The organism is Cellulomonas sp. NPDC057328 (genome assembly GCF_042667215.1).
Taxonomy (GTDB): domain Bacteria; phylum Actinomycetota; class Actinomycetes; order Actinomycetales; family Cellulomonadaceae; genus Cellulomonas.
Genome location: NZ_JBHUZW010000008.1, coordinates 1 through 57,671, shown reverse-complemented (window position 1 = coordinate 57,671; position 57,671 = coordinate 1). Strand labels below are relative to the sequence as shown.

Genomic DNA, 57,671 nt, shown 5'->3' with positions numbered 1-57,671 from the left:
CTGCGGGCCGACGCGGTGCTCGAGGCGGCGCTCGCGACGGGCGCCGGCGCGGTCCACCCCGGCTACGGGTTCCTGTCGGAGAACGCGGCGTTCGCGACGGCCGTCGAGGCGGCCGGGCTCGCGTTCGTCGGCCCGACGCCCGCGCACCTGGAGGTCTTCGGCGACAAGCACCGCGCCCGCGAGGCGGCCCGCGCCGCGGGCGTCCCGCTCATCGCCGGCAGCGGCCTGCTCGACGACGTCGACGCGGCCTTCGCCGCCGCGGACGCCGTCGGCTACCCGGTCATGCTCAAGGCCGTCGGCGGCGGCGGCGGCATCGGCATGCAGGCGTGCGACGGCCCGGACGAGCTGCGCGAGGCGTACGCGCGCGTGCAGCGGCTCGCCACGGCGAGCTTCGGGTCCGGCGGGGTGTTCCTCGAGCGGTTCGTGCGCCGCGCCCGGCACCTGGAGGTGCAGGTGTTCGGCGACGGCGACGGGCGGGTCGTCAGCCTCGGGGACCGGGACTGCTCGCTGCAGCGGCGCAACCAGAAGGTCGTCGAGGAGGCGCCGGCGCCGGGCCTGCCGGACGCGGTCCGGGCGGAGCTCGCCGCGTCGGCCCGCGCGCTCACCGCCTCGGTCGCCTACCGCTCCGCCGGCACCGTCGAGTACGTCTACGACGTCGACCGCCAGGAGGTGTCGTTCCTCGAGGTCAACACGCGTCTGCAGGTCGAGCACCCCGTCACCGAGGCGATCACGGGCGTCGACCTCGTCGGCTGGATGCTGCGCCTCGCGCGCGGCGACGCCGACCTGCGCACCGAGCTCGCCGCCCTGCCCGACGACGGCCCCGCCCGCCGCGGCCACGCCGTCGAGGCGCGCGTGTACGCCGAGGACCCGCGCCGCGGCTACCAGCCGTGCGCCGGCCTGCTCACCGAGGTCGTCTACCCGGCCGGCGTCCGCGTCGACGCCTGGGCGGAGACCGGCCAGGAGGTCACCAGCCACTACGACCCGATGCTCGCCAAGGTCATCGTGCACGCCGACGACCGCGACGCGGCCCTCGCCGCGGCCGCCGACGCGCTCGCGGGGACCGCGGTCGCCGGCGTCGTCACCAACCTGCCGCTGCTGCGCGCCGCCGTCGCGGATGAGGCGTTCACCGACGCCACGCACACCACCGGCACGCTCGCGCACGTCACGGACGACGAGCCGTGGCTCGAGGTCCTGCGCCCCGGCGTCATGACGACCGTGCAGGACTGGCCCGGCCGCCTGGGGCACTGGGACGTCGGCATCAGCCCGTCCGGCCCCATGGACGACCTGTCGTTCCGGCTCGGCAACGTCGCGCTCGGCAACCCGGAGGGCGCGCCGGGCCTGGAGTGCACCCTGCAGGGGCCGCGGCTGCGGTTCAGCCACGCGGCGGTCGTGTGCGTGACGGGGGCCGAGGCGCCCGTGACGGTCGACGGCGTGCCCGTGCCGCAGTGGGAGCCCGTGGACGTGCCGGCCGGCGCGGTGCTCGACGTGGGCGCGCCCGCGGGCACCGGCCTGCGGACGTACGTGCTGGTCCGCGGGGGTCTCGACGTGCCGACGTACCTCGGGTCGGCGTCGACGTTCTCGCTGGGCGGCTTCGGCGGGTACACCGGCCGCGCGCTCGTCACCGGGGACGTGCTGGTCCCCGCGGCGCCGGCCGCCGACGCGCCGGCACCCGTCCCCGTGCCGGAGGAGGCCCGCCCGCAGCTCGTCCACGCGTGGGAGCTCGCGGTGCAGGAGGGCCCGCAGCCCGCGCCCACCTACTTCACGCCCGACGACATGGACATGCTCTACGCCGCGACGTGGCAGGTGCAGACGCACGCCAACCGCACCGGCATCCGCCTGTCCGGCCCGAAGCCGCGGTGGGCGCGCCCCGACGGCGGCGAGGCCGGCCTGCACCCGTCGAACCTGCACGACAACCCGTACTCGGTCGGCGCGCTCAACGTCTCGGGCGACACCCCGATCCTGCTCGGCCCGGACGGGCCGTCGCTCGGCGGGTTCGCGTGCCCGGTGACCGTGGTCGCGGGGCACCGCTGGAAGATGGGCCAGATCCGCCCGGGCGACACCGTGCGGCTCGTCCCGGTGCCGGAGGCGACGGCCGACGCGCTGCGCACCTCGACGGTCCGGCGCGCCGCCGCGTCGGTCCCCGCCGACCTTGCCACGGGCCCCGACGGCGACGACGGGGTGCTCGCCCGCGTCGCCGGCGACCCGGCCGACCCGCTCGGCCGCCCGGACGTCGTCTACCTGCGCGGCGCCGACGACAACGTGCTCGTCGAGTACGGCCCGATGGTGCTCGACCTGGGCCTGCGGATGCGGGTGCACGCGCTCGGCGAGGCGCTGCGGGCGCGCGCGCTGCCGGGCGTCGTCGACATCACGCCGGGCGTGCGGAGCCTGCACGTGCACGTCGACCCGGCGCTGCTGGGCGTGCGGGCCCTCGTCGACGTCCTCGTCGCGCTCGAGGCCGACCTGCCGGCGACCGCCGACCTCGAGGTGCCGTCGCGGCGCATCCACCTGCCGTTCTCGTTCGACGACCCGGTCGTCGCCGACGCGGTCGCCCGCTACACGGTCGGCGTGCGGCCCGAGGCGCCGTGGCTTCCGTCGAACGTCGAGTTCGTGCGGCGCGTCAACGGGCTGCCGTCCGGCGAGGACGTGCTGCGGACCATGACGGAGGCGGAGTACCTCGTCCTCGGGCTCGGCGACGTGTACCTGGGCGCGCCGCTCGCGGTGCCGCTCGACCCCCGGCACCGGCTCATGACGACCAAGTACAACCCCGCGCGCACGTGGACGGCCGCCGACACCGTCGGCCTCGGCGGGCAGTACCTGTGCGTGTACGGCATGGACTCGCCGGGCGGGTACCAGCTGGTCGGGCGCACCGTGCCGATCTGGTCCGGGCACCGCCAGCACGGCGTCTTCGAGCTCGGCACGCCGTGGCTGCTGCGGTTCTTCGACCGGATCGTGTGGCACCCGGTGGGCGCCGACGAGCTCGCCGAGCAGCGCGTCGCGTTCGCCGCCGGGCGGCTCGACGTGGAGGTCGAGCACGGCACGTTCTCCTACCGGGAGCACCTCGAGCTGCTGACGGAGCACGCCGACGACATCGCGGCGTTCCGCACGCACCAGGCCGCCGCGTTCGCGGTGGAGCGGGCCGCGTGGGCGGCCGCCGGCGAGCTCGACGCGGCGCCGGACGAGGACGCACCGGCGCTCGCGCACGGGTCGGTGGCGGCCGAGGTCGAGCTGCTCGACGGGCACGTGCTCGTCGAGGCGCCGATGGTCGGCTCGGTCTGGCGCGTGGAGGCTGAAGCCGGCACGGACGTGTGCGCCGGCGACCTGCTCGTCGCGCTCGAGGCCATGAAGCTCGAGCTGGCCGTGCCCTCGCCGTCGGACGGGCGGGTCGTGCGGGTGCTCGTCGAGCCGGGGCAGCACGTCGGCCCCGGCGCGCCGCTCGCGGTGCTGGCGGTCGACGCGTGAGCGGGGGACGGGAGCCGGCTGCTGTCGCGGTGCCGGCGCCGGTGCGGGTGCGCGTGCGGCGGGCGGTGCGCGCGTGGGCGTGATCGGGTCGGGTGTGCAGGTGGTGGACGCGGCGGTGCCGCGCGGGACGACGGTGGGGGACGCGGTGACGCAGGTGGACGTGGACGTGGACGCGACGACGGGGCGGACGACGACGGAGGAGGTCGACGGGCCGGCGCGGGCGCGCGTGCGCGCCGCGTACGCGCGGATCCGCGAGGTCGACCGCCCGGAGGTGTGGGTCGCGCTCGTGCCGGAGGCGGACGCGCTCGCGGCCGCCGACGCCGTGGACGCGCGGGTCGCCGCCGGCCACGACCTGCCGCTCGCGGGCCGCACGCTCGCCGTCAAGGACAACGTCGACGTGGCAGGGCTGCCGACCACGGCCGGCTGCCCGTCGTACGCGACCCACCCGGCGGGTCGGCCCGGGCCGGCCGCGCGCACCGCGCCCGCCGTGCAGGCGCTCGTCGACGCGGGCGCGGTCGTGCTCGGCAAGACCAACCTCGACCAGTTCGCGACCGGCCTCGTCGGCACGCGCAGCCCGTACGGCGCCGTGCGGCACGCCACCCTGCCCGAGCGCGTGTCCGGCGGGTCGTCGTCCGGGTCGGCGGTGGCCGTCGCGCTCGGCGTCGCGGACGTGGGCATCGGCACGGACACCGCCGGCTCCGGCCGCGTGCCCGCGGCCTTCCACGGGCTCGTCGGCATCAAGACGACGGTCGGGCTCGTCCCCACCGACGGCGTCGTGCCCGCGTGCGCGTCGTACGACGTCGTCACCACGTTCACCCGCGACCTGGCGACCGGCGTCCTGGCGACGCGGCTCATGGTCGCGGCGGGGGAGCCGGGTGCGGGTGCCGCTGCGGCGGAGGCGGGTGCCGTGGCGGCCGCGGGGACGGAGGCCGCCGGTGCCCGGCGCCGGTGGCCGGCCGACGTGCGCGTCGCGCTGCGGGACGTCCCGGTGGTGGCCGTGCCCCGCGCGGAGGACCTGGCGCCGCTGTCGGACGCGTGGCGGTCCGCGTTCGCCGCGGCGGTCGCGCGCGTGCGGGCGGTCGGCGCCCGCACGGTCGAGGTCGACGTGTCCGGCATGCTCGCCGCCGCGCGCCTGCTCTACGACGGCGCGATCGTCGCGGAGCGCTACGCCGCCGTGGGGGACTTCCTCGCGACCGGCCCGGCCGACGCGGACCCGACCGTCGCGTCGATCATCCTCGCCGGCGCGCAGGTGCCGGCCGCGGCGTACGTGCGTGACCGGCTGCGGCTCGACGCCGCGCGGGCGGAGGCGGCGCGCACCCTCGACGGCTGCGACGTGCTGCTCCTGCCCACCACCACCGAGCACCCGACCATCGCGGCCGTGCAGGCCGACCCCGTCGGCATCAACCGGCGGCTCGGCACGTACACGAACTTCGTCAACATGCTCGACCTGGCCGCGGTCGCCGTGCCCGCGGGCGAGGCCGACGGCGGGCCGTTCGGCGTCACCGTGCTCGCCCGCGCGTGCGAGGACCAGCTCGCGCTCGACCTGGCCGCGCGGCTGCTCGATGAGCCCAGCGCGTCGGGCGGCGCGGACGGCGCGGACGGCGCGGACGGCGCGAACGGCTCCGGTGGCGCGGGCGTCCCCGCGTCGGCGCCGCTGCTGGTGCCGGGCACCGTCGAGCTGCTCGTCGTCGGCGCGCACCTGCGCGGGCAGCCGCTGCAGGGCCAGCTCGCCGACCTGGGCGCGCGCTTCGACCGTGCCGTCACGACGTCGGACGCCTACCGCCTCGTCGCGCTCGCCACCGTGCCGCGCAAGCCGGGCCTCGTGCGCGTCGGGCCGGGGGAGGGCGCGCCGATCGCCGGCGAGGTGTGGCGCGTGTCGCCCGGTGCGCTCGGCGCGTTCCTCGCCGCGCTTCCCGCGCCGATGACGCTCGGGCGCGTGGAGCTCGCGGACGGCACGTGGGTGGTCGGGTTCGGCTGCACGGCCGAGGCGGGGGAGGCGGGGACCGACATCACCGACGCCGGGGGGTGGCTCGCGGCGCTCGCCCAGGGGCGGTGACCGGGCGGGGGTGACGTCGGAGCGGGGCGCGACCGCCGGCTCGACGTCGTCGGTACCGGGTCAGTCCGGCGCGGTGGGGGTGCGGCGGTCCCGGCCGGGGACGCGCAGCCCCGACGCCCGCAGGCGCCGCACCAGCTCCCGCGTGCCGACGGGCACCGCGCCGAGCTCCACCATCTCGTCCCAGCGCTCGACCGGGACGTCGTAGTGGTCGCGGTCGAACGCACGGCGCGGGATGCCGGCGCGTGCCGCGAAGGCGTGGAGCTCGTCGTACGACGCGTCGCTGACCAGGTGCCCCCACACGGTGCCGTGCCGCGGCCACAGCGGCGGGTCGACGAGCACGGTCACCCGCCGAGCCTACGTCCGGCGGCGCTGGGCCTGGTGCGTCGTCGAGCCGACCACAGCCCCACCGCCGACGGGGGCGGCGCACCGGTCCGCCCGGCGCCCCGCCGCGGTGCGCGCGGTGCTCCCTAGCGTCGTCCTGCCCGTCGTCCCAGGGGCGTCCACCGGGCGGCCGCGGCGGGTGCGAGGGAGGTCCCATGAGCAGGTACGAGGTCGACGCCGGTCACCTCGACGGGTCGGCGGCGGCGGTGCTCGCGCGCGCCGCGACGATCCAGGCCGAGGTGGCGGGCATGCAGCGGCAGCTCGCCGAGCTGCAGGCGTCGTGGCGCGGCGGTGCGGCGGGCGCGTTCTCGGCGCTCGTCGCGGAGTGGACGGCGACGCAGGCGCGCGTGGAGCAGTCGCTCGGGCAGATCGCGACGGCCATGCAGTCGGCGGCCCGGACGTACGCGGACGCGGAGGCGCACGCGGCGCGGCTGTTCTCGCACTGAGGCCGGCGGACGCGCCGCCGGTGGCGTGGGCGGGGGGCGGCGCGGTCAGCGCCTCGGCGTCGTCGTCGGCGCGGGACGTCGACGACGCGCGCCGACCGCGGTCAGCGCCGCGGCGGCGTGGAGGGCTGGGGGACGTCGACGACGGACGGCGTGCCGCCCGCCTCGTCGCCGGCGGCGTCGTCCGCCTGCGCCGACGCCGCCTCCAGGCGGCCCAGCTCCTTCTCGAGGCGCTGCAGCTCGGCGGCGACGTTCTGCCGTGCCGGCTCCTCCCAGCCCTGCGCGAGCGGGCTGGTGAAGAGGGAGGGGCGCGCGAGCAGCTTGCGCAGGATGCGGGTCCGGGCGCGCACGTAGTCCTCGAGCGGCAGGTGCGCGTACTCGGCGCGGACGTCGTGCAGGTACGCCTTGTAGCGCTGCGGCTCGGCGGCGAGCATCGCCAGGTCGGCGTCGCAGAGCACCGCGCAGTCGACGTCCTTGCGGTCGGGGGAGTGCCGCACGAGCGCGGACACCAGCGCGGCGACGCGCTGCGCCCGTGCGTCGGGGACGCCGAGCGCGGTCAGCTGCTCGCGGGCGAGCGTCGCGCTCGCGGCCTCGTCCTCGCCGCCCTTGTTCGCGTACGCCTTGCGCTCGGCGGAGTCGAAGACGGCGCCGTGGTACCAGGCCGCGAGCCGGACGAGGTCGGGCTCGTGCACCTCCTCGTCGAGCTCGTCCACGCGGGCGAGGACGTCGACGAGGTGCTTGACGTTGTGGAAGTGGCGGTCCGGCTGCGTCCAGCGGTCGAGGAGGTCCTCGCCGGTCCGCCGGATCTCCTCGGGGGACGCGGTGCCCCCGGCCCCGGCGACGCTGCGGGAGAAGGCCGGCAGCAGCCAGCCCGGTGCGTCATGGACGCCCATGAAAATCATGCCTCACGACGGTGACGTAGGACGCGCCATCGTAGCCACGTCCGACGGGGGCAGCGCACCCCCGCGCGTGCCCGGTGTCCCGGCGCCTGTCTCGGAACCGTCGTCGCCCCGCCCCGCGGACCCGTCGCCGACGGGGTCCCCCGGCGCCGGACGCGGTCCGTCGACGGGGAGCACCACGCGCACGGTCGTGCCCCCGCCGGGCGTCTGCGCGATGCCGACGCGCCCGTCGTGCGACGTGACGATGGCGGCGACGATCGCCATGCCCAGCCCGGACCCGCCGGACTCGCGCGTGCGGGACGCGTCGACGCGGTAGAACCGCTCGAAGACGCGCGCGGCGTGCTCGGGCGCGATGCCGGGGCCGTGGTCGCGCACCTCGAGCAGCGCCGTCGCGCGGCCGTCCTCGTCGGTGCCGGCGGGCCCGACGCGCACCTCGACCGGCGTCCCGGCGGGCGTGTGCTGCGCGGCGTTGCCGACGAGGTTGGCGAGCACCTGGCGCAGCCGCGTCTCGTCGCCCTCCACCACGACGGGCCCGTGCGGCGCGAGCGTCTCGAGCCGCACGGGCCGGTCGGGGTCGATCGCGCGCAGGTCGCTGACGGCGTCGGCCGCCAGCACCGTGAGGTCGACGGGCCCGACGCGGCCGGGTCGACCCTCGTCGAGCCGCGCCAGCGCGAGCAGGTCCTCGACGAGCGAGCCCATGCGTCGCGCGGAGCCCTCGATGCGGCGCATGGTGTCGTCCACCTGGTCCGACGTGGTCAGCGCGCCCATCCGGTACAGCTCGGCGTAGCCGCGGATCGCGGCGAGGGGAGTGCGCAGCTCGTGCGACGCGTCCGCGACGAACCGCCGCATGCGCGCCTCCGACGCGGTGCGCGCCGCGAACGCCTGCTCGATCTGCGTGAGCATGCCGTTGAGCGCGGCGCCGAGCCGCCCGACCTCGGTGGTCGTCGGCGGCGACGGCACGCGCTGGGACAGGTCGCCGGCGGCGATGGCGGCCGCCGTGTCCTCGATCTGCCGCAGGGGGCGCAGCGACCGCTGCACGGCCCAGCCGCCGACGATCGCGCCGATGACCATGAGCGCACCGCCGCTGGCGAGCAGGATCCACGTCATGCTGCTCGCCGCGTCGTCGACGCCGCGCAGCGGCAGGGCCACGGACAGCACGACGTCGCTGCCCTCGGCGTACGGGAACGACACGACGCGCCACCGCGAGCCGGTCCGGTCCGAGGCGACCGTGTACGGGTGGCCCATCCGCGGGCTGCCGGCGGACAGGCCGGTCGGGATCCGCGGCGTGCCGTACTCCTCGACGGTGTACGGGTTGCGCACGAGCGCCTGGGCGCGCCAGCCGGCCTGCGCGACGACGTAGTAGTCGGACGGCGTGGTGGCGTCGGCGCCCCACGGGGCCGCGGGGTCGAACAGGTCCCGGACCTGCTGGAACCGCTCGTTCTTCAGCTTCGCGTCGATCTGCTCGACGAGCTCGCGCTCGAGCAGCGTGGAGCTCGCGAGGCCGGCGAGGGCGAGGCCCGTGCCGAGCAGCACGACGATGATCGAGACCAGCCGCTCGCTGAGCGGGACGTGGTCCCAGCGCTCGTGCAGGGCGGCGAGGGCGGCCGCGCGACGGCCGGTGCCTCCCGCGGGCGTGCTCACGTCGTCTCGCGCAGCAGGTACCCGACGCCGCGCCGGGTGTGGATCAGCGGCGGCAGCCGCTCGCCGTCCGGCCCCGTGAGCTGGTCGACCTTGCGCCGCAGGTAGGAGATGTACGACTCGACGATGTTGGCGTCGCCGCCCCAGTCGTACTGCCACACGTGGTCGAGGATCTGCGCCTTCGACAGCACACGGTTCGGGTTGAGCATGAGGTAGCGCAGCAGCTTGAACTCGGTGGGGGAGAGCTCGACGAGCCGGCCGGCGCGGCGCACCTCGTGCGTGTCCTCGTCGAGCTCGAGGTCGGCGTAGCGCAGCACGGACGAGCCGAGGGAGTCGTCGGCCGCGGTGCGCCGCAGGATCGCGCGGATGCGCGCGACGACCTCCTCGAGGCTGAACGGCTTCGTCACGTAGTCGTCGCCGCCGACCGTCAGGCCCTGCACCTTGTCGGCCGTGTCGTCGCGCGCGGTGAGGAAGAGGACGGGGACGTGCTGGCCCTTCTCCCGCAGGCGCCGCGTGACGGTGAAGCCGTCCATGTCGGGGAGCATGACGTCGAGCACGACGAGGTCGGGGTCGGTGTCGCGCGCGAGGCGCAGGGCGGAGCCGCCGTCGGCCGCGGCGTGCACCTCGAACCCGGCGAAGCGCAGCGACGTGGCCAGCAGCTCGCGGATGTTGGGCTCGTCGTCCACGACGAGGAGCCGGGCCTCGGGTGCGCCGGACGCGGTGCTCATGGCCCCAGTCTCGCGCCGGGCGCTGGGAGCCGCCTGTGAGCCGCGCGCGCCACGGCCCGCCGATGCTGGGAGTTGGCTGGACGTCGGCGTCGACCGGATCGGACGTCACGGGGCGAACCGGGCGCGCCGCGGATCGTGATGGACATGTGACCTGCCCCTTCGGCTGACGGGGCCGCGGCGGCTACCGTGGAAGCGTGACCGCATACACCACCGACCGCGTGCTCGCCACCGGCGGCCCCGCGGACGCCCCGAACGGCGCCGCGCACGGCCCCCGACCGCGCGTGACCGTCGTGCAGAGCTCCCCCGACGTGACGCTCGACCGCTTCGCCGACTGGCTCGGCGACGTCGACGTCCACCTGGTGCGCGCCGACCTCGGCGACACCCTCCCCGGCCCCACCGAGGTCGGCGACGGCCTCGTCGTGCTCGGCGGCCACATGTCCGCCCACGACGACGCCACGACCCCGTGGCTGCCGGGGCTGCGCACCCTCCTCGCCGTCGTCAGCGCGACCGACGTGCCGGCGCTGGGCGTCTGCCTCGGCGCGCAGCTGCTCGCCGTCGCGCGCGGCGGCCGCGTCGAGATCGCCCCTCCGCCGGGGCGCGAGGCCGGCGTCGTCGACGTCCGCTGGCGCCCCGAGGCCGCGGACGACGCGCTGCTGTCCGGGCTGGCGCTCGCCGCCGGGCCGCGCCGCAGCACCCCGCAGCCGTCCATGCACGCCGACGCGGTCGTGGACCTGCCGCGCGGCGCGGTGTGGCTGGCGTCGTCGGCGATGTACCCGTTCCAGGCGTTCCGCATCGGCTCGGCGTGGGGCGTGCAGTTCCACCCCGAGGCGAGCCGCGAGACGCTGCGCGCGTGGGCCGACGGCCACGACGACGTCGACACCGACGCTGTCCTCGCGCAGGCGGACGCCCGCGCGGACGAGATCGCGGCGGCCGGCCGGGCGCTCGCCGAGTCGTTCACGGACGTGGTCCGCGCCCGCGCGGCGGTGCGCGTCCCCGTCTGACGGCGAGGCGCGCCCGGTGGGCGTGTGGCGGTCCGACCGCCGTCCGCCCCTCGGGGCCCTGACGCACGACGAGCGTGCGACCCGGTCGGGTCGCACGCTCGTCGCGTCCGTGGCGGTGCCGCGGGTCAGGCCGTGACGGTCACGCCTCGATCTCGGGCGTGACGGCCGTGCCCTCGAGCCGGCGGGGCGCCGAGCCCTGCTTGAGGGCCATGAGCCGCGCCTCGATCTCGAGCTGCTCGCCGGCGGACTCCAGCTCGGCGAACTGGTTGTCGAGCGACGACGCGGCGATCTCGGCCTGGCCGAGCGCCATGGCCTCCTCGCGGCGGACCTTCTCCTCGAACCGCGCGAGCTCGCTCGTCGGGTCGAGGACGTTGATCGAGCCGATGGCCTGCTGCACCTGCTGCTGCGCCTGCGCCGACTTCTGGCGGGCGACGAGCGTGTCGCGGCGCTGCTTCAGTTGGCCGAGCTTGTCCTTCATCTGCGTCAGCCCGGACTTGAGCTTCTCGACCGTCTCGCGCTGCGAGGCGATGATCGGCTCGGCGTCGCGGACCTCCTGCTCGGCGGTGATCTGCTTGCCGATGGCAACCTTGGCGAGGTTGTCGAAGCGGTCGGCCCGGACGGTGTCGCCCTGCGCACGCGCCTGGTCGGCGGCCGAGGACGCGGCGAGCGCCTTCTGGCCCCACTCGCGGGCGGCGCGGACGTCCTCGTTGTAGTCCTGCTCGGCCAGGCGCAGGTTGCCGATCGTCTGGGCGATCGCCTTCTCGGCGTCGGCGATCGAGTTCGTGTAGTCGCGCACCAGCTGGTCGAGCATCTTCTGCGGGTCCTCGGCCTGGTCGATCAGGGCGTTGATGTTCGCCCGCGCCAGCTGCGTGATCCGTCCGAAGATGGACTGCTTCTCGGTCATCGTCCCGTGCCTCTCGTTCGTACCGGAAAACCGTCTGGTCAGCCGTCGCAGCGGCATCAGAACCCGCCGTCGAAGCCGCCGTCGCCGAAGCCGCCGCCGTCGAACCCGCCGCCGCCGTCGCCGCCGCCCCAGCCGCCACCGCCGCCGAACCCGCCCCCGCCGCGCAGGATCGAGTCGAGCAGGATGCCGCCGAGGACCATGCCGCCGATGCCGGAGACCATGTCGCCGCCGCCACGCCGGGCGTAGCCACGGCCGCCGTAGCCGCCGGGGCCGTACCCGCCGCCGTAGCCGGCCATCTGCTCGGCGTTCTCGACGTCGACCTGCGCGAGGCGCTGCGCCTCGGCCACGAGCTGCTCGCCCTGCTGGGCGGTCGCGAGCGCGGCCTCGGGGTCGGTGCCGCGCTGGTCGAGCGCGCGCATGCGCAGGCGGTCCGCCTCGGCGAGCCGCGTGCGCGCCTGGGGGCCGACGGCGCCGCGGCGCGTGCTCACGTAGTCGGCGGTCGCACGGACCGCGGACTCGAGCCGGCCGAGCGTGTCGTCGAGGAGCGCCTGCGCGCGCCGGGAGCGCTCGGCCTGCTGGCGCATGGGTGCGAGCGCCTCGTCGATCGCGGCCTCGGCGGCCGTGATGCGGCGCAGCGCGGCGAGCGGGTCGCCCTGGCCGGTGCGCGCGGCGGACGCGGCGGCGACGGCCTCGCGCGCCTCGATCGCGCGCGGCTCGACCTGCGGGTTGCCGCGCGCGAGCCGGGCGGCGTCGGACAGGTCGCTCGTGATGGACGCGACGGCCGCGTCGAGGCGCGCGCCGACCGCGGCGAGGTCCTCGCCGGCGGTGTCGACGGCGTCGAGCAGGCGGCGCACCTGGCCGAGGGCCTCCTCGGCGGCGCGGGCGTAGCCGACCGCGGTGCTGCGCTCGCCGGCGGCGACGCGCTGGCGTCCCTCCGCGACGGCCGTCCCGACCTCGCCGAGCAGCAGCTCCGCCTGGTCGGGGTTGCCCGCGACGGACGTCAGGGCGCTCGCCGGGTAGCGCGCGGCCAGGGCCGACAGCGACGCGCGGGCGGGCGCGACCCGGTCGCGCAGGCTCGCCGCCTCGCGCTCGTGCGCGTCGAGGGCGTCGTCGACGCGCTCCTCGATCGCGCGCATGCGGTCGAACGACTCCTTCTGCTCGTCCAGGCGCTGCCCCACCTCGCGGCACAGCCGCAGGATCGCGGCGGACGTGCCGCGCACGTGCTCCTCGGTGTCGGGGATGTCGTCGTCGAGCGTCTGGCGCAGCCGGAACGCCTCGGTGAGGCGCTGCTTGCCGTCGGCGAGCACCGTCTCGAACTCGCGCGTGGCGGCGGGGCCGAACTGCGCCTGGGCGAACCCGAGCTCCTCCTCGGACGAGCGCAGCGCGTCGTCGAGGCGCACGAGCGCCTGCGCGGAGCGCCGGTCGAGCTCCGGCGTCGGCAGCTGGTGGAACTCGTCGGCCGTCGCCGCGACGCGCGTGGCGCCCGCGGTGTCCTGCAGCACGGCCGTCGGCTTCCGCCTGCGGCGCGACGTGAACGTGGTGAGCAGGAAGATCCCGCCGATGACGACGAGCCCGACGAGCAGCGCGGTCATGAAGCCCCCTCCGCCGCCGCCACCCGCGGCGGTGTTGCCGGTCGCGGCGGCCTGGACGCCCTCGGCGGCGGTGACGGCGGCACCGGCCCAGTCGTCGGCGCGCAGCTGGTCCTCCACGGAGCTGTTGATCGCCGACATCTCCTCGACCGTGATCTCGCCGGTGGCCTCCGGCGCGAGGGAGAACCGGCGGACCTCCGTGGCGACGGCCAGCAGGACGTCGTTCGCGCCGAGCTGGCTGGCCTCGGCCGTGGCCTGGGCCCACTCCTTGCCGCCCGCGGCCCCGGTGAACTCCGGGACGTACACCACGTAGAGCTGGTAGTCCGTCTCCGTCGCCAGCTGGTCGAGCGCGGACTGCACGGTCGACTCGTCGCCGGCGCTCAGCACCCCGGACTCGTCCGTGACCTCACCCGTCAGAGCGGGCGGCGGCACCGCCGCCGCGACCCCCGCCCCGGTCACGAGCAGGCTCGCGCCCAGCGCGACACCCGCTCCCACGGTGACGACCCGACCTCGCAGCGCACGCACTCGTCGATCCTTTCTCACGCCTGCACCCGTCGCAACGGACCGCGGGCGCCCGGGGTTCCGGGGGCCCGCGGACGGGTGACGTGGGCGGCCGCACCCGGGATCAGGTGCCGGCTCCGCGCAGTCCCGCCCGGTACAGGTCGCGCAGCAGGCCGATCTCCCCTCCGTGGTGCATGGTCTCGCGGTGCAGGTGGGTGGCCAGCGCGGCGAGCGGCTCGTCGGCGAAGTCGGCGGCCCGCGGCCCGAGCGGTCGCGCGAGCGTGTCGTCGTCGCACGCCGCGAGCCCGTCCCGCCACGCGCGGTACGACTCCTCGAGCAGGGCGAGCGCGGCGTCGGCCGTCGACGGCAGCGACGCCGGCCGCAGCCGCGGGTCGAACATGTCCGCCCCGGGCGGCGCGTCGCCGAAGAACGTCCGCGCGCGGGTGCCCAGCACGTCGACGGCGACGTGCGCGATCCGCCACGCGAGCGTCGTCACGGGCGCCGGGTCGGGCTCCCGCAGCCCGACGCCCTCGGCCTGCCACGTGCCGTCCGCCGTCGGGCGCACGGACCAGCACCCGGGCACCGGCTCCCACAGGTACTCGTCGTCGGTCAGCCCCTGCACGCGGGGCCACAGGCTCGTCTCCCAGTAGAAGGTGAGCTGGTCGGTCAGCAGCGGTCCCCAGCGCATCGCGTCCCCCTGGCGTCGGTCCGGCGTCGTCGCGCCCAGTCCTACCGCGGGCCACCGACACCGCCGGTCGTCGTCGCCCCCGTCACCAGCCCCGCACGCGCCGCGGCGTGATGCGCAGGACCACCGAGTAGTCGGCGTGGAACTCGTCCGGGGTCTGGCCGAGCCGGCGCATCGCGTCCGCGTACTTGGCGTCGTAGGCGGCGCGGACGTCGGCGGGCAGCGGGCCGGCGTCGGCCGCGGCCGTGCCGGTGAGCACGAGGACGTCGTCGCCGTGCGCGTTTGTGCCGAACGACAGCGCCACGGCGGGGTGCTCGCGCACGTTGCGCAGCTTCGCCTGCCGCGGGCGGCTCGCGACCAGCACGTCGGCGCCCGTCCACCAGAACCACACCGGCGTCGGCTGCGGGACGCCCGCCGGGTCCACGGTCGTCAGCCAGACCACCTGCTCGTCGGCGAGGCGCTGCGCCGCGCGGCGACCGAACGCCGTCGTCGGGTCGAGAAGGCTCATGACGGCGCAACGGCCCACGGGGCGGCGATGTTCCGGCGCGCGCCGGGAGGGGCCGCGACGGGCCGGGTCACAGCGTGCGCAGCATCGTGTCCGACCCGCCGTTGCGGCCGACGACGACGAAGCCGTGCCGCTCGTACAGCGCACGGGCGGCGGTGTTGCCGTCCTCGACGCTCAGGCTCACGGCCGTCCACCCCTGCGCACGCGCCCGGTCGAGGAACCCCGCGAGCAGCGCCGAGCCGACGCCCGCACCGCGGCGGCCGGCGGCGACGGCCATGCCGAGCTCGGGCACGTCGTCCGCGACCCAGCCGTACCCCGGCTCGTCCGCCGGCAGCGCGCGCGCCCACACCGCGCCGAGGGGCGCGCCGTCCGCCACGGCGACGACACCGAGGTCGCCCGGCCGTCGCCACCCGCCCAGGTAGCGGGCCGTGTGCGGGTCGCGCAGCACGTCGTCGCGCGTGAACCGCGGCTCACCGGTCCAGTTGAACGCCTCGACCAGCAGGTCGACGAGCAGGTCGGCGTCGTCGTCGGTCGCGTCACGCAGGTGCACACCCGCACGCTCGCACGCCCGGCGCCGCGGACGCGACCGCATTCGCCGCCGGGACGACGAACCGGCCGTCATGCAGCATCCCGGCGAGGAAATGCTGCACGACGGCCGGTTCGAGGACGGGATCTACTGGGCGACCCCAAGGTCCCTGTGCCTGTGGTCGGGCCTGGGCTGCGCTTCGTTGCGGGCGGGTGCGCCGGGGGCGCCCCCACCCTTCACTGCGCTACGCCCAGGTCCTCCGCGTCGACGATCGTGTAGGCGTACCCCTGCTCCGCCAGGAAGCGCTGCCGGTGGGCCGCGAACTCCTGGTCGACCGTGTCGCGGGCGACGACGGTGTAGAAGTGCGCCGTCTTCCCCGACGCCTTCGGGCGCATGATCCGCCCGAGCCGCTGCGCCTCCTCCTGCCGCGACCCGAACGAGCCGGACACCTGGATCGCCACCGACGCCTCCGGCAGGTCGATCGAGAAGTTCGCGACCTTCGAGACCACGAGCTTCGTGATCTCGCCGTGGCGGAACGCGTCGAACAGCCGCTGCCGCTCCTTCACGGGCGTCTCGCCGGTGATGACGTCGGCGCCGATGTGCTCGGCGATCTCGTGGAGCTGGTCGAGGTACTGGCCGATCACGAGGGTCGGCTCGCCGGCGTGCTTCGCGACGAGCTGGTCGACGACGCGCTCCTTGCCGCCCGCGGTCGCGGCGAGCCGGTACCGCTCCTCCGGCTCGGCCGTCGCGTAGAGCATGCGCTCGTTGTCGGGAAGCGTCAGGCGCACCTCGACGCACTCCGCCGGGGCGATGTACCCCTGCGCCTCGATGTCCTTCCACGGCGCGTCGAACCGCTTGGGGCCGATGAGCGAGAAGACCTCGTCCTCGCGGCCGTCCTCGCGCACGAGCGTGGCGGTCAGGCCCAGGCGGCGGCGCGCCTGCAGGTCGGCCGTCATGCGGAAGATCGGTGCGGGCAGCAGGTGGACCTCGTCGTAGACGACCAGGCCCCAGTCGCGCGCGTCGAGCAGCTCGAGGTGCGTGTAGACGCCCTTCCGCCTCGTCGTCAGCACCTGGTACGTCGCGATCGTGACGGGGCGGATCTCCTTGCGCGTGCCGGAGTACTCGCCGATCTCGTCCTCGGTGAGCGAGGTGCGCTTGACCAGCTCGTCGCGCCACTGGCGCGCGCTGACGGTGTTGGTGACGAGGATGAGCGTGGTCGTCGAGCTCTTCGCCATCGCACCCGCGCCCACCAGCGTCTTGCCGGCGCCGCAGGGCAGGACGACGACGCCCGAGCCGCCGTGCCAGAAGTTCTCGACCGCCTGGTTCTGGTACGGGCGCAGCGACCAGCCGTCCTCGGCCAGCGCGATGGGGTGCGCCTCGCCGTCGACGTAGCCCGCGAGGTCCTCGGCGGGCCAGCCGAGCTTGAGCAGCACCTGCTTGAGGTGCCCGCGCTCCGACTTGTGCACGATCACGTCGGTGTCGTCGACGCGCGCCCCGAGCAGGCCCGCCGTCTTCTTGGACCGCATGACCTCGACGAGCACCGCCGGGTCGAGCGCGTGCAGCACGAGCCCGTGCACGGGGTGCTGGATCAGCTGCAGCCGCCCGTAGCGCGCCATCGTCTCGGCGACGTCGACGAGCAGCGCGTGCGGCACCGGGTAGCGGCTGTACTCGAGCAGCGTGTCGACGACCTGCTCGGCGTCGTGCCCGGCGGCGCGCGCGTTCCACAGGCCCAGCGGCGTCAGGCGGTACGTGTGCACGTGCTCGGGCGCGCGCTCGAGCTCGGCGAAGGGTGCGATGGCGCGGCGGCAGGCGTCCGCCTGGTCGTGGTCGACCTCCAGCAGGAGCGTCTTGTCGCTCTGGACGATGAGCGGGCCGTCGGGCACGCGGGTCCTCCTCGGTCGGGCGGGTCGCCGTCCGGGGGACGACGGGTGGTCGGACGCGCGTCGGGCGGCGCTCGTCGCTCGGGGCTGTGGTCGGGTCGGGGCTCGGCTCGGTGCTCGGTCCGGGGCTCAGGCGGGGCCGTCGGCGGGGACGACGCCGGCGATGCGGTGCACCGCGACGGTCAGCTCCGCCTCGCGCCGCGGGTCGAGCGCGCGCAGCCGGCCGCCCTCGACGCGCAGCGGCCGGACGAGCCGCCGGTCGGACCGGCCGTCCGGGCCGACGAGCTCGACCCAGACGAGGCTGCGGGCCTGGGCCGCCTCGCGCAGGAGCAGCAACGCGTCGGCGGGGTCGGTTGTTCCGGCGGACGCGCGTGCGGGGGAGCCGGTGGAGGTCGTGCCGGGCGCGGTCGTGGCCGGTGCCGTGGTGGCGTCCGCGGGAGCGTCCGGCGCGGGGCCGGCGCCGTCCGCGTCCGCCGCACGCCCGCGCCCCAGCACCCGCCCGGTCCGCGCCCCGGCCGGCGGGACGCGCGTCCCGCCCGGCTCGAGGTCCGGGGCGACCGCCACGGCGCTCGCGTCGGCCCGGCGCAGCACCTCGACGACCCGCGCCGCGCGCGCCCGCACGTCCGGCTGGTGCACCGCGCCGCCGTCGGCGGCCCGCCGGCGCGCCCGCACCGCGGCCCGTCCCCGCACGCGCCGTGCCGGGGCGAGCGCGTGCACCACGGCACCGCGCGCGTCCTCGGCGACGGGGGCCAGCCCGCGCGCCCTCAGCACCTCGAGCAGCTCGGCGGTCGTGGCGTCCGCGACGAGCACGGTCGGCGCGAGGGCGCGCAGGCCGAGGCCGGCGAGCCGCGGGTCGTCCGCGAGGCCGGCGAGCAGCGCGGGGTCGTCCGACCGCACGTACGCCGACGCGGCGCCCGCGCGCAGGCGTCCGTGCCGGCGCGCGACGTCCCGGACCAGGTACTCGAGCGGCTGCGGCACGCGTCCGCGCGACGCCGCGCCCAGCCGCGCGAGCAGCTCGTCCGCCGACGCGCCCGCGTCGAGCGCGCGGCGCACCGTCTCCGTCGTGAACCGGACCGTGACCGCGCCGCCGCGGGACTCGACCCGCGCGACGCTCTCCAGCAGCTCCTCGAGCGCGGCGCTCGGCCGCCCGGGGACGACACCCGTCAGGTCGCCCTGCAGCAGCACCTCGTCGACGGCGTCCGGCAGGTCGGCGGCGAGCGCCGCGGCCGGGTCGGGGGCGGTGGCGGGGTCGCCGCCGTCGAGCGCGGCGTCCTCGGCGAGCAGCGCGCGGCCCGCACCGGACAGCGCGCCGGCGCCGAGCACGCCGAGCCGACCGGCCTCGTCGAGCACGGCGTCGACCGCGGCGCGCGGCGGCACGGCGCGGGGCGTCCGCCAGCGCAGCAGCGCGTGCACGTCGTCGGCGGTGGGCGACGTGCCGGGCGGCAGGTCCGCGAGGACGTCGAGCACCGTGCGGCGCAGCCGCGGCACCCACGGCCGCGCGAGCTCCGGGTCGAGCGCCGCCCGCAGCGTGCCGCGCTCGTCGCGCTCGCCGACGAGCCACGGCGTCCGGGCCGAGAGCAGCCACGCCCGCGCGAGCCGCACCCACCGGTGCGGCACGTCCTCGGCGTCCCACACGTCCGACTCGATCGTCGGGACGAACGCGGGCGTCTCCTCGCCGTCGTCGGCGACCAGACCGGCGGACCCGGCGGTCTCGACGAGCCACGCGGCGTCGCCGTCCTCGACGTCCAGCGCCTGCGCGGTGCGCCGCAGGTCGCGCGAGCCGAGCCCGCCGGCCCGCAGCACGCCCGGCGGCGACTGCTCCCACAGCTCCACGAGCTGGCGCACGAGCCGGACCGTCCGCTCGGCGGCGGCCGTCGACTCCGCGGCCACCAGCGCGGCGGGGCGCACGGGGGCGTCGGCGGCGGCGGTCGGCGCGAGCGCCGGTGCACGGTGCGTGCGGCCGGCGCGCAGGAGCAGGGCGACGTCCCGTGGCAGCAGGACGTGGCGGTCGTCGCCGCGCACGAGCAGCCCCTGCCGCACCAGCCAGTCGACGGCGTCCGCCGCGGGGCCGCCGGCCGGGGCGCGTCCCACGGGCGGGCCCCACAGCAGCGCGTCGACCACCTGCCCTGCCGCGGGCGGTGCCTCGGCTAGCACGGCCCGCGGGTCGGCGGGGGCGTCGACGCCCGTGCGGCGCCGCTCGGAGACGGGCGCGAGGCCGGCGACGGTGGCGCCGAGGGCGTCCGGCAGGCCGGGCGCGGCGTGCAGGCCGGTGTCGTCCGTCCACAGCAGCGCCAGGTCGACCGCGGTGCCGAGGGCGCGGTGCACGGCCGCGGCGGCGTCGTCGTCCGCGTCGGCGCCGACCGCGCGCACGACGTCGCCGGGGCTCGGCGCGGGTGCCTGCGGGTCCTCGGTCAGGACGACGACCGACTCGACGACCTGCAGCACCAGCCCGTCGGCGCCGGAGAGCGCGCGGTCCAGGCTGGACCGGCTCGTGGCCCGCGCGGCGAGCGACGCGAGGGTCGCCGGCGACGGCGTGGCCAGGTCGGGACGGCGCGTGAGCAGGGCGACGAGGTCGTCGTCGCTGCGCGCCCGCAGGTACCCGGAGAACGTGGCCATCCGCACAACGATACGAGCGCGGCGGACCCCGCACCGCCGCAACGGCCCCTGACCTGCCCCGTCGCCGGGTCGACGCGGCCCGCGAACCGGTGGTTGTGCAGCGTCCGGGTCCGGGATCGCTGCACGAGGGCCGGTTCGTGGGCTGGTCGGTCCGAATGCCGGTCGGCTGCGGGGCCGAGGCGTCGGCGGCCCGTCGAACCGTTGGTGGTCCGGCCTCCAGGGCCGGGATCGCTGCGCAAGGGCCGATTCGTGGGCTGGTCGGTTCGATGGTCGGTCGGCCGGGGGCCGACGCGTCGGCGGCGCGTCGAACCGGTGGTCGTGCAGCGTCCGGGTCCGGGTTGGCTGCACGACGGCTGGTTCGCGGGTTGCTCGGTCCGGTGGCCGGTCAGTCGCGGGTCGACGCGTCGGGCGTCCGTCGAACCGGTGGTTGTGCAGCTTCCGGGGCCGGGACGGCTGTACAACGGCCGGTTCGCGCGCGGGGTCGGTTCGATGGTCGGTCGGCCGGGGGCCGACGCGTCGGCAGCGCGTCGAACCGGTGGTCGTGCAGCGTCCGAGGCCGGGTTGGCTGAACGACGGCCGGTTCGCGGGTTGCTCGGTCCGGTGGCCGGTCAGCCGCGGGTCGACGCGTCGGGTGTCCGTCAAACCGGTGGTTGTGCAGCTTCCGGAGCCGGGACGGCTGCACAACGGCCGGTTCGCGCGCCGGGGTGGGCCGCCCGCGGCGTCTGCAGCCCGGCGCGCGGCCCGGGTCCCGCGGTGGGCCGTGTGGGATGGTGGGACGACCGGGCGAGGAGAGGCGGCAGACGTGGACGAGCGGACCGGCACGACGGGTGCGGACGGCACGAGCGGCACGGGCGGCACGACCGGGACGACCGGCACGACCGGCACGGCGGTGACCGCCGACGTCCTCGCCGCCCTGCGCGCCGACGCCCTGGCGGACCTGCCCCGCACGGCGGCGCTGCGCCACGCGCTGCACCGCGTCCCCGAGATCGGCCTCGACCTGCCCGACACGCAGCGCCTCGTCCTCGACGCGCTCGCGGACCTCGGGCTCGAGGTGCACACCGGCCGGGGCCTGTCGTCGGTCACGGCGGTGCTGCGCGGCGGGCGCCCCGGCCCGGCGGTGCTGCTGCGCGGCGACATGGACGCGCTGCCCGTGGCCGAGGAGACCGGCGAGGACTTCGCCTCCGAGCGGCCGGGCGTCATGCACGCGTGCGGGCACGACCTGCACGTCGCGGGGCTCGTCGGCGCGGCGCGCCTGCTCGCGGCGCGGCGGGACGAGATCGCCGGGTCGGTCGTCCTCATGTTCCAGCCGGGCGAGGAGGGCTGGCACGGCGCGCGCCTCATGATCGACGAGGGCGTGCTCGAGGCCGCCGGCACGCGGGCCGTCGCCTCGTACGGGCTGCACGTCGTGTCGTCGCTCCTGCCGGCGGGCGTCGTCTCCGGGCGGCCGGGGACGATGATGGCGGCGTCCGACACGGTCCGCATCACCGTGCACGGGCGCGGCGGGCACGCCTCGAAGCCGCACCTCGCGCAGGACCCCGTGCCCGTGGCCGCCGAGATCGTGCTGGCCCTGCACGCGATGGTGACGCGCCAGTTCGACGTCTTCGACCCGCTGGTCGTCACGGTCGGGCACGTCCGCGCCGGCAACCGCGACAACGTCATCCCCGACGACGCGCACATCGAGGCGACGGTCCGCACGTTCAGCACGGCGACGCACGCGGTGGTGCCCGACCGGATCGCGCGGCTCGCCGAGCACGTCGCGGCGGCGCACGGCCTGTCCGCGACCGTCGACTACGAGCGCGGCTACCCGGTGACGTCCAACGACGCCCACGAGGCTGACCGCGCCGAGCGGGTCAGCCGCGCGCTGCTCGGGGACGCCGCGTGGGTCACCGCCGACGCACCCGTGCCGGGCGCCGAGGACTTCAGCTACGTGCTGCAGGAGGTGCCGGGCGCGTTCGTGTTCGTCGGCGCCACGCCGCACGACGACGACCCCGCCACCGCGCCGTACAACCACTCGCCGCGCGCCCGCTTCGCCGACGACGCGCTCGCGGCCGGCTCGGCCCTCCTCGCCGCGCTCGCGCTGGACCGCCTCGCGGAGGGCTGAGCCGCACCCGCCGCCCCGGTCACCCCGACGCGTGCCGCACGCACGTCGTCGCGGTGGGCCGCGCCACCAGCCGGCCCGCGTCGATCGGCTCCCCGCCGACCGCGCAGGTCCCGTACGTGCCGGCGTCGAGCCGGGCGAGCGCCGCGTCGACCTCGACGAGCCGCCGCCCCGCGTCGGCCGCGAGCGCCTCGAGCTGCGCGCGCTCGAACGCGATCGTCGCGCCCTCGGGGTCGTGCTCGTCGTCCACGTTGGCGCCGCGCGCCGCGTCCACCACGTCGGTGCGCGCGGCACCCAGCGACGCGAGACGGTCGGCCGCCTCGGCGCGCAGCTCGAGCAGCCGCGCGCGGGCACCGTCGGCGACGGGCTCGTCCGCGTCCACCCGGGTGACCTCCACCGGCACAGTCCAGCACCGGCCACCGACATCCGCCGCCGACATCCGCACGGGAGCCGTCCGCGCGCCCGCGGGCACGTCCCCTATGCGCGTGCGCCTGCCGGTAGCCTGGATGTGCGTCCACGTGCCGTGGGCGCGCGCGTCTTTTCCGAGGAGTCGGCAGTGCCCACCGGCAAGGTCAAGTGGTTCGACACCGAGCGTGGCTTCGGCTTCATCGCCAGCGACGACGGTGGCGAGGTGTTCCTGCACGCGTCCGCGCTGCCCGCGGGCGTCACCGCGCCCAAGCCCGGCACGCGCGTGGACTTCGGCGTGGCCGACGGCCGGCGCGGCCCGCAGGCGCTCTCGGTCACCGTCCTCGACCCCGTGCCGTCCGTCGTGAAGGCCAAGCGCGTGCCTGCCGACGAGATGGCCGTGGTCGTCGAGGACCTCATCAAGGTGCTCGACAAGGTCGGCAACGACCTGCGTCGCGGCCGGTACCCCGAGGGGGCGCGCGCCGGGCAGTACGCCACGCTGCTGCGCGCCGTCGCGGACAAGCTCGAGGCCTGACGTGGCCGCGACGAAGGACGCCGTCCTCGACCGTGCCGTCGACCTCGCGCGCGAGGTCGCGGTCGAGATCGCCGAGGAGCCGACGCACGTCGGCGAGTACCTCGGCGCCGTGCGCGAGTCGGAGCGGCTCGTGTCCCACCGGTTCGCGTGCACCGCGCGCGGGTACCGCGGGTGGGCGTGGACCGTGACGGTCGCGCGCGTGCCCCGCGGCCGCACCGCCACGGTGTGCGAGGCGGAGCTGCTGCCGGGCGACGACGCGATCCTGCCGCGCCCGTGGGTGCCGTGGTCGGAGCGCCTGCGCCCCGGCGACATCGGCCCGGGCGACGTGCTGCCGTTCCGGCCCGACGACCCGCGCCTCGAGCCGGGCTGGACGCCCACCGGCGACCCCGAGCTCGACGAGGTCGCGATCGACGAGCTCGCGCTCGCACGCGTGCGGGTGCTGTCGCCGCAGGGTCGCGACGAGGCCGCCGAGCGCTGGTACCGCGGGTCCCGCGGGCCGACGAGCGCCGGTGCGGTCGCGTCCGCGGCGGCGTGCGCGTCGTGCGGGTTCCTGGTGAAGCTGCAGGGGTCGCTCGGCACGGTGTTCGGCGTGTGCGCGAACGCGTGGTCGCCGGACGACGGCAAGGTCGTCAGCCTCGACCACGGCTGCGGCGCGCACTCGGAGACCGACGTCGAGCCGGTGCCGTCGGAGTGGCCCGCGCCGGACCCGCTGATCGACGAGACGAGCATCGACGTCGTCGACCGCGGTCGCGCCGCTGCGGCGGAGCCCGAGCCGGTCGTCGTCGTGCCGGTGGACGAGCCGACGGACGAGCTGACGGACGAGGCGCCGTCGGACGACGTCCCGACGCCCGCCGCCCCCGCGCAGGAGGCCGGTGACGCGGTGACCGGCGAGACCGCGCCCGCCCCCGAGGGCGAGACGCCCGCGACGGAGGACGTCCCGGCCGACGAGGACGCCGCCGCGCCGACGCCGGCCGAGTCCGCGGTCGCCGAGGGCGCACCCGCCGACGACGCCGTCGCTGAGGACAGCCCCACCGACGCCCCGACCGGCGTCGCCACCCCCGCCGACGAGGCCCCCGCCGACGAGACCCCCGACGGCGGCGACGCACCCACCTCCGCGTGACCGCCGACGTCTTCGGCACCGCCGCCCTGCGCGCGGCGGTGCTGGAGGCGTGGCGGGCGTCGCCCGCGCGCCTGCGCGAGGACGCCAACACCGAGGAGGACCACGCCCGCGGGTACTACCGCGACCGCGTGGTGGTCGAGCTCGCGCAGAACGCCGCCGACGCGGCGGCCCGCGCGGGCGTCCCGGGGCGCCTGCTGCTGCGCCTGTCGACCGGTCCGACCGGCGTCGCGGAGCTCGTCGCCGCGAACACGGGCGCGCCCCTGGACGCCGCCGGGGTGGCGTCGCTCGCGTCGATGCGCGCGTCGGCCAAGCGGGACGCGGCGCCGTCGACGGTCGGGCGGTTCGGCGTCGGCTTCGCGGCGGTGCGCGCGGTCGCGGACGACGTGGCGGTCGCCTCCACCACGGGCGCGGTGCGGTTCTCGCTGGACGCGACCCGCGCCGCCCTCGCGGACACCGCCGCGCGCGAGGCGTCCCACGGGCGCCCCGACCTGGCCGCGGAGGTCGACCGCCGCGAGCGGTCCCTCCCGGCGCTGCGCCTGCCGTGGGAGTCCGACGCCCGCCCGCCGGCGGGCTACGACACGGCGGTCGTCCTCACGCTGCGTGACGCCGCCGCGGCCGACGCGGTGCGCGCGCTGCTCGCCGAGGTCGGCGACGCGCTGCTGCTCGCGCTGCCGGCGCTCGTCGAGGTGGTCGTCGAGGACGACGACGCGCCCCCGCGCCGGCTCGCCGCGGTGACGGACCGCTGGCACGTCCGCACGGCCGAGGGTGAGCTGCCGCTGGCGCTGACGGCCGACCGGCCGGTCGAGGAGCGCAGCGCCCGCCGCTGGCGCGTCACGTGGGCGGTGCCCCGCGACGGCTCGGGCGTGCGCCCGCCGGGCGTGGTGCACGCGCCGACGCCCACGGACGAGCCCCTGGGCCTGCCGGCGCTGCTCGTCGCGACGCTGCCGCTCGACCCCTCGCGCCGGCACGTCGCCGCCGGCCCGCTCACCGACGCCGTCCTCGACCACGCCGCCGACGCCTACGCCGCACTCCTCGGCGACCTCGCCGCCGCCGGTCGCGACGTCCTCGACCTCGTCCCGACGGGCCTGCCGGACGGCCCCCTCGACGCGGCCCTGCGCGAGCGTGCCGTCGCGGCGCTGACCCGCACGCCGCTCCTCACCGCGGCGACGCCCGACCCCGCGACGCCCGACCCCGCGCCACCCGCACCCACGACGCCCGCCCCGGCGACCGCCGACGCGCCTCCCGCACCCCACACCTCCCTCGTCGCCCCGCGCGACGCCACCCTCGTGCGCGACCTCACCGACCCGGCCGCCGTCCGCGCGCTCGGCACCGTCCTGGCCGGCCTCGTCGACGTCCCGCAAGCCGGCCGCACCGCCGCCCGCGCGCTCGGCGTCGAGGAGCGCACGCTCGCGGAGGTCGTCGACGACCTGCCCGCGGGTGACGGCGTCGACTGGCCGGCCCTCTACGACGCCCTCGAGCCGGCGGCCGCCGACCCACGCACGCGCGAGTCGCTGGGCGCGCTGCCCGTGCCGCTCGCGGACGGCCGCACGGTCCGGGGCGCGCGCGGCACGGTGGTCCTCGACGCCGACCTCGCGGACGCCCTCGCGCCGGACACCCTCGCGGTGCTCCGCGCGGGTGGCCTGCGCGTCGTCGACCCGCGCGCGGCCCGCCCGCTGCTCGTGCGCCTGGGCGCGGACCAGCCGGACGCGGCGGCGCTGCTCGCGCACCCGGCCGTGCGCGCCGCGGTCCTCGCGCAGGCGGACGACGACGACCTCGACCACGCCCGCCGCGTCACCGACGCGGTCCTCGACCTGGTCGCGGCCCTGCCGGCGGTCCGCGACGACACGGCCCGCACCCACGAGACGCCCGCCCACGACGTCGTCCCCCCGGACGCCGTCCCCTGGCTCGGCCTGCTCACGCTCACCGCCGCCGACGGCGAGCCGTCGCCCGCGCACGGCCTCGTCCTGCCGGGCTCCCCGGCGGCCGCCCTGCTCGACGACCGCGTGCTCGCCCCGGTCGCCCTCGACGTCGTCGACCGCTGGGGCCCCGCCGTCCTCACGGCGGTGGGCGTGCGCGCAGACCTCGTCGTCACGCGCGTGCCGGACGTCGTCACGGGCGTGCTCGCGGACGACGACCCGGACGACCCGGCGGCGCTCGCCGCGGCGTCCCTGGACGGCTGGACGGAGTACGTCGACCACCTCGCGGACGCCGTCGGCGCGGGCCTGTACGTGGGGGACGTGGACGCGGTCGCGGACCTCGACGCCGTCGCGGAGGACGCGTGGCCGGACGTGCTCGTGCACGTGGCGTCCCGCCCGCACCTGCGCGCGGCGCTGCTGACGCCCGTCCGTGCGGAGGGTGCGGGCACGCCGCTGCCGTCGTACGCCGCGTGGTGGCTGCGCACGCGCGTGGAGCCGTCGCTGCCGGCGGTGTTCGCGCTGGCGGGGTCGGACGCGCCGGCGGGCATGCTGCCGCCCGTGCCGCGCGCGTACGCGCACCTGGACCCGGACGTGCTGCGGGCGCTCGGCGGCGTCGGCTCGCTGGCGGAGCTAGGCCCGGCGGACTGGGACGAGGTGCTCGACCGGCTCGGGCCGCCGGGCACGCGCGTGCCCCCGACGGTGGCGGCGGCCGTGTGGCGGGCGTGGGCGGCGGACGACGTCCCGGGCACGCTCGCCCCGGACGTCGTCGTCGCGCTGACCGGCCCCGCGGACGCCGTCGTCGCGGAGGCGTCGTCCGCCGTCGTCGCCGACGGCCCGGCGTGGTGGCAGCGCCGCGACCTCGGGGCCGTGGTGCCCGTCCCGCCCGGGGCCGACGCCGCCCGCGTCGCCGCGCGCCTCGACGTGCCCCGCGCCGCGGAGTCCGCGGACGGGCGCGTCGACGAGCCCGGGGACGTCGAGCCCGTGCCGGACGCGGTCGCGGACCTGCTCACCGGCGTCCCGGCGGTCTGGGAGCGGCACGACGACCTCACGGTCGACGGCGAGCCGGTCGAGTGGTGGGTCGAGGGCGCGGGCGCCGACGCGCGCGTGCACGCCGTGCACCTGGCCGGCCTCGCCGCGGGCCTGGCGGCGGCCGCCGGCGCGTGGCACCTGCGCGCGGCGCTCGAGGCGCTGCTGGTCGAGCCGGGCCGCCCGGACGTCGTCCTCGACGTCCTGCTCGGCTGAGCACCGCCACGCCCACCCCGCTCCCACCGCGCGCATCCGCCCCCGCTCGCTACTGTGCGAGACGCAGAGCCGGTCTCGAGGGGGAGATGACATGGCCGATCGCAGGGGGCCCGCGCGCGGACGCGGTCGCGACGGGAACGTGCTGGAGCAGGACCCGGCGCTGCCGCCGGTGGCGCTGGACGTGGACGCCGTCGAGGCGGAGCACCGCCGGTGGACGCCGCTGCGCATCGCGGTGTGGGCGGCGATCGCCCTGCTGGGCGGCGTGGCGTGGGTGGTCATCGCGGTGGTGCGCGGCGAGACGGTGAACGCGATCTGGTTCGTGTTCGCGGCCGTCTGCACCTACCTCATCGCGTACCGGTTCTACTCGCGGTACATCGAGAAGCACGTGCTGCGCCCGGACGACCGGCGCGCGACGCCCGCCGAGTACTCCGCGGACGGCAAGGACTTCGTCACGACGGACCGGCGCGTGCTGTTCGGGCACCACTTCGCCGCGATCGCGGGTGCCGGGCCGCTGGTCGGGCCGGTGCTGGCGGCGCAGATGGGCTACCTGCCGGGGACCATCTGGATCATCGTCGGCGTCGTGCTGGCCGGTGCGGTGCAGGACTACCTGGTGCTGTTCTTCTCGATGCGCCGCGGCGGCCGCTCGCTCGGGCAGATGGCGCGGGACGAGCTCGGCGTGGTCGGCGGGACGGCGGCGCTGCTGGCGACGCTCGTCATCATGGTGATCATCGTCGCGATCCTGGCGCTGGTCGTCGTCAACGCCCTCGCGGAGAGCCCGTGGGGCGTGTTCTCGGTGGCGATGACGATCCCGATCGCGCTGCTCATGGGCGTGTACCTGCGGTTCCTGCGGCCCGGCAAGGTCGCCGAGGTGTCGGTGATCGGGTTCGTGCTGCTGCTGGCGGCGATCGTCGGCGGCGGGATGATCGCCGAGACGGCGTGGGGCGCGGAGCTGTTCACGCTCGACCGCACGACCATCGCGTGGGGCATCGTCGTCTACGGCTTCGTCGCCGCGGTCCTGCCGGTGTGGCTGCTGCTCGCGCCGCGCGACTACCTGTCGACGTTCATGAAGATCGGCACGATCGTCATGCTCGCCGTCGCGATCGTCATCGTGCGGCCGGTGCTCGAGCAGCCCGCGGTCAGCGAGTTCGCGAGCACGGGCACCGGGCCGGTCGTCGCGGGGTCGCTGTTCCCGTTCCTGTTCGTGACGATCGCGTGCGGCGCGCTGTCGGGCTTCCACGCGCTCATCGCGTCGGGCACCACGCCGAAGCTCGTCGAGAAGGAGCGCCAGACGCGCCTCATCGGGTACGGCGGCATGCTCATGGAGTCGTTCGTGGCGATCATGGCGCTGGTCGCGGCGCTGTCGATCGACCGCGGCATCTACTTCGCGATGAACGCGTCGGCGGCCGCGACGGGCGGCACCGTGGAGGGGGCCGTCGCGTTCGTCAACGGGCTCGGCCTGACGGGCGTCGACCTGACGCCACAGATGCTCGAGCAGACCGCCAGCGACGTCGGCGAGGAGACGATCGTGTCCCGCACCGGCGGCGCCCCGACGCTGTCGGTGGGGCTCGCGCACATCATGCAGCAGGTGGTCGGCGGCTCCGGGATGATGGCGTTCTGGTACCACTTCGCGATCATGTTCGAGGCGCTGTTCATCCTCACCGCCGTCGACGCCGGCACGCGCGTGGCGCGGTTCATGTTGCAGGACAGCATCGGCAACGTGGTCCCGCGGTTCCGCGACACGTCGTGGCGCGTGGGGGCCTGGATCGCGACGGGCGTGATGGTCGCCGCGTGGGGCGCGGTGCTGCTCATGGGCGTCACCGACCCGCTCGGCGGCATCAACACGCTGTTCCCGCTGTTCGGCATCGCGAACCAGCTGCTCGCGGCCATCGCGCTCGCGGTGTGCATGGCGATCATCGCCAAGCACGGCCGGGCCCGGTACCTGTGGGTGGTGCTGCTGCCGCTGGCGTTCGCGGCGGCGGTGACCATCACGGCGTCGTTCCAGAAGATCTTCTCGCCCGTCCCGGCGATCGGGTACTTCGCGCAGCACCGCGCCTTCCGGGACGCGCTGGACGCGGGGGAGACGAGCTTCGGCACGGCGACGAGCGTCGAGGCCATGCGTGCGGTGGTGCGCAACACGATGATCCAGGGCGTGCTGTCGGTGCTGTTCGTGACGCTCGCGATCGTCGTCATCCTCACCGCCGCGTGGGCGACGTACCGGTCGGTGCGGTCGGGCGGGGCGCCGAGCGCGGAGGTGCCGGCGACGCCGTCGCGGATCTTCGCGCCCGCCGGGTTCCTGCCGACGCCGCCCGAGAAGGAGCTCGAGGCGCGGTGGCGCGAGCACGAGGAGGCGCACCCTCGCGTGCGGTCCGGGGGGCACGGGTGACGACGACGCGGGGGACGACGACGCGGGGGACGACGGCGCGGGGGACGACGACGCGCGGGACGACGACGCGGCGGCACGCCCTCGTGCGGTTCCTGCGCGCGCTGCTCGGCGAGGACGCCTACGACCGGTACCTCGAGCACGAGGCCGCGCACGGGCGCGCGCCGGGCGACCCGGGGGTGATGACGGCGCGCGAGTTCTGGCGCGACCGCACGGACCGGCAGGACCGGTCGCCGCAGGGGCGGTGCTGCTGAGGCGCGGGGGCCGTGGCCGGCGACGGCTGTGCTGGGTCACGGCTGTGCCGGCGGACGTTGCCCTGCGCACCTGACCTGTCCGTTTGACCCCGAAAGGTCACGTTCGGGTAACGTCACCGCCGTGCCTGAGCTCCCCGTGGTCCGCCGACGCGAGATCCGACGCTGGCAGCAGCGCCGGCGGCGCCGCAGGCCGTGGGCGCGGCTGCTCGCGCCGGTCGGCGCGCTGGTCCTCGCGTCCGGTGCCGTCGTCGCGCTCGCGCCGGGTGCGCAGGCCCCGGTCGCGGTGATCGCGGCCGTCGAGGTGGACGACCGCGGCGCCGACGCCGCCTCCCGCAGCGCCGAGCGCACCGCCACGCCGACGGCGTCGCCGACCGCCTCCGCGACCGCCGCCCCGACGCCGACGGCCGCACCGCCCGAGCCGACGGTCACCCCGGAGGCGGCCGCCGCACCCGAGCCGGCCGCCGAGGCCCCCGCAGCACCCGCCGCCGAGCCGGCGCCGGAGCCCGCCCCGGAGTCCCGTCGGCAGCAGGCCGCCGCGGCCCCGGCCGCCGCGCCCGCCCCCGCCCCGGCGTCCGCACCGGCCGACGCCATGGCCGCCCGGATCGTCGAGCTGACGAACGCGGAGCGTCGCGCCGCCGGGCTCGGCGAGCTGTCGGTGTCGGCGTGCGCGGCGCAGCAGGCGCTCGCGCGCACGGCGGTGCTGGTGGCGGAGGGCCGGTTCGAGCACGACCCGCTGCAGCCGATCCTCGCGGCCTGCCCGTCGGGGACGGTGGGGGAGAACCTGTCGCTCGGCTACCCGACCGCGGAGGCAGCGGTGACCGGCTGGATGAACTCGTCGGGGCACAAGGCGAACATCCTGCGGGCCTCGTACGGGCAGATCGGCGTGGGCTGCACGTCGGGGCCGCGCGGGTGGCTGTGCGCGCAGGTGTTCCTGGGCTGAGCCGCCCTCGTCGGGGCGGCTCTGCGCTGGCGCGGCGACGCGCCGGGGGCTGTCAGGCGGCGTCGACGCCCTCGCGCCGGCCGCCGGGCTGGTCGGTGCCGGGCTGGTCGGTGCCCGGAAGCGGCAGGTGCCCCCGCGACCAGACGACCCCGACGATGCCGACGATCGTGCCGGCGACGCACACGGCGACGGTGAGGCCCGTCGCGACCCCGAACGCCCACAGTGCCGTGCTGACCAGCAGCGCGAGCGCCCACACGACCGTGCCGGTGGACATCACGCGGGCCAGGTCGACGTCGAGCGGCGGAGGCGGTGTGCGCTGGGGGTGCAGGAGGACGTCGAGGAGTGAGCGCACCCGCTGATGGTAGTGCGGGGGCGTCAGCGCCCGGGAGAGGTCAGGGCGGCGGCCAGCGCGTCGACGGCGGGCGCCATCGCGTCGAACGACGCCCGGTAGACGGTGTCGGACTGGCCGATGGGGTCGACGACGTCGTCGTCCCCGCCGCCTGCGAGGTGCCGTACGGCTGCGGCGAGCGCCGGCAGGGCGCGCACCCGCTCACCGGGCGTGGCACCGGCGGCCGCGAGGGCGGCAGGGTCGACGTGCTGCAGCAGCCGCGCCAGCTCGAGCAGCGTGAACGTGCGGCGCACCGCGGCGGGCGCGTGCTCGACGACCGCGGACCGGTGCCCGCGCGTGAGCGTGACGACGAGGTCGACGTCCCGCAGCGCCGCCGGCGTCAGCTGCCGCGCGACGAACCCGTCGGCGCTCGCGCCCACGGCGGCCATGAGCGGCACCATCGGCGCGCTCACGCCCGACCCGACGACCGCCCGCGTGCCGGCCGACTCGACGACGACGTCCGTACCCGCCAGCCGCTGACGCAGCAGCCGCTCGACGGCGGGGGAGCGGCAGATGTTCCCGGTGCACACGGTGAGGATGCGAGCGGGGTCGGGAGGCGTGGTCACGGGGGTCCATCCTGCCGGACGGTTAGCATCGCGGGCGGTGCGTGCCCCCGTTCGGAGCACGCGGACGGTCGACGGTGGGGGACGGGGCGCGTGGCACATCCGGGGTGGGGCGAGCAGTGGGGGACGCAGCCGATACCGGCGGCGAGGCCCGCGGCACCGACGTCCGGCGCGCGTCGAGGACGTGGGCGGCGGCCGAGCAGCAGCAAGCGGCGCAGGCGCTCGTCGGCGGGGTCGTCACGGCGGCTGCGCACGATCCTGCTGGTGACGGCGGGCGTGGCGGTGCTCGTGCTCGGCGCCGGCGCGTGGTTCGCCATGGACGCCCTGAAGGCGCGGGACTCGCTCGAGGCGGCCGCCGCCGACGTGGCCCGCCTGCAGGAGCACGTCGCCGCCGGTGACGTCGCCGCGGCGGAGGTCGTGGTGCCGGACCTGCAGCGCAACGCCCAGGACGCGCGCGAGCGCACCGACGGTCCGCTGTGGTCGCTCGCCGGCGCGCTGCCGTGGGCCGGCCCCAATGTCGAGGCCGTGCAGACGGTCGCGCAGGTGGTCGACGGCCTCGCGCAGCGCGCGCTGCCGCCGCTGGTGCAGGCGACGACGGTGGTCGACCCGACCGCCCTCGCACCGGTGGACGGCCGGCTGGACCTGGACCCGATCGCCGCGGTGGCGCCGCAGGTGGTCGGTGCCGACACCGCCGTGCGGGCCTCGGTCGAGCAGCTCGACGCGGTGGACACCGACGGCCTCGTCGCGATGGTGGCCGCACCCGTCGAGGAGCTGCGCGGCCGCCTCGCCGGCGTGGCCGCGGACATCTCGACCGCGTCGAAGGCCGTGCAGCTGCTGCCGGCGATGCTCGGTGCCGAGGGGCCGCGCCAGTACCTCGTGCTGGTGCAGAACAACGCGGAGCCCCGCGCGACGGGTGGGATCGCGGGTGCGGTGCTGCTGCTGCGCGCGGAGGACGGGCGGCTCGAGGTGGTCGAGCAGCGGACCGGCGGTGAGCTGTCCGGGTTGGAGCAGCCGGTGGTCGAGCTGACGCCCGCCGAGCAGGACCTGTTCGGCCCGCTGCTCGCCACCGACATGCGCGACGTGAACTTCACGCCCGACTTCCCGCGGTCGGCGCAGATCGCCCGCGCCATCTGGGCGCAGCAGGTGGGCGGCGAGGTCGACGGCGTGCTGTCCGTCGATCCCGGGACGCTTGCTCTCGTGCTCGGTGCCACGGGCCCCGTCCCGTTGCCTGACGGCGGCGCCCTCACGGCCGACGACGTCGTGCCGACCCTGCTCAACCAGGTGTACCTCAACATCGAGAGCCCGCAGGAGCAGGACGCGTTCTTCGCGTCGACCGCCGCGGCGGTGTTCGCCGCCGTCGCGGGTGGGCAGGGCGACCCGGCCGGTGCGGTCGACGCGCTGGCCGAGGCTGCGCGGCAGGGCCGGCTGATGGTGTGGTCCGCGGAGGCCGACGAGCAGGCGGTCGTGCAGGGGACCGTCCTGTCCGGCGAGCTGCGCGGCACCGCAGGGACGTCGCCGGTGGTCGGCGCCTTTCTCAACGACGGCACGCAGGCGAAAGTCGGGTACTACCTCGACGTGCAGGGCGGGGTGACCGCCGCGACATGCCGACCCGACGGCGGCCAGGACCTTGAGCTCGCGCTCGAGTACACCTACGCCGCGCCTGCAGACGCCGCCGACCTCCCTGAGTACCTCGTCGGGACCGAGCGCATCGTGCAAGCGGGTGAATTTCAGACGAATCTGCTTCTGTACCTCCCGACCGGATCCCAGATGGCGGACGTGCTCGTTGACGGACAACCAGGCCAGATGCATGCGCAGGTCCACGAAGGCCTCAGCGTGGCCTCCCTGACGTGGGTGTTCGAACCGGGTCAGAAACGGACAATAAGCGCTAAAATCACCTCCGGCCCTGGTCAAAGCGGCGACGTGCTCTTGCGGGCGACCCCCACGGCGTCGGGCTTCGCTAATGTCTCCGCGCTTTCCTCGTGCGGATCCAGCGGTTAGCCTTCGAACACCGCCGCTCGAACTCGGGCGGTTCCACGTACTCGGGGGAGTTCCGATGAAGATCCGCCGCACGGTCGCCACGGCCGTCACCGCTGCAGCCCTCGCGCTGGCGCCGACCGCTGCGTTCGCGTACGGCGCAGCCGACTACACCAACCGGGGCACGGCGTCGGACACGACGCCCGCGCTCGGTGAGTCGTTCACCATCACGGTCCAGGGCCCGGGCAACACGCCGGTCAACCTGACCATCACGTCGAACCCGGCGTCGATCCCCGACTCCGCCATCTCGATCGCCGGTACGCGCTCCGCCACCAAGACGACGGCCGCCAACGGCGTTGCCACGTTCACGGTGACGCTGTCGCAGGCCGGCTCGTACACGGCGGTCGTCACGGACGGCGTCTCGGGTGCTGTGCTCAGCACGCAGACGTTCACCGTCGCGGCCGCGGCTGGCGCCGCTGCCGGCGGTGCGGGCGCGGGCACGGCGGCTGCCGGCCAGCTCAGCGCCACGGGTTCCAATGCACTCCCGATCGCGCTCGGCGCCGGTGCGCTCGTCGCCGCGGGCGCCGGTGCGCTCGTCGTCGCCAACAAGCGCCGTCAGGACGTGCGCGCCTGACACAGGGCGTGCAGCACCAGCCGTACCTCGAGCGGGAGGGTCCTCGCGCACTGTCGTGAGGGCCCTCCCGCTCGTCGTGTCGGGACGTATGGTCGACGGGTCCGCCCGCGCACCTGGGCGCGACCGGCGTCGACGTCGGTCCGGCCGACGCACTCAAGACCTCCTCCCGACCGGAAGCAGTGATGGATCTTCGCGCGTACGTCGCCATCCTCAGGAAGCGCTGGATCTCGATCGCGGCGCTCACCGTGCTGGGCGTGCTCGGTGGCATCGGCCTAAACGCCGCGGCGACCCCGATGTACACCGCCGCCACGCAGCTGTACGTCTCCGTGCAGAGCGGCGGCACGACGAGCGACATGCTGCAGGGCGCGAACTTCACGCGTGCGCAGGTCGCCTCCTACGCCCGACTCGTGACCGGGCCGCTCGTTCTCGGGCCGGTCATCGACGACCTCGGCCTCGACACCCGCGCTGACGAGCTGGCGGAGCGGGTCACGGCGGACTCGCCGCTGAACACGTCGCTCATCAACATCAACGTGTCCGACGAGTCACCGGCGCTCGCCGCGGCCATCGCGAACGCCGTGGCGACCGAGCTGACCGATGTGGTCACGGACCTCGAGCAGCCGACCGACGGCAGCCCCTCCCCGGTGAAGCTCACGGTCGTCCGCGACGCTGCGGCGCCGACCGACCCCTCGTCGCCCAGCACGCGCCTCAACCTCGCGCTGGGTCTCGCGCTGGGTCTCGTGGCCGGTGTCGCCGCCGCGGTGCTCCGCGAGATGCTCGACACCCGTGTCCGGGACGAGGACACGGTCGCACAGCTCGCGGCCGCGCCGGTCGTCGGCACGATCGCGTTCGACGAGGACGCCGGTGCGCACCCGCTCATCGTGCAATCGGATCCGCACAGCATCCGTGCCGAGGCGTTCCGCCGGCTCCGCACGAACGTGCAGTTCCTCGACGTGTCCGACCGGTCGAACTCGATCGTCGTGACGTCGTCCCTGCCGGCGGAGGGCAAGTCGACGACGACGATCAACCTCGCCATCGCCCTCGCCGACGCCGGGTCCCGCGTGGCGCTGGTGGACGCGGACCTCCGGCGTCCGACGGTCGCGAAGTACCTCGGCATCGAGGGCGCGGTCGGCCTGACGACTGCGCTCATCGGACGCGCGCCCGTGGACCAGCTCATGCAGCCCTGGGGCAACGGGATGCTGCACGTGCTGCCGTCGGGCCAGGTCCCGCCGAACCCCAGTGAGCTGCTCGGGTCGAGCGCGATGTCGCAGCTCCTGTCGAAGCTGACTGCCGAGTACGACATCGTCCTGCTCGACACGCCGCCCCTGCTCCCCGTGACCGACGCGGCGATCCTCGCCCGGCTCGCGGGCGGCGCCCTGGTGGTCGTGGGCGCGGGCAAGATCACGCGCCATCAGCTCGCGGGCTCGTTGAGCGCGCTCAAGACCGTCGACGCCCGGGTGCTCGGCATGGTGGTCAACCGCGAGCCGCGCAAGCACGGGGAACGCTACGAGTACTACCGCTACGGCACCGAGACCCCGGTCGCGAAGAAGACGCGCGGGCGCGGCGTGCTGCCCAGGAAGGGTGGGTCGGCCGGCGAGGCCACGACCGCGGGCACCGCGAGTGCGCCCGTCACCACGGCGACCGGCGCGACGGCCCTGTGGCCGGGCGAGAGCATGACGGAGGCTGCCCTCCGGGACCGCCGCGGTCTCCCGCCCCAGCACCTGCGCGGCTGATGCTGGTCGACCGCTGTTCTCAGCACCTCCTGCGCACCGTGGTCCCGCGATGAGTACGACCGCACGCGTGCTGCACGTCACCGAGTGCCTCGGCGGCGGGGTCCCGAAGGCGATGGTGGCAGTCGCGAGCAACGCGACCTCGTACGAGCACCACGTCCTCTGGCCGTCGGGGAACGACGCGCCGGACGGGGTCTACGCATCCGTCCACGTCCTTCCCGCAGGTACGTGGTCGCGTGTGCGTGCTCTCCGGGACGTGCTGCTGACGCTGCGACCCGATCTCGTCCACGCGCACTCCAGCTGGGCGGGAGTGCTGGCGCGCGTCGTCCGCGGGGCGCCGGTCGTGTACCAGCCGCACGCCTTCGCGTTCGAGGCGCCCACCATGGCGCGGCCCACCCGTGCGCTCGCACTCGCGGTCGAGCGCGCGCTGGCTCCGGCCACGGCTGCCTACGCCGTGCTGAGCGAGGACGAGGGACGGCAGGCGGCACGCCTGTCACGGCGGGTTCCGCGCCACGTCGTCCCCAACGTGCCGTCCATCCCCGTCGGCGTCGCCCCGGCCGCCACCTCGGCGCAGCCGTCGCCGCGCGTCGCCATGGCGGGCCGGGTGGGACCGCAGAAGGACCCGACGTTCTTCGCCGCGGTCGCGCGCCTCTCGCAGCAGCGAGGTCTGCCCTACGAGTTCGTGTGGATCGGCGGCGGTGGCGCGACGGACGTCGGACGTCTGCGCGAGGCGGGCGTCCGGGTCACCGGGTGGCTCGACGAGGACGCGCTCGCCCGTGAGCTCGGACGGTGCGGGGTCTACCTGCACAGCGCCGCCTACGAGGGGTTCCCCCTGAGCGTCCTGGACGCGCTGGCGGCGGGTCTCCCGGTGGTGGCGCGGCGGATTCCCGCCCTCGCAGGCACGCCGGTGCCGCAGGTCGTCGACGCTGCTGAGGCGCTCGACGCCGTGCACGGCTTGATGACCGATCCCGCGGCGCGGCAGCGCGCGATGCGGACGCGTCACGACGTCCTGTCCGAGATGAACCCGCTCCGCCAGCGCGTCGCCGTGCAGGGCATGTACCAGAAGGTGGTCGCAGCATGAGGGTCCTGATGCCGGGACGGATCCTGGAACGTCACGTCGGGGGCAACACCACGTACGCCCGTGAGCTGGCGTCCCACCTCCGGCGCCTCGGGGTCCAGGTCGACGCCATGCCGTACGGTGCCACGCCCGCCGCCACCCTGGCGCTGGAGACGCTGACGGGGCTCCGCCGGGAGAAGGCCGTCCTGCACTACACGAGCGACACCGGACCCCTGATCAGCACGCGGACACCCTCGGTGCTGACCGTGCACGGCATCGCCAGCCGCTGGATCTCGACAGCCCGGACGCCGTCGCAGGAGCGCGTCTGGCGTGCACGCGTGTCGCGGGCCATCAGGAGCGTCGACCGGTTGGTCACCGTCTCGGAGTCGAGCGCCGACGACATCGCGGCCGTCTTCGGTGTCGACCGCGGCGACGTCACGGTGATCCCGCACGGCATCGACCACGCGACGTACGCGACGCCGACCGCGCTCTCGGACGCCGTCCGGGCGAGCCTGCCTCCCGACTTCCTGCTGTACCTGGGCAACGTCGAGCCGCGCAAGAATCTCGTCGAGCTCGTGCGCGCGGTGGAGCTCGACGCCGGCCTGCCCCCGTTGGTGATCGCCGGCAAGCCCGCCTGGAACCACGAGGAGTCGATGCGCGCCATCGCCGCGAGCACGCGGACGACGTACCTCGGTTTCGTGTCCGACAGCGACCGCGTCGCCCTCATGCAGGCCTGCACCGCGTTCGTCTTCCCGTCGTTGTACGAGGGCTTCGGGTTCCCGGTCGTGGAGGCACTCGCAGCGGGCGCTCCGGTCATCACGTCGGACCGTGGCTCGCTGGTCGAGGTGAGCGGGCCGTCGCGCATGCTGGCGGGCCTGGACGCGGCGGCCGTCGCAGCCGGCGTCGCCGAGGCGCTGGCCGACGACGAGTGGACGCAGCGCTGCCGCGCCGAGGGGCCGCTGTGGGCGGCGCACTTCTCCTGGGAGGCCAGCGCGCGGCGGCACCTCGAGGTGTACGAGGCTGCACGGTGACGGACGAAAGACGAGCCGGCCGTGGCGCCGGGCGACACGAAGAAGGTGCGGGCATGGCGCGAGTACTGGTCCTGCACGCGTACAGCGCCCAGAACGCCGGCGACGGCTTCCTCGTCGACGCCACCGTCGACCTGGTGCGCGAGGCGCTCGGCGACGTGGACATCACCGTGGTGGCATCCCGCCCCGAGTCCTTCACGCGCGACGACGTGCGCTTCGTGTGCTCGCAGCCGGGCCGCCGCGGCTACCAGCCGCAGTACGTCCGGACGCTGCGCGGCATCGGCGGGTACGACCTCGTGGTAGCGGTGGGTGGCGGCTACCAGCGTGCCGGGCACCTCGTCGAGGCGCTGAAGGCGGGGCTCGTCCACGGGCCGCAGCTGGTCGCCGCTTCTCGCCGGGGGACCGGCGTCGTGTACCTCCCGCAAAGCATCGGGCCGCTGCGCGGTCCGTCCGCGCCGCTGGTGTCACGCCTGCTCCAGCGCGTGGACGCCGTCTACGTCCGGGACGACCGCAGCATGGCCGAGGTCGCACGGGCGCGGCCGCGTCGTTCGCCCGACCTGGCCATCAGTGTCGGCACCTACCGCCCACGACGGCCCGAGACGGTGGTCGATGTGCCGGTCCTCTCCGTGCGGAACCTGCGAGGCGCCCTGCCGGAGCCGGTGCAGCGGCTCGCGGGGGAGCTGGCGGTGTTCGACGGGTACGTGCAGAGCAGGGTCGGCGGCAACGACGACACGTCGGCGATGACCTCGCTGCGCCCGCGTCGCATCGTCGACCGCGACGAGCTGCTGGGCGGCGGCACGCCCCGCCGCGTCGTCGTGGCGATGCGGCTGCACGGTGCGCTCATGGCGATGCAGGCCGGCCACTACGTGGTCCACCTGGCCTACGAGCGGAAGGGTTACGGCGCGTTCGCCGACCTCGGGCTGGACGACTACGTCGTCGGGGCGACGCGTCTCGTCCCGCACGAGGTCGCCGAGCGCACCCGTGCGCTCCTCACCGACCCCACCGTGCGCGAGGACTACGACCGCTGCCTGCTCGCCCGCCTCGAGACGATGCCGTCCGTGCGTGCCGGCCTGGTGGACGAGTTGCGCGCGGCGGCCGCACGGCGCGGGGCGGCGTCGTGAAGGTCCTGCTCGTGAGTCACGCCGTGGACGCGGGCACGTTCCGGGTCGGTAGTCACCACTACGCCCGCGAGCTGGCCCGTACCGGCGCCGACGTCCTGCACCTGTCGACGTCCTTCTCCCACGCGCAGGCGCTGCGCGCGCGCCACTCGACCGAGCCGACCGTGTCGGCGCGCCGACGGCTCGCGGCCGAGGGACCGCGTCGGGACGGCGAGGGGGTACTGCACGCTGTGGCCCAGGCGGTGGTGCCCATGCGGTACGGCGGCGGTGTGGCCGCGGCGGCGCGGCTGGCGCGGCGCCACGGCTTCGGCGAGCCGGACCTGGTCCTGGTCGACCAGCCGCTCCTCGCCCCGGTCGTGGAGCGGCTCGCGCCTCGCCTGGTGGTCTACCGCCCCACGGACGTCCACCCCGGTGGCCTCCTGCGCCGCCGCGAGCAGTGGCTGGTGGCCCGGGCGGATGCCGTCGTGGCGACCTCCACGACCGTGCTCGAGTCTCTCGGCGTGCCTGCCTCGACGCCCACGCTGGTGCTCGAGAACGGCGTGGAACTCGAGCGATTCGCCGTCGAGCGCAGGCAGCGGCGCGAGGGACTGGTGTACGTCGGCGCCGTGGACGCACGGTTCGACTGGACCGCGGTGGAGACGATGGCGCGCGCGGTACCCGACGTGCCGGTGAGGATCGTCGGTCCCGTCGCGCAGGCGCCGGACGGTCCGCTGCCGCCGAACGTCGAGCTGGTCGGGTCGGTGCCGTACGACGCGCTGCCGTCGGTCCTCGCGTCCGCGTCGGTGGGCCTGCTGCCGACCTCGGACCACCCGTTGAACGCGGGCCGCAGCCCGATGAAGTTCTACGAGTACCTGGCGGCCGGGTTGCACGTCGTCGCCCGTCGCACGCCGACGCTGGCTGCACGGCACGCTCCCGGTGTGAAGCTGTACCGCACGCCCGCGGAGGCCACCGCGGCCGTGCAGGCGTCCGTCGCCGAGCGGGCGGCCAACGCGGCGGGACGCGAGCACGCCCGCGCGTTCGCCTGGGACCGGCGGACGGCGCAGCTGCTCGCCTTCACGGCGGAGGTGCGGCGGGGAGAGGAGGTGCGACGTGCCTGATCGCGCGCGCGACGAGGGCCCGGCCGTCCTCCAACTGGAACTGCGGTGGTGGTCGAACCCGGTGTTCCCCGTGCTGGTCTTCGGCGCGCTGGTCGCCGCGTGGACGTGGGCGCTGCCGGAGGACCAGTTCACGGAGTGGGGCGTCCGCCCGGCGTTCCTCACGGAGCATCTCGGGATAGCGGTCGTCGGGGTGCTCGCGATGTGCGTCGGCATCCTCGTGCTGACGTTGCGGACCGTCGGCGCCACCTCGACGCGGGTCATCCTCTCCGACACCGCCGTCCGCCGGTTGAGGGCGCTGCAGATCACCTTCTTCTCGCTCGTGGTCGCGGCGTACGTGCTGTGGGTGCTGGTCGCCGTGCGGACCGGTGCGAGCGCCGCACTGGTGCTCGACGTGCTCGCCGGAGAACGTGGAGCCGTCTCGAACCTGAAGGACGTCAGCGCGCCGGTCGCGGGTGTGACGACGTTGACGCAGCTCGCCCCGGTGGTGGCCGGCATCTCGGTCGTCCTGAGCAAGGCCGGCCGTCAGAGCCGCGCATGGGTGCTCCCTGTCGTCGTCGCGCTGTCGCTCGGGCGGGCGCTCCTGTACGGCGAGCGCCTCGCGCTCATCGAGGTGGTGATCCCCGTCCTCCTGCTGCACGCGCTCTTCGCCGGTGCCGGCTCGCGCGTGAAGCGCCTGACGGCGCGTGCCCTGCCGCTGCTCGCCGTGCCGGCGCTGTGGGCGACCTTCGCCGTCTTCGAGTACACGCGCAGCTGGGCGGCACGGAACGACGGCAGCCACGGCACCTTCACGCAGTACGTGACGTCTCGGCTCATCGGGTACTACGCCACGTCGATCAACAACAGCGCGCTGTACTACAACGTCGCCCACGACAGGCCTCACATCGCGTACTACCCGGTCCAGGGGCTGTGGGAGGCGCCGATCGTCGGCGACGTCGTCCGCAGGGTGTTCGGGGAACCGAGCATCGGAGGCGTCCCGGTGGGCGAGTGGTGGGCGGGCGAGGTGGCCCAGCAGGGCAGCGTCGAGTTCGTCAACACCGGCACGGTGCTCGTCGTGGCGGCGGACCTGGGCTACGTCGGCATGGTGCTGTACTTCCTCGCGATCGGCCTGGCGGTCGGCGCCCTGTACGCCGCTGCGGCGCGGGGACGCGTCGCGGGACTCATCGGGTACGCCGTCGTGTTCGTCGGACTGCTGGAGATGTCGCGGATCCTGTACCTCGGGCAGGGACGCTTCCTCGTGACGGCGGTCGGCGTCGCCGTGACCGCCATCGTCCTGCACCGACCGGAGCGTGCGCCGACGGTCGAGGCGACCGCCCGGCCCGGCCTCGCGCCGCCTCCTCGGTTCCTGGTGCCCGCCGGGCCGCCCAACCCGGAGCCCTCCGTCGTCCCCGCTCCAGCGGAAGGGGACCGCGCGTGAGAATCGCCTTCTTCACCCCTGATCTGGACTCCAACTCGTTGGGACGCACGTACTGCCTCTGGCTCCTGGCGCGCGAACTGGGGTGGGACGCGCGCGTCTACTCGACCCGCGGGACGCACGTCTGGGCGCCGCTGACGTCAGACCCCTTCGCGAAAACCTGCACCCTCATCGACGCCTCACCGACGAGGGCCGCCCCGGAGCCCTTTCTCCGGGACTGCGACCTCGTCATCGCCGTCAAGCCGCTCCCAACCTCGCTCGGAGTCGCGCACGCGTGGGCTCGGGAGCTCGGCAAGCCGATGGTGGCCGACGTCGACGATCCGGACGTCGAGTCGAAGACGGTGTGGGAGCGTCCGGTGCGGCGGCTGGGCCGACTGCTGCTGCAGGGCGGTCGGCAGAGGGACCTGCGGCGCATGGGGCGTCTCGCCCGGACGCTCCCGTCCATGGTGAGCAGCCCCGTGCTGGGTGACATCTACGGCGGGGTGGTGATCCCGCACGCGCGTCACCACGAGCCGTTCGCGGGGCACAGGGACGGCTCCGGGCCACTGACCGTGGCCTTCGTCGGGACCCCCCACGCACACAAGGGCATCGACCTGCTCAGGTCCGCCGTCGACGAGCTGTCGGGGGAGGGTTTCGAGCTGGTCGTGACGGCGGCCCCGCCCGCCGACGCGCGCCCGTGGGAGCGCTGGGTCGGGACGACCAGCCTTGCGGAGGGCGCCGCACTGATCGCGGGAGCGGACATCGTGGCCCTCCCGAGCCTGCTGACGCCGTGGTCGCGAGGGCAGCTCCCGGCGAAGCTGATCGACGCGATGATGGCGGGCAAGGCGGTCGTCGCCTCGGACATCGGGCCGATCGCGTGGGCGCTCGCCGACACGGGCCACCTGTTCGAGCCCGGCGATCGGGCCGCTCTGGTCGGCGCCATGCGCCGCCTGGCCGACTCGCGGTACCGGACCGAGCTCGGCGCCCGCGCGCGCGCACGGGCGGTCGGGACCTTCTCCGTCGCCGCGCTGGCGCCTCGTTTCGAGGCCGTGTGCCGGTATGCGGTGGACGCGCTCGAGGCGCACGTCTGAGCCGTTCGGAAGCGGCGACGGGCGTGCGCCGTGACGGCAGGCCGCGTCGGTGCGACCGCTCCCTCAGTCGGCGACACGCCGGCGCACGCGCGGCGGTGTGAACAGGGCGTCGACCCACCTGTTCCGGCGTCGACACGTCGCCGCCAGCGCGCCGATGGCGAGCGCACCCGTGATCCCGAGACACCATGCGAGCCACGGTCCGGTGCCGGCGAGCACGACGCCGCCGACGGACAGCCACAGCACCGGCCAGTGAGTCACGTAGAAGACGAGGGAGTCGCGTCCCAGGGCCTGCAGCACGCGAGCCGCCCGGCCGGCGACGCGTCGGGCGAGCGCCGCGAAGGCCATGACACCGGCCATGACGCCGGGGGCGAACGCGAGCTGGTAGCGGACCTCGACGCCCGCGGCGCTGAGTGCGGCCGTCGCGACGGCGAGCGTCGCGGCGACTGCGATGACCCTCCGCGAGCGGGTCCACGCGCTGACGCGCATCTGATGCCGCACCACAAGAAGACCGGCGACGAAGAAGAGCAGCAGGTAGAAGAACCGGGAGAAGCGATACAGGTCGACGTCGAGCGCGGCAAGCACCGCAAATGCCGCGATGGGTAGAGCGAGAGGCACGCGCCAGACGTCCAGGAGCCAGACGACGACGTACGCGGCAAGCAGGAACCACAGGTACCACAGCACGGTCTCGGGCGTGACGACGTTGACGAGCAGCCGCTTGAGGGAGAGCTTCCCGGTCGCGGCGAGGATGACGACGGTCCACACGAGGAACGGCCACCCGATGGCACGGAGCTTGCCGGTGAAGAACACGCGGGCCGGCTTGCTCAGCGACCTGGGCAGGAGCAGTCCGGACAGGAACATGAGCGTCGGGATCCGGAATGGCGCGAGAGCGTCCCCGATGAAGATGAGGGCCTGAGGGGCGTCGCCCGTGCGTTGGATGACGGCGTCGATCGCGTGCGTCGCTATGACGAGAAAGACGGCCGCCCCACGAAGAACGTCGATCCAGACAAGTCGGGCGACGTCCGACCCGCCCTCGGCCGGATTGCGGGGCTCGGTCTCCAGGCGTGTCACCGAGGCATAGTAAAGAGGTCGGACGACGATTCCCGCCGGTCTCGCTCGTGTCACCCGTGCAGTGCAGCAGAACGCTCTCGCCGCCGGTCGGCGGCGCGGTTGTCTCCCCGTCGCAGCGCCGCCACGCAGAGCGAGGTCAACGTCGCCAGCTCCGCGGCGACCTCGCCGATGAGGCCGCCCGCTGCGCCGAGAGCCCGCGCGGCGACCGGGATCGCGACGACGCCGACCGCGGAGCCGCCGAGCGCCGCGTCCGCGACCTTGTGGGGACGCTGCATGGCGACGAGCACCAGGCCGCCCACCCCCCGCGACGCGGACGTCAGCACGATGACAGCGGCGCTGAGAAGCGCCAGGCTGCGATCGACCTCGACCGTGCCCTGGAAGAGCAGCAGGGTGATCGCGTCCATGGCGAACACGAGCGCGGCAGCCGCGACTCCTCCCGTGAGCACGAGGACGCCCGTCGCACGCCATGCGCGCCGCGTCCGTTCCCGCCGGTCCTGGGCCGAGCCCACCCACGACTGGGCCGCTCCCGGGAGGATGGCGAGTCCAGCCAGGACCAGCCGTTGCACACGCTCCACGGACGCGAACGTCGCCGTCGCCAGCGGCGCCACGGTCGCCACCATCGCGGTGGGCAGCGCGATGTAGACGGAGCTCGCCAGCCTGCCCGTCGTCACGCGCGACTGGATCCGCAGCACCCGGAGGCAGCGGCGCGGCCGGATGCGGCGGCGCACGCCGGTGCCCCTCACGGCGACCGTCACCCCGACGCACACGGCGACCAGCGATGCGCCGAGCAGGAGCGCGGGATGGACGATCAACGGAGCCCCGTGCGTGAGCAGGAGCGCCGATGCGCCGGCGGCCACGACCCGCGGTGCGATGTCGCACGCGAGGATGAGGTGGGGACGTCCGGTGCCCGTGTAGAACCACACCGTCGCCATGCCCTGTGCGGCTGCCGCCGCCGCCATGAGGGCGGCCGCGCCGCCGTGATGTGGGGCCACCGCGGCGGCGACGCCGGATGCCACGGCGGCGGCGGGGACGAAGAGCATCGCTCGGGTCCAGGCGCTCAGTACGAGCGTCGCGGCACGTGCGCGCGGGCCCTCGCGAGCGACCATCTGCGGTCCCGTGAGTCCGTAGCCGAGCTCGATGACGACGGCCGCGGCCGCGCCGACCGACATGCCCGTGGCGACCGCTGCCCAGCCGTCGGCGCCGTACGACGCCGTCAGCGCAGGGACGGACAGCAGAGGCACGACCGCGCTGGCGATCGCGACGGCAGCGAAGCCGGCGAGGCGGGCCAGGGGTCGAGTTGCTCCCGCTCGGGCAGTCACCGTGCCAGCATGCACGTCACGCGAGTCGCGGTGCGCTGCGACGTCGTCCGGTGCGGCATCACCGGGCGCCGTCGCCCGTCGCCATCGCCCGCGCGGTCCTCGCGAGGATCATGACGTCCCCGAACAGCGTCCAGTTCTCCACGTACGCGACGTCCATCCGCATCGACGTCTCCGGGTCGAGGCTCGAGCGCCCGGACACCTGCCACAGCCCCGTGAGCCCGGGGCGGACCCGGAGCCTCCGGTTGGCCGCGCGGTCGTACGTGCGGACCTCTGCCTCAATCTGCGGCCGCGGACCGACGAGGCTCATCTCGCCCCGCAGCACGTTGAAGAGCTGCGGCAGCTCGTCGAGGGAGTACCGACGCAGCACCCGGCCCACCGTCGTCACGCGCGGGTCGTTCTTCGGCTTGTAGAAGACCCCGACCTCCGTGACGCCCTCGGCGGCGAGCACCTCCGCGAGCCTCTCGTGTGCGCCGACGTGCATGGAGCGGAACTTGTACATGTAGAACGGCTGGCCGTCCTTGCCGATCCGCTCCTGCTTGTAGAGGACGGGACCGCGGCTGGTGAGCTTGACCAGCAGGGCGAGCGCCAGGAGGACGGGCGAGATGACGGCGGTGATGAGGAACGCCCCGCACCAGTCGAACAGCGACTTCACGATGTACTTGGAGCCGGTGAAGCGCGCTTCATCCACGTAGACCAGAGGCAGGCCGTTGACCGGCTGCATGAGCACGCGCGGGCCTGCGACGTCGGTGAGGTTCAACGTGATGGCCATGTCGACGCCGCTGCCCTCAAGGTCCCATGCCAGCGCGCGCACCTCCTCGTTTGACATGGAGTAGGAGCCGGCGACGGCCACGGCGGCGACACCGCGCTGCCGTGCGACGTCCGCCGCGTCGGTGTGCGCGCCGAGCACCGGGACACCGCCGATCGCGTGCGGGAGGGGACGGGCGTCCTCCTGGACGAGGCAGACGCCGGTGACCTGGTAGCCCGCGCGCGGGTTGCGGTGGAACTCGTTGATGAGGGTGGCGACGTTGCGACGGGGGCCGACGACCAGGACGGCCGAGCGGTCGGCGCCGGCGTCGCGGCGCGCGTGCAGCCTCGTGCGCCACGCGAGCCGGCCCGCCAGCACGAGGCCGAGGCCGAGAGGAGCCGCGATGCCGAGGTACCCACGGCCGATGTCCATGCGGAAGAGGAAGCCGATGATCGCGACGGTCGCGAACAGGTGCCACGTCACCTGGGCGACGCGCGTGAACTCACCGGGGCCGGAGCCGACGAGGCGCCGATCCCGCGTGCGGCCGAACGTCAGCGCGCCCATCCAGGCGGCGAACAGCACCACCGAGAGGCTGAGGTAGCTCGGGGAGAACTCGCCCGACACCACCGCGGCGGTTCCGTTGAGCGGGAAGCGCACGGCGTAGGCAACGGCCAGGGCGACGGCGAGCGCGAGGGCGTCCGTCACGGCGACGCGGTCGGCGTACGACCGGGCCCAGTGCAGCGAGGGTGCGCTCGCCGGGGTCCCGGATGCCGGCGCCGCGGCCTCTCTCAGGTCGTGCGCGGCTGCCCCCACCATGGCGCTCATGCTCCCCCTCGCGTGATGCGAATTGCATTCCACCCCAGCCGGCGAGAAAACGCTAACAGGGCAGAGGTCCAGGCCAGGGGGCCAAAACCGGACATTCACTCCCATAGATGGCGCACCCGTCGGAAACGCGAGGTGAAATCACCCCGTGATGTGACGCATGGTGAGACGAGGACGCGTAGAAGCGCTCGGGGGCTCGGCGGCGGACTCGGGACGCGGACGCGTCGACCGTCGGAAACACGCCTCTGCCACACTGCGCCCCATGGCGACCACTCCCCCCGAGGAGAAGCCGGTCGAGTCCCCCGCAGCCCCCCGCAACGCGGTCGACCGCTTCTTCAAGATCTCCGAGCGCGGCTCCACCATCGGCACCGAGGTCCGTGGCGGCCTCGTCACCTTCTTCACGATGAGCTACATCATCGTGCTCAACCCGCTCATCCTCGGCTTCGTGCCGGACGGCACCGGCGAGTTCCTCGGCGGCGGCCCGGGCGACGGCAGCAACCTGCCGCTCATCGCGGCGGCGACCGCGCTGGTCGCCGGCGTGCTGTCGGTGCTGATGGGTCTCGTGGCGAACTTCCCGCTGGCGCTCGCCGCGGGCCTCGGCCTCAACGCCGTGGTCGCGTTCACCGTCGCGTCGCTGCCCGACGTGTCGTGGGCGGACGCCATGGGCGTCGTCGTGCTCGAGGGCCTGATCATCACCGTGCTGGTGCTGACCGGGTTCCGCACGGCCGTGTTCCGCGCCGTCCCGCGCGAGCTCAAGGTCGCGATCGGCGTCGGCATCGGCCTGTTCATCGCGCTCATCGGCTTCGTCAACGCCGGCTTCGTGCGGCAGGGCGGCGGCACGCCGCTCGAGCTCGGCATCGGCGGCTCGCTCGCCGGGTGGCCGTCGCTCGTCTTCGTCGTCGGGCTGTTCCTCGCGATCGTGCTCATGGCGCGGCGCGTGCGCGGCGGCCTGCTCATCGCCGTCATCGCCACCACCGTGCTCGCCGTGGTCGTCGAGGCCGTCGCGAAGGTCGGCGACTCGGCGCAGGGCGAGAACCCGACCGGCTGGCACCAGAACGTCCCCGCGCTGCCCGACTCGGTCGCGTCCGTGCCGGACCTGTCCCTGCTCGGTCAGTTCTCGCTGTTCGGCGCCGTCGGCAAGATCGGCCTCCTCGCGGTGGCGCTGCTCGTCTTCGCGATCCTGCTCGCCGACTTCTTCGACACGATGGGCACGATGGTCGCCGTCGGCTCCGAGGCGGGCCTGCTGGACGAGGGCGGCAACCCGCCCCGCTCGCAGCAGATCCTGCTCGTCGACTCGCTCGGCGCCGTCGCCGGCGGCATGGGCTCGGTGTCCTCCAACACCGCCTACGTCGAGTCGACGTCCGGCGTCGCCGAGGGCGCCCGCACGGGCCTCGCGTCCGTCGTCACCGGCATCGCGTTCCTGCTCTCGACGTTCCTGTCGCCGCTCGTCGCGATGGTCCCGTCCGAGGCGGCCGCGCCCGTGCTCGTCGTGGTCGGCTTCCTCATGGTCACGCAGGTCGCGGGCCTCGACTGGAAGTCGCCCGAGATTGCGATCCCCGCGTTCCTCACGCTCGCCCTCATGCCGTTCACGTACTCGATCACCACGGGCATCGGCGCCGGGTTCATCGCCTTCGTCGTGCTCAAGATCGCGCTCGGCAAGGTCCGCCAGGTCCACCCGCTGATGTGGGTCGCGGCGGTCGCCTTCGTCGTCTACTTCGCGCTCGGCCCCATCCAGGACGCCGTCGGCATCTAGGCCGTGTCACCCGCCGGGCGTCGCCGCCCGGCGGGTGACCGGGCGGCGACGGCGGACGTCAGGCCGTGAGGAACCGGTCGTAGAAGGCGCGGGGGTCCCCGGCCAGCGAGGCCTTCACCATCGCGCTCCACTCGTCGACGACGACCTCGAGGTCGCCCGCCTCGACCGCGTCGAGCGTCCTGCGGACGACCACGACGGGGTCCGTCTTCGGCCCCGCGATCGCCTTGGCCATGTCCGTGTCCGCCAGGCCCAGGTGCACCGAGGTGACCTGCGTGCCCTGACCGGCCAGCTCCAGGCGCAGCGCGTTGCTCATGTTCCAGTTCGCGGCCTTCGAGACCGCGTACGCGCCGGCGCCCGGGGCGGCGAACCAGGACAGGGCCGAGGCGACGTTGACGATCGCCCCGCCGCCGTTGGCCGCGAGGACCGGGGCGAAGGCGCGGACCATCGCGAGCGTGCCCCAGAAGTTGACGTCCAGCTCGGCCCGCACGCCCTCCAGGTCGCCGAGCAGCGGGCTGCCCGTGGAGATGCCGGCGTTGTTGACGAGCAAATCGACGTCGCCGGCGAGCGCGGCGGCCGCGGCGACGGCGTCGGGGTCGGTGACGTCGAGGGCGACGGCGCGGACGCCGGGCAGGTCGATCGCCTGCGGGTCGCGCGCGGCGGCGTAGACGGTGGCGCCCCGGGCGAGGAGCTCGGCGGCGAAGTGGCGGCCGAGGCCGCGGTTGGCCCCGGTGATGAGTGCGGTCGTCATGTGCGGGACGCTACGACCTGACGTTGACGTCAGGTGCAAGTGCGGGCCAGGGTGACGCATGCGCATCGGAGAGGTCGCGGCACGGGCCGGGGTCAGCGTCCGTGCGCTGCGCTACTACGAGGAGCAGGGTCTGCTCGTCGCCGAGCGCAGCCCCGGTGGGCAGCGCCGGTACCCGCCCGAGGCGGTCGAGCGGGTCAGGTTCATCCAGAACCTCTACGCCGCGGGGCTCGGCAGCAAGGCCGTCCTGCGGATCCTGCCGTGCATGGAGCACGGCGTCCTCACCGACGAGATGCACGAGCGGCTGCTGGCGGAGCGTGCCCGGGTGCAGGCCCAGCTCGACGAGCTGACCGCGACCCGTGACAAGCTCGACCACGTCATCCGGGTGGGACAGGCGCACCGCACCGACCCGAGCACCTGCGCGGCCGCCTCGTAGGTCACGGCTCTGCGGGCGCGACCCCCGGCACCACGTCGACCGGCCGCGGCCCCGCGGCCACCACGGTCCGCGCCCACGGCTTCCACCGGCGCAGCTCCGCCCACCCCCAGCACAGCGCCAGCGTCCCCAGCGCCACGCCGAGCGCCACGTCCGTCCAGCCGACGACGAAGCTCGGCACCACCACCGCGACGCCCGCCTGGATGACGTACGAGTCGAGGCTCCGCGTGCCGATGACCTCGACGGGCCGGAACGCCGCCCGCGGCACCACCTCCAGCAGCCGCGACACCACGACGAACAGCAGCGTCACCACCGCGAACGCGTTGAGCACCCGCGCGGGCCCGAACATCGTCTTGTCGTACAGCGCCGGCGCCACGCGCTCGCCGGCCCACGCGGCGGCGACCAGCGCGCCGGTCACCGCGGTGACGAGCAGCGGACGCGCCAGCAGCCGCTCGCCGATCCGCGCGGGCGCCCAGTGCCACCCGACCGTCAGCGCCACCACGAGCAGCAGCTGCCACGTCGCCCAGTTCGCGCCGAGCTCGCCGGCATAGCTCCGGAACGACGTCACGTGCGGCACCAGGTACCCGACGCCGTACAGCGCCGCCGACCCCGCCAGCACCGCCGCGGTCCGCCCGCGCGCCAGCAGCACGTACGCGACCATCGCGAGCGCCAGGAGCACGACGTACAGCCGCAGCACACTGCCCGCCGGCGGCGCCGCCTGCAGCGTCAGCACCCGCCACACGGCCTCCGCGGTCGACGTCCCCGCCGGGTGCAGGTTGCGGTGCTCGGTCGTCGCGACGGCCGCGGCGGCGAGCGCCAGCAGCCCCAGCGACACCTGCGCGACGTAGATGACGCCGATGCGCCGGGCGCTCTTGCGCTCCACCGCGGCGAGCCCGTGCGTCGTCAGGCGCCGGCTCTGCACGATGCCCAGCACCAGCCCGGACAGCAGCACGAACCCCGACGCGCCGTCGAACGCCGGCACCTGGTGCAGCGCCCAGCTGACCCTGCTCTGCGGCGCGAGGTGGCCGGTCACCATGCTGACGATGCAGAACCCGCGGACGACGTCGATCGCCGCGAGCCGGCCGGTTCCCCCCTGTGCCATCCCGCGACGGTAGAGGCGTTTCGTCCGGTTCCCGCGGGTGATCTTGCTGCGCGGCCGCCCGTCAGCCGGCGATGTCCCGGTGACGCGCCGCCCACCACGCCAGCAGCGCGAGCCCGATCGCCCCGCCGAGGGTGTTCATCACGACGTCCTGGACGGTCGAGAACCGGTCCGGCAGGACGCGCTGCACCGTCTCGATCGTCACGGTCGTCGCGAGGGCCAGCAGCAGCACCGCCCACCAGCGCCGCAGCCCCAGCAGCAGCCCCACGAGCACGCCGAACGGCACGAACATCACGACGTTCGCGACCGCCTCGACCAGCTCGAAGGGCAGCGGCACGCCCCGCTCCGCCAGCCACGCGAGCACCGTCCGCACCGCGCCGAGCGACCCGTCGTACGTGCGCCCCGGCGTCATCGTGACCGCCGCGACCGCCGCGAGGTACGCGACGAGCGCGGCCACGACGACACGGCGGGGGAGGGCGGGCACCCGCACAGCATGCCCCGGGAGCGTCTCTCCATCTGAGACGACGGCCCCGCGACCTGCGTCGGCATCGTCCGGTTCGCCCGGAGTGCGGGGTGAAGGAGGGGTGAGACGGCAGGTGAGGCGGGGCCGCGCCGCGGTCCGCCCGGTGGGCCCGCGGCCGACAGTGGGCCCGCTCCGGACGCCGTACCCCTGCGCGCCCGAGCGCCCCCGCCCGCCACCGAAGGACCCGTGCTGTGACCATGCCTGCCGTACCCACGAGACGGACGCCCCCCGGGCGTCGTGCCCTCGCCTTCCTCCTCGCCGTCCTCACGGCGCTCGTCGCCGGCGGGCTCGTCGCCCCGTCCGCGACCGCCGCCGTCATCGACCCGATGAGCATCCGGTTCCAGCAGACCGTGAACGGCGACTTCGTGCTCGTCGGCAACGGCGTGCTCGACTGCACCGGCGTCGCCTCCGGCACCCCCGGCACGTGCGCGCAGCTGCACGCCGGCGCCGGCACGAGCAACACCGTCAACGACCGGTTCACGATGGCGAACGTGCAGGCCGTGCCGGCCCTGACCGCCGCCGGCGCCGCGAACTCCTCGTCCGCGCAGGTCACTGTGCCGGCCGGCGCGCGCGTCGTGCACGCGCAGCTGTACTGGAGCGCGAACACGGGCGTGCTCTCCGGCGGCCAGCTCGCGTGCGGCAGCTTCGGCGGCGCCACCCGGCCGGGCGGCGACTTCCGCACCGCCCCGGTGATGATCCAGGCCGGTGCCGACGCGCCCGTCGCCACCGTCGCCCCGGCGGAGACGCACACGGAGCAGTCCCTCGCGACCAGCCAGCCCTTCTACTACAGCTCCACGGCCGACGTCACCGCGCAGCTCGCGGCGCTGCCGGTGGGGTCGCCTCAGGTCGTCTCCGTCGGCGGCATCTGGGCGCCGCAGGGTGCCGGCTGCTACGCCGGCTGGACGCTCGGGGTCGTCTACGACCACGGCGAGCTGATCCCGGGCGACCCGGGCACCGAGGCGCGCAACGTCACGCTGTACGACGGCCACGTGCGCATGGCGAGCAGCGACGACCCGCTGTCCGTGTCGTTCTCCGGCTTCGCCGCCGCGGGCACCGGCACGCGCGCGGGCTTCACCCTGTACGAGGGCGACCGCCAGATCACCGGCGACTACGCGCAGTACGTCTCGCGCGGCGCGGGGGCGCCGACGGCCCCGCAGCGGCTAGTCGGCACCGCGGGCGGCACCCAGAACATCGGTGTCTCGCGCGCCGAGGGCGGCGTCGCGTACGGCCGCAACCCGGCCACGCCCTTCACCAACACGTCCGTCGACGTCATCACGCGCGACCTGACGAACGTGCGCGCCAACGACACGCAGGTCGACCTGACCCTCGGCACGGAGGGTGACTCCTACCTCCTGCAGACCGCCGTGCTGTCGGTGCCGGTCGCGGCCGTCAGCATCGAGAAGTCGTTCGACGGCACGGCCGACCAGCAGTGGCGGACCGCCGGCACGCCGGCGCGGTTCACCATCACCGTCCGCAACGCGGGTTCCGTGCCGGTCGACGGCGCGAGCGTCCGCGTGACGGACGTGCTCGCGGAGGCGTGCGAGATCGACGGCATCGGGGTCGACCTCGCGCCGGGCGAGGAGCACGAGTACGAGTGCGAGGGTCCGGCGCCGACGGCCGGCGGCTACGTCAACACGGCGGCGGTGACCGCGCAGCCGGTCGGCCAGGACGTCGTCCTCACGGACACCGACACGTCGGCGGTCGGCCTCACGGCGATCGCCCTCGACAAGGACGTCGCCGCCGCCGCGGGCGCGACCGGCCGTGCCGGGGAGGTCGTCACCTACACCTTCCGCGTCACCAACACGGGCGACTCTCCCCTCACCGGCGTGGGCGTCACGGACGCCAAGGCGGGCCTGTCCGCGCTGACCTGGCAGTGGCCGGGGACGGCCGGCGAGCTCGCGCCCACGCAGACGGCGACCGCCACCGCGACGTACACGCTCACGCAGGCGGACGTCGACGCGGGCGGCACCGACAACGCCGCCACGGCCGCGGGCACCGACCCGATCGGCGCCACCGTCACCTCCGACGACACCACGACGCTGCCCGTCGCGGCGGCCGGTGCGCTGACGCTCCTCAAGGAGGGGACGCTCCCCGCCGACGCGACCGGCGTCCCGGGGGAGACGGTGGGCTACGCGTTCACCGTCACCAACTCCGGCAACGTCACCCTCACGGACGTGGACCTCGACGACCCGCTGACCGGCCTGTCGGACATCACGTTCGGCACGTGGCCGGGCGCCCCGGGCGTCCTCGCCCCCGGCGCCTCCGTCCGGGCGAGCGCCACCTACGTCCTCACGCAGGCCGACGTCGACGCGGGACGCGTCGCCAACACGGCCACGGCCACGGCCGAGGACCCGTCGGGCACGCCCGTCACCACCGACGACACGGCGACCGTCGCCGTGCCCGCCGGGCCCGCGATCGAGCTGGTGAAGACCGGCGCGGCCGCCGGGCAGCGGGCCGGCGACGCCGTGGACTACACGTTCCGCGTCACCAACCGCGGCAACGTCACCCTGTCCGGCGTGACGGTCACCGACCCGCTGCCGGGCCTGTCCGGCGTCACCTTCGGCACGTGGCCCGGCGCCGCGGGCGTCCTCGCGCCCGGGCAGTCGGTCACCGCGACGGCGTCCTACGACCTCACGCAGGCCGACGTCGACGCGGGCCGCGTCGAGAACACCGCCACCGCCACGGGCACCGCCCCGGGCGGCGGCACGGTCGACGACACGGACACCGAGACCGTCACGGTCCCGGCCGCGCCGGCGCTCGCCCTGCTCAAGGAGGGCGCGCTGGCCGACGGCGCCACCGGCGCCGCGGGCGAGACCGCGACGTTCACGTTCACGGTGACCAACACCGGCAACGTGACGCTGACCGGCGTCGACGTCGACGACGCGATGGCGGGCGTCTCCGACGTCACCGTCGGCGCCTGGCCGGGCACGCCCGGGCAGCTCGCGCCGGGCGCGTCCGTCACCGGCACGGCGACGTACGCCCTGACCCAGGCGGACGCCGACGCGGGCGTCGTGCGCAACACGGCCACCGCGACGGGCACGCCCCCGTCCGGCGACGCCGTCGAGGCGGACGACGACGCGGTCCTGCCCCTGCCGAGCGCCCCGGCGCTGACGCTCACCAAGGCCGGTGCCGTGCGCGGCGCCGCCGCCGCGGGTGCCGTCGTCGACTACACGTTCACGGTCACCAACTCCGGCCAGGTGACGCTCACCGGCGTCACGGTCGACGACCCGATGCCGGGCCTCTCCGACGTCACGGTCGGCACGTGGCCGGCCGCGCCGGGCGTCCTCACGCCGGGCCAGTCCGTCACAGCGACGGCGACGTACGTCCTCACGCAGGCCGACGTCGACGCGGGCACGGTGGACAACACCGCGACCGCCACCGGCGCGACCACCGGCGGCACGCCGGTGAGCGACACGGCGGACGAGACGGTGGACCTGCCGGCCACGCCGGCGCTGGCCGTCGTCAAGTCCGGCGCGCTCGCCGCCGAGGCCACGGGCGTCGCCGGGGACACGGTGGAGTTCACCTTCACCGCGACGAACACGGGCAACGTGACGCTCACGGACGTGACGCTCGACGACCCGATGCCGGGCCTGTCGGACCTCACGCCCGGCACGTGGCCGGGCGACGCGGGCGTCCTCGCGCCGCGGCAGTCGGTCACGGCGACGGCGACGTACGTCCTCACGCAGGCCGACGTCGACGCCGGTGGCGTGACGAACACGGTGGTCGGCTCCGCCGTGCCGCCGGGCGGCGGCACGGTGCCGGGCGGCGACACCACCACCGTGGTGGTGCCGCAGCTGCCGGCGCTCGACGTCGTGAAGTCGGGCACGCTCGACGGTGACGGTGCGGCCGGCGACACGGTCGACTACACGTTCACCGTCACCAACCGGGGCAACGTGACGCTCACCGGCGTCGCGCTCGACGACCCGCTGCCCGGCCTGTCGGACGTCACGTTCGGCACCTGGCCGGGCAGCGCCGGCGTCCTCGCCCCGGGCCAGCAGGTCACGGCGAGCGCGTCGTACGTCCTCACGCAGGACGACGCCGACGCAGGCCGCGTCGACAACGTCGTGACCGCGACGGGGGTGGCGCCGCTGGGTACGCCCGTGACCGACACCGACGACCACACGGTCCTCGTGCCGGCCGCCGCCGCGATCGACGTCACCAAGTCCGGCGCGCTGCCGCGCGGTGCGGCGAGCGTCGTCGGCGACGAGGTCCGCTGGACCTTCGTCGTCACGAACACCGGTGCCGTCACGCTGCGGGACGTCGCGCTCGACGACGCCATGCCGGGGCTGTCCGACGTGACGTTCGGGGCCTGGCCGGGCACGACGGGCACGCTGCGCCCGGGCCAGCAGGTCACCGCGACGGCGACGTCCGCCCTCACGCAGGCCGACGTCGACGCGGGTGAGGTCGAGAACACGGCCACCGCCACGGGCGTCGCACCCGCCGGCGGCGGGACCGTCGAGGACTCCGACACCGACACCGTCCCGGTGCCGGGGACCCCGGGCCTCACGGTCGAGAAGGTCGGCACGCTGCCGGCCGGCACGGCGGGCGCGGGCGACACCGTGCAGTGGTCGTTCACCGTCACCAACAGCGGGCAGCTGACGCTCACGGGCGTCGCCCTGGACGACGCCATGCCGGGGCTGTCCGACGTGACGTTCGGCGCGTGGCCGGGCGCGGCCGGGACGCTGCGCCCGGGCGAGCAGGTCACCGCGACCGCGACGTCGACCCTGACGCAGGCGCAGGTGGACGCGGGCTCGGTGCGCAACACCGCCACGGCGACGGGCACCACGCCCGGTGGCGGCACGACGACGGGCACGGACGACGCGACGGTCGTCGTCCCCGCGGCGCCGGCGCTCGCGCTGGTGAAGTCGGGCGCCCTGGCCGCCGGTGCGACCGGTGCGGCCGGTGACACGGTGGAGTTCGCCTTCACCGTGACGAACACCGGCAACGTCACGCTCGCGGGCGTGGCGGTCGCCGACCCGCTGCCGGGCCTGTCGCGCCTGACGTGGACGTGGCCGGGTGCCGAGGGCGTCCTGACGCCCGACGCGCAGGCCACCGCGCGGGCGACGTACGTGCTCACGCAGGCGGACGTCGACGCGGGCCTGGTCGAGAACACGGCCACGGCCACGGCGACGGCGCCGGCGGGCGGCACCGTGCAGGACGAGGACGGCACCACCGTCGGCGTCCCGCAGCTGCCCGGCGTGGACCTCGTGAAGTCGGGCGTCCTCGCCGGTGACGGCACGGGCGCCGCGGGTGACACCGTCGACTACACGTTCACGGTGACCAACACCGGCAACGTCACGCTCACCGGCGTGACGGTGGTGGACGAGCTCGAGGGCCTGTCCGAGGTCGTGGTCGACGCGTGGCCGGGCACGGCCGGCGTGCTGGCGCCGGGTCAGCAGGTGACGGCGCGCGCGTCGTACGTGCTGACGCAGGCCGACGCCGACGCCGGGCGCGTCGACAACGTCGCCTCCGTGACGGGCGTGCCGCCCGTCGGTGCGCCGGTGTCCGACACCGACGACGAGACCGTCACGGTGCCGGCCGACGCGGCGATCGACCTGGTGAAGTCCGGCACGCTGCCGCGGGGCGCGGCGAGCGTCGTCGGCGACGAGGTCCGCTGGACGTTCGTCGTCACCAACGTCGGCGACCAGACCCTCACGCAGGTGGCGGTCGAGGACGCGATGCCGGGTCTGTCGGCCGTCGTGGTCGACGCGTGGCCGGGCGCCGAGGGCACGCTGCTGCCGGGCGAGCAGGTCACCGCCACGGCGACGTCCCGGCTCACGCAGGAGCACGTGGACGGGGGCGCGGTCGAGAACACGGCCACGGCCACGGCCGTCGGGCCCGGGGGCGGCGCCGCCGTCGCCGTCAGCGACGCGGACACCGACCGGGTGCCCGTCCCAGGCGCGCCGGGGGTGACCCTGGAGAAGACGGGGGCGCTCGCCGGCGGGTCGGGCAGCGCGGGTGACACCGTGCGCTGGTCGTTCACGGTCACCAACACCGGTGCCGTCACGCTGACGGACGTCGCGGTGCACGACCCGATGCCGGGCCTGTCCGCGGTGGAGTACGCGTGGCCCGGGGCCACGGGCGTCCTGCGTCCGGGCCAGTCGGCCACGGCGACGGCCACGCTCACGCTGACGGCGGAGCACGTCGCCGCGCAGTCGGTGCGGAACACGGCCACCGTCACGGCGGCGGGCACGGCCGGCGGGCAGGTGGGCGCCGAGGACTCGGCCACCGTCCGGCTCACCGGTGACCCGCTGGCCACGACCGGCGGCGAGCCGTGGCCGCTCGCCGTGGGCGGTGCGCTCCTGCTGCTCGCCGGTGCGGCGGCGCTCGGCATCCGCCGACGGGTGACCGCGGGGTGACGTCCCGCCCCACCCCGGGACCGGCACGCCCCTCGGC

General features: G+C 75.5%; 43 protein-coding genes (1 of these 43 running past the window's edge). 23 read left to right on the top strand and 20 right to left on the bottom strand.

The features are described from left to right. Together uca and atzF are read left to right on the top strand one after the other, a co-directional pair. A protein-coding gene (uca, locus tag ACFUMH_RS03000; protein WP_378200165.1) for an urea carboxylase crosses the window boundary here: on the top strand, positions 1-3,459 show its 3' portion. The gene continues 180 nt to the left of window position 1, outside the view; 3,459 of the gene's 3,639 nt are visible here — the last part of the coding sequence; its start codon lies beyond the left edge, outside the window; the stop codon is at positions 3,457-3,459. A 73-nt stretch (positions 3,460-3,532) separates the two neighbouring features. After that, positions 3,533-5,515, top strand: a complete 1,983-nt coding sequence (gene atzF / locus ACFUMH_RS02995) for an allophanate hydrolase (RefSeq protein ID WP_378200161.1) — start codon at positions 3,533-3,535, stop codon at positions 5,513-5,515. A gap of 60 nt (positions 5,516-5,575) precedes the next feature. Here atzF and ACFUMH_RS02990 read toward each other — a convergent pair whose 3' ends face one another. Continuing rightward, entirely contained in the window at positions 5,576-5,860 is a 285-nt protein-coding gene (locus ACFUMH_RS02990) for a DUF4031 domain-containing protein (RefSeq protein WP_378200158.1), read from the bottom strand. Positions 5,861-6,051: 191 nt separating this feature from the next. Between ACFUMH_RS02990 and ACFUMH_RS02985 the strand changes: the two genes are divergently transcribed. Then, a complete protein-coding gene (locus tag ACFUMH_RS02985; RefSeq protein ID WP_378200155.1) occupies positions 6,052-6,342 on the top strand; it encodes a WXG100 family type VII secretion target in 291 nt (96 codons plus the stop codon). A 101-nt stretch (positions 6,343-6,443) separates the two neighbouring features. Here the strand turns inward: ACFUMH_RS02985 and ACFUMH_RS02980 are convergent, their stop codons facing one another. Genes ACFUMH_RS02980 through ACFUMH_RS02970 form a run of 3 tightly spaced genes read right to left on the bottom strand, consistent with a single transcriptional unit; the run spans position 6,444 to position 9,604 of the window. Continuing rightward, positions 6,444-7,232, bottom strand: a complete 789-nt coding sequence (locus tag ACFUMH_RS02980; RefSeq protein WP_378200201.1) for a hypothetical protein — start codon at positions 7,230-7,232, stop codon at positions 6,444-6,446. Between the two features lie 12 nt (positions 7,233-7,244). Continuing rightward, the gene (locus ACFUMH_RS02975; RefSeq protein ID WP_378200152.1) at positions 7,245-8,879 is read right to left on the bottom strand and encodes an ATP-binding protein; all 1,635 of its coding nucleotides are present in this window, start codon (positions 8,877-8,879) and stop codon (positions 7,245-7,247) included. Continuing rightward, positions 8,876-9,604: a response regulator transcription factor gene (locus ACFUMH_RS02970; RefSeq protein ID WP_378200149.1), complete on the bottom strand. Its 729-nt coding sequence runs from the start codon at positions 9,602-9,604 to the stop codon at positions 8,876-8,878. Before ACFUMH_RS02970 ends, ACFUMH_RS02975 begins: the two co-directional genes overlap by 4 nt. 194 nt (positions 9,605-9,798) lie before the next feature. On the opposite strand from ACFUMH_RS02970, the gene ACFUMH_RS02965 reads away from it, so the two are divergent. Further along, entirely contained in the window at positions 9,799-10,605 is an 807-nt protein-coding gene (locus ACFUMH_RS02965) for a type 1 glutamine amidotransferase (RefSeq protein ID WP_378200146.1), read from the top strand. Positions 10,606-10,744: 139 nt separating this feature from the next. On the opposite strand, the gene ACFUMH_RS02960 is transcribed toward ACFUMH_RS02965, so the two are convergent. The 7 genes from ACFUMH_RS02960 to ACFUMH_RS02930 form a co-directional block, all read right to left on the bottom strand. Then, positions 10,745-11,509 (bottom strand): PspA/IM30 family protein, encoded by a 765-nt coding sequence (locus ACFUMH_RS02960; RefSeq protein ID WP_378200143.1) that lies wholly within the window; start codon positions 11,507-11,509, stop codon positions 10,745-10,747. Positions 11,510-11,565: 56 nt separating this feature from the next. Continuing rightward, positions 11,566-13,593 carry a TPM domain-containing protein gene (locus tag ACFUMH_RS02955; protein WP_378200140.1) on the bottom strand — a complete coding sequence of 676 codons (2,028 nt, stop codon included), beginning with the start codon at positions 13,591-13,593 and terminating at the stop codon, positions 11,566-11,568. A 130-nt stretch (positions 13,594-13,723) separates the two neighbouring features. Next, positions 13,724-14,287 carry a DinB family protein gene (locus tag ACFUMH_RS02950; protein ID WP_378200138.1) on the bottom strand — a complete coding sequence of 188 codons (564 nt, stop codon included), beginning with the start codon at positions 14,285-14,287 and terminating at the stop codon, positions 13,724-13,726. Between the two features lie 82 nt (positions 14,288-14,369). Beyond that, on the bottom strand, positions 14,370-14,792 hold the full coding sequence (locus ACFUMH_RS02945; RefSeq protein WP_378200135.1) for a TIGR03667 family PPOX class F420-dependent oxidoreductase: 423 nt from the start codon (positions 14,790-14,792) through the stop codon (positions 14,370-14,372). A gap of 67 nt (positions 14,793-14,859) precedes the next feature. Next, positions 14,860-15,339 carry a GNAT family N-acetyltransferase gene (locus ACFUMH_RS02940; RefSeq protein WP_378200132.1) on the bottom strand — a complete coding sequence of 160 codons (480 nt, stop codon included), beginning with the start codon at positions 15,337-15,339 and terminating at the stop codon, positions 14,860-14,862. 212 nt (positions 15,340-15,551) lie between these two features. Further along, positions 15,552-17,198 carry a DNA repair helicase XPB gene (locus ACFUMH_RS02935; protein WP_378200129.1) on the bottom strand — a complete coding sequence of 549 codons (1,647 nt, stop codon included), beginning with the start codon at positions 17,196-17,198 and terminating at the stop codon, positions 15,552-15,554. A 126-nt stretch (positions 17,199-17,324) separates the two neighbouring features. Beyond that, positions 17,325-19,811 (bottom strand): helicase-associated domain-containing protein, encoded by a 2,487-nt coding sequence (locus ACFUMH_RS02930; RefSeq protein WP_378200126.1) that lies wholly within the window; start codon positions 19,809-19,811, stop codon positions 17,325-17,327. A 913-nt stretch (positions 19,812-20,724) separates the two neighbouring features. Between ACFUMH_RS02930 and ACFUMH_RS02925 the strand changes: the two genes are divergently transcribed. Then, positions 20,725-21,912 carry a M20 family metallopeptidase gene (locus ACFUMH_RS02925; RefSeq protein WP_378200198.1) on the top strand — a complete coding sequence of 396 codons (1,188 nt, stop codon included), beginning with the start codon at positions 20,725-20,727 and terminating at the stop codon, positions 21,910-21,912. Between the two features lie 19 nt (positions 21,913-21,931). Here the strand turns inward: ACFUMH_RS02925 and ACFUMH_RS02920 are convergent, their stop codons facing one another. Then, positions 21,932-22,306 carry a TraR/DksA family transcriptional regulator gene (locus tag ACFUMH_RS02920; protein WP_378200123.1) on the bottom strand — a complete coding sequence of 125 codons (375 nt, stop codon included), beginning with the start codon at positions 22,304-22,306 and terminating at the stop codon, positions 21,932-21,934. Between the two features lie 159 nt (positions 22,307-22,465). Here ACFUMH_RS02920 and ACFUMH_RS02915 point away from each other — a divergent pair, with 159 nt between their 5' ends. The 6 genes from ACFUMH_RS02915 to ACFUMH_RS02890 all read left to right on the top strand — a co-directional run bounded on the left by ACFUMH_RS02915 (position 22,466) and on the right by ACFUMH_RS02890 (position 30,701). After that, a complete protein-coding gene (locus tag ACFUMH_RS02915; protein WP_378200120.1) occupies positions 22,466-22,849 on the top strand; it encodes a cold-shock protein in 384 nt (127 codons plus the stop codon). Position 22,850: 1 nt separating this feature from the next. Then, complete coding sequence (locus tag ACFUMH_RS02910) at positions 22,851-23,969, top strand: DUF3027 domain-containing protein (protein ID WP_378200117.1); 1,119 nt, start codon at positions 22,851-22,853, stop codon at positions 23,967-23,969. After that, on the top strand, positions 23,966-27,127 hold the full coding sequence (locus tag ACFUMH_RS02905; RefSeq protein ID WP_378200114.1) for a sacsin N-terminal ATP-binding-like domain-containing protein: 3,162 nt from the start codon (positions 23,966-23,968) through the stop codon (positions 27,125-27,127). Before ACFUMH_RS02910 ends, ACFUMH_RS02905 begins: the two co-directional genes overlap by 4 nt. A gap of 91 nt (positions 27,128-27,218) precedes the next feature. Continuing rightward, entirely contained in the window at positions 27,219-29,510 is a 2,292-nt protein-coding gene (locus ACFUMH_RS02900) for a carbon starvation CstA family protein (protein WP_378200111.1), read from the top strand. Continuing rightward, entirely contained in the window at positions 29,507-29,761 is a 255-nt protein-coding gene (locus ACFUMH_RS02895; protein ID WP_378200109.1) for a YbdD/YjiX family protein, read from the top strand. Before ACFUMH_RS02900 ends, ACFUMH_RS02895 begins: the two co-directional genes overlap by 4 nt. 121 nt (positions 29,762-29,882) lie before the next feature. Beyond that, positions 29,883-30,701, top strand: coding sequence for a CAP domain-containing protein (locus ACFUMH_RS02890; protein ID WP_378200106.1), 819 nt, complete (start codon positions 29,883-29,885; stop codon positions 30,699-30,701). Between the two features lie 52 nt (positions 30,702-30,753). Here the strand turns inward: ACFUMH_RS02890 and ACFUMH_RS02885 are convergent, their stop codons facing one another. Both ACFUMH_RS02885 and ACFUMH_RS02880 read right to left on the bottom strand, forming a co-directional pair. Then, complete coding sequence (locus ACFUMH_RS02885; RefSeq protein WP_378200103.1) at positions 30,754-31,053, bottom strand: DUF2530 domain-containing protein; 300 nt, start codon at positions 31,051-31,053, stop codon at positions 30,754-30,756. A gap of 23 nt (positions 31,054-31,076) precedes the next feature. Continuing rightward, complete coding sequence (locus ACFUMH_RS02880) at positions 31,077-31,655, bottom strand: low molecular weight phosphatase family protein (RefSeq protein ID WP_378200100.1); 579 nt, start codon at positions 31,653-31,655, stop codon at positions 31,077-31,079. A gap of 261 nt (positions 31,656-31,916) precedes the next feature. Here ACFUMH_RS02880 and ACFUMH_RS02875 point away from each other — a divergent pair, with 261 nt between their 5' ends. The 9 genes from ACFUMH_RS02875 (at position 31,917) to ACFUMH_RS02835 (ending at position 42,768) form a co-directional block, all read left to right on the top strand. Then, positions 31,917-33,650 (top strand): DUF4012 domain-containing protein, encoded by a 1,734-nt coding sequence (locus ACFUMH_RS02875; protein WP_378200098.1) that lies wholly within the window; start codon positions 31,917-31,919, stop codon positions 33,648-33,650. Between the two features lie 55 nt (positions 33,651-33,705). Continuing rightward, positions 33,706-34,260, top strand: coding sequence for a peptidase (locus ACFUMH_RS02870; protein WP_378200095.1), 555 nt, complete (start codon positions 33,706-33,708; stop codon positions 34,258-34,260). A gap of 182 nt (positions 34,261-34,442) precedes the next feature. Next, positions 34,443-35,990, top strand: a complete 1,548-nt coding sequence (locus tag ACFUMH_RS02865; RefSeq protein WP_378200092.1) for a polysaccharide biosynthesis tyrosine autokinase — start codon at positions 34,443-34,445, stop codon at positions 35,988-35,990. Between the two features lie 49 nt (positions 35,991-36,039). After that, complete coding sequence (locus tag ACFUMH_RS02860) at positions 36,040-37,068, top strand: glycosyltransferase (RefSeq protein ID WP_378200089.1); 1,029 nt, start codon at positions 36,040-36,042, stop codon at positions 37,066-37,068. Continuing rightward, positions 37,065-38,075, top strand: a complete 1,011-nt coding sequence (locus ACFUMH_RS02855; protein WP_378200086.1) for a glycosyltransferase family 4 protein — start codon at positions 37,065-37,067, stop codon at positions 38,073-38,075. Before ACFUMH_RS02860 ends, ACFUMH_RS02855 begins: the two co-directional genes overlap by 4 nt. Before the next feature lie 53 nt (positions 38,076-38,128). After that, the gene (locus ACFUMH_RS02850; RefSeq protein WP_378200083.1) at positions 38,129-39,193 is read left to right on the top strand and encodes a polysaccharide pyruvyl transferase family protein; all 1,065 of its coding nucleotides are present in this window, start codon (positions 38,129-38,131) and stop codon (positions 39,191-39,193) included. Positions 39,194-39,204: 11 nt separating this feature from the next. Further along, positions 39,205-40,287, top strand: a complete 1,083-nt coding sequence (locus ACFUMH_RS02845) for a glycosyltransferase (protein ID WP_378200080.1) — start codon at positions 39,205-39,207, stop codon at positions 40,285-40,287. Continuing rightward, on the top strand, positions 40,280-41,701 hold the full coding sequence (locus ACFUMH_RS02840) for an O-antigen polymerase (RefSeq protein ID WP_378200077.1): 1,422 nt from the start codon (positions 40,280-40,282) through the stop codon (positions 41,699-41,701). Before ACFUMH_RS02845 ends, ACFUMH_RS02840 begins: the two co-directional genes overlap by 8 nt. After that, positions 41,698-42,768 (top strand): glycosyltransferase family 4 protein, encoded by a 1,071-nt coding sequence (locus ACFUMH_RS02835; RefSeq protein ID WP_378200074.1) that lies wholly within the window; start codon positions 41,698-41,700, stop codon positions 42,766-42,768. Before ACFUMH_RS02840 ends, ACFUMH_RS02835 begins: the two co-directional genes overlap by 4 nt. Positions 42,769-42,831: 63 nt before the next feature. Here ACFUMH_RS02835 and ACFUMH_RS02830 read toward each other — a convergent pair whose 3' ends face one another. The 3 genes from ACFUMH_RS02830 to ACFUMH_RS02820 are packed head-to-tail and all read right to left on the bottom strand — an operon-like array spanning position 42,832 to position 46,725. Beyond that, positions 42,832-43,836, bottom strand: coding sequence for an acyltransferase family protein (locus tag ACFUMH_RS02830; RefSeq protein WP_378200071.1), 1,005 nt, complete (start codon positions 43,834-43,836; stop codon positions 42,832-42,834). A 50-nt stretch (positions 43,837-43,886) separates the two neighbouring features. Then, positions 43,887-45,155, bottom strand: a complete 1,269-nt coding sequence (locus ACFUMH_RS02825) for a hypothetical protein (protein ID WP_378200068.1) — start codon at positions 45,153-45,155, stop codon at positions 43,887-43,889. A gap of 58 nt (positions 45,156-45,213) precedes the next feature. Next, entirely contained in the window at positions 45,214-46,725 is a 1,512-nt protein-coding gene (locus tag ACFUMH_RS02820; protein WP_378200065.1) for a sugar transferase, read from the bottom strand. A gap of 259 nt (positions 46,726-46,984) precedes the next feature. On the opposite strand from ACFUMH_RS02820, the gene ACFUMH_RS02815 reads away from it, so the two are divergent. After that, on the top strand, positions 46,985-48,475 hold the full coding sequence (locus ACFUMH_RS02815; RefSeq protein ID WP_378200062.1) for an NCS2 family permease: 1,491 nt from the start codon (positions 46,985-46,987) through the stop codon (positions 48,473-48,475). Positions 48,476-48,533: 58 nt separating this feature from the next. Here the strand turns inward: ACFUMH_RS02815 and ACFUMH_RS02810 are convergent, their stop codons facing one another. Beyond that, positions 48,534-49,223 (bottom strand): SDR family oxidoreductase, encoded by a 690-nt coding sequence (locus tag ACFUMH_RS02810; protein ID WP_378200059.1) that lies wholly within the window; start codon positions 49,221-49,223, stop codon positions 48,534-48,536. 58 nt (positions 49,224-49,281) lie between these two features. Here ACFUMH_RS02810 and ACFUMH_RS02805 point away from each other — a divergent pair, with 58 nt between their 5' ends. After that, positions 49,282-49,656, top strand: a complete 375-nt coding sequence (locus tag ACFUMH_RS02805) for a MerR family transcriptional regulator (protein ID WP_378200056.1) — start codon at positions 49,282-49,284, stop codon at positions 49,654-49,656. 1 nt (position 49,657) lies between these two features. Here ACFUMH_RS02805 and opgC read toward each other — a convergent pair whose 3' ends face one another. Together opgC and ACFUMH_RS02795 are read right to left on the bottom strand one after the other, a co-directional pair. Next, positions 49,658-50,755: an OpgC domain-containing protein gene (opgC, locus tag ACFUMH_RS02800; protein WP_378200054.1), complete on the bottom strand. Its 1,098-nt coding sequence runs from the start codon at positions 50,753-50,755 to the stop codon at positions 49,658-49,660. Positions 50,756-50,816: 61 nt separating this feature from the next. Next, positions 50,817-51,236: a VanZ family protein gene (locus ACFUMH_RS02795; RefSeq protein WP_378200051.1), complete on the bottom strand. Its 420-nt coding sequence runs from the start codon at positions 51,234-51,236 to the stop codon at positions 50,817-50,819. A gap of 236 nt (positions 51,237-51,472) precedes the next feature. Between ACFUMH_RS02795 and ACFUMH_RS02790 the strand changes: the two genes are divergently transcribed. Beyond that, entirely contained in the window at positions 51,473-57,634 is a 6,162-nt protein-coding gene (locus ACFUMH_RS02790; RefSeq protein WP_378200048.1) for a beta strand repeat-containing protein, read from the top strand. Positions 57,635-57,671 lie beyond the last annotated feature (37 nt).

What these genes read in the sequence shown, in the direction of transcription:
- ACFUMH_RS02985 (WP_378200155.1), top strand. Translation starts at nt 6,052, where the DNA reads ATGAGCAGGTACGAGGTCGACGCCGGTCACCTCGACGGGTCGGCGGCG.
- ACFUMH_RS02980 (WP_378200201.1), bottom strand. Translation starts at nt 7,232, where the DNA reads ATGGGCGTCCATGACGCACCGGGCTGGCTGCTGCCGGCCTTCTCCCGC.
- ACFUMH_RS02970 (WP_378200149.1), bottom strand. Translation starts at nt 9,604, where the DNA reads ATGAGCACCGCGTCCGGCGCACCCGAGGCCCGGCTCCTCGTCGTGGAC.
- ACFUMH_RS02960 (WP_378200143.1), bottom strand. Translation starts at nt 11,509, where the DNA reads ATGACCGAGAAGCAGTCCATCTTCGGACGGATCACGCAGCTGGCGCGG.
- ACFUMH_RS02950 (WP_378200138.1), bottom strand. Translation starts at nt 14,287, where the DNA reads ATGCGCTGGGGACCGCTGCTGACCGACCAGCTCACCTTCTACTGGGAG.
- ACFUMH_RS02945 (WP_378200135.1), bottom strand. Translation starts at nt 14,792, where the DNA reads ATGAGCCTTCTCGACCCGACGACGGCGTTCGGTCGCCGCGCGGCGCAG.
- ACFUMH_RS02930 (WP_378200126.1), bottom strand. Translation starts at nt 19,811, where the DNA reads ATGGCCACGTTCTCCGGGTACCTGCGGGCGCGCAGCGACGACGACCTC.
- ACFUMH_RS02900 (WP_378200111.1), top strand. Translation starts at nt 27,219, where the DNA reads ATGGCCGATCGCAGGGGGCCCGCGCGCGGACGCGGTCGCGACGGGAAC.
- ACFUMH_RS02870 (WP_378200095.1), top strand. Translation starts at nt 33,706, where the DNA reads ATGAAGATCCGCCGCACGGTCGCCACGGCCGTCACCGCTGCAGCCCTC.
- ACFUMH_RS02865 (WP_378200092.1), top strand. Translation starts at nt 34,443, where the DNA reads ATGGATCTTCGCGCGTACGTCGCCATCCTCAGGAAGCGCTGGATCTCG.
- ACFUMH_RS02860 (WP_378200089.1), top strand. Translation starts at nt 36,040, where the DNA reads ATGAGTACGACCGCACGCGTGCTGCACGTCACCGAGTGCCTCGGCGGC.
- ACFUMH_RS02855 (WP_378200086.1), top strand. Translation starts at nt 37,065, where the DNA reads ATGAGGGTCCTGATGCCGGGACGGATCCTGGAACGTCACGTCGGGGGC.
- ACFUMH_RS02850 (WP_378200083.1), top strand. Translation starts at nt 38,129, where the DNA reads ATGGCGCGAGTACTGGTCCTGCACGCGTACAGCGCCCAGAACGCCGGC.
- ACFUMH_RS02820 (WP_378200065.1), bottom strand. Translation starts at nt 46,725, where the DNA reads ATGAGCGCCATGGTGGGGGCAGCCGCGCACGACCTGAGAGAGGCCGCG.
- ACFUMH_RS02815 (WP_378200062.1), top strand. Translation starts at nt 46,985, where the DNA reads ATGGCGACCACTCCCCCCGAGGAGAAGCCGGTCGAGTCCCCCGCAGCC.
- ACFUMH_RS02810 (WP_378200059.1), bottom strand. Translation starts at nt 49,223, where the DNA reads ATGACGACCGCACTCATCACCGGGGCCAACCGCGGCCTCGGCCGCCAC.
- ACFUMH_RS02805 (WP_378200056.1), top strand. Translation starts at nt 49,282, where the DNA reads ATGCGCATCGGAGAGGTCGCGGCACGGGCCGGGGTCAGCGTCCGTGCG.
- opgC (WP_378200054.1), bottom strand. Translation starts at nt 50,755, where the DNA reads ATGGCACAGGGGGGAACCGGCCGGCTCGCGGCGATCGACGTCGTCCGC.
- ACFUMH_RS02790 (WP_378200048.1), top strand. Translation starts at nt 51,473, where the DNA reads ATGCCTGCCGTACCCACGAGACGGACGCCCCCCGGGCGTCGTGCCCTC.